The sequence below is a fragment of the Cupriavidus sp. CPT47-8839-RL05A genome, from assembly GCF_058792255.1.
This window is the reverse complement of the sequence record NZ_JBYTEG010000007.1, coordinates 111,788-167,946: the sequence shown is the minus strand read 5'-3', so window position 1 is coordinate 167,946 and position 56,159 is coordinate 111,788. Positions and strand designations below refer to the sequence as shown.

At 66.5% G+C, this 56,159-nt stretch carries 49 protein-coding genes and 2 pseudogenes (1 of these 51 cut by a window edge); 26 read left to right on the top strand and 25 right to left on the bottom strand.

Annotated elements, in window-relative coordinates:
• Window positions 1-496 precede the first annotated feature (496 nt).
• Together AC3WVS_RS10585 and AC3WVS_RS10580 are read left to right on the top strand one after the other, a co-directional pair.
• Window positions 497-2,380: a feruloyl-CoA synthase gene (locus tag AC3WVS_RS10585; protein WP_492318589.1), complete on the top strand. Its 1,884-nt coding sequence runs from the start codon at window positions 497-499 to the stop codon at window positions 2,378-2,380.
• A gap of 152 nt (window positions 2,381-2,532) precedes the next feature.
• Window positions 2,533-3,486 carry an enoyl-CoA hydratase/isomerase family protein gene (locus tag AC3WVS_RS10580; protein ID WP_492318588.1) on the top strand — a complete coding sequence of 318 codons (954 nt, stop codon included), beginning with the start codon at window positions 2,533-2,535 and terminating at the stop codon, window positions 3,484-3,486.
• Between the two features lie 33 nt (window positions 3,487-3,519).
• Here the strand turns inward: AC3WVS_RS10580 and AC3WVS_RS10575 are convergent, their stop codons facing one another.
• Window positions 3,520-4,143: an NADPH-dependent F420 reductase gene (locus AC3WVS_RS10575; RefSeq protein ID WP_492318587.1), complete on the bottom strand. Its 624-nt coding sequence runs from the start codon at window positions 4,141-4,143 to the stop codon at window positions 3,520-3,522.
• Between the two features lie 14 nt (window positions 4,144-4,157).
• Entirely contained in the window at window positions 4,158-4,910 is a 753-nt protein-coding gene (locus AC3WVS_RS10570) for an SDR family oxidoreductase (RefSeq protein WP_492318586.1), read from the bottom strand.
• Window positions 4,911-5,027: 117 nt separating this feature from the next.
• Here AC3WVS_RS10570 and AC3WVS_RS10565 point away from each other — a divergent pair, with 117 nt between their 5' ends.
• On the top strand, window positions 5,028-5,960 hold the full coding sequence (locus AC3WVS_RS10565; RefSeq protein WP_492318585.1) for a LysR family transcriptional regulator: 933 nt from the start codon (window positions 5,028-5,030) through the stop codon (window positions 5,958-5,960).
• 149 nt (window positions 5,961-6,109) lie between these two features.
• Window positions 6,110-6,597: pseudogene (locus tag AC3WVS_RS10560) on the top strand (site-specific integrase).
• Window positions 6,598-6,899: 302 nt separating this feature from the next.
• Here AC3WVS_RS10560 and AC3WVS_RS10555 read toward each other — a convergent pair.
• Window positions 6,900-7,241, bottom strand: a complete 342-nt coding sequence (locus AC3WVS_RS10555) for a winged helix-turn-helix transcriptional regulator (RefSeq protein WP_018312229.1) — start codon at window positions 7,239-7,241, stop codon at window positions 6,900-6,902.
• Window positions 7,242-7,335: 94 nt separating this feature from the next.
• Between AC3WVS_RS10555 and AC3WVS_RS10550 the strand changes: the two genes are divergently transcribed.
• The 4 genes and pseudogenes from AC3WVS_RS10550 to AC3WVS_RS10535 all read left to right on the top strand — a co-directional run bounded on the left by AC3WVS_RS10550 (window position 7,336) and on the right by AC3WVS_RS10535 (window position 11,513).
• On the top strand, window positions 7,336-7,662 hold the full coding sequence (locus AC3WVS_RS10550; protein ID WP_492318584.1) for a nuclear transport factor 2 family protein: 327 nt from the start codon (window positions 7,336-7,338) through the stop codon (window positions 7,660-7,662).
• Window positions 7,662-8,441, top strand: a complete 780-nt coding sequence (locus tag AC3WVS_RS10545; RefSeq protein WP_018312231.1) for an SDR family oxidoreductase — start codon at window positions 7,662-7,664, stop codon at window positions 8,439-8,441. Before AC3WVS_RS10550 ends, AC3WVS_RS10545 begins: the two co-directional genes overlap by 1 nt.
• 637 nt (window positions 8,442-9,078) lie before the next feature.
• A pseudogene (locus tag AC3WVS_RS10540) lies at window positions 9,079-9,368 on the top strand (hypothetical protein); the annotation flags it as partial.
• Window positions 9,369-10,370: 1,002 nt separating this feature from the next.
• On the top strand, window positions 10,371-11,513 hold the full coding sequence (locus AC3WVS_RS10535) for a 3-deoxy-7-phosphoheptulonate synthase (protein WP_492318583.1): 1,143 nt from the start codon (window positions 10,371-10,373) through the stop codon (window positions 11,511-11,513).
• Window positions 11,514-11,862: 349 nt separating this feature from the next.
• Here AC3WVS_RS10535 and AC3WVS_RS10530 read toward each other — a convergent pair whose 3' ends face one another.
• The 8 genes from AC3WVS_RS10530 to hppD form a co-directional block, all read right to left on the bottom strand.
• The gene (locus AC3WVS_RS10530; RefSeq protein ID WP_492318582.1) at window positions 11,863-12,864 is read right to left on the bottom strand and encodes a Bug family tripartite tricarboxylate transporter substrate binding protein; all 1,002 of its coding nucleotides are present in this window, start codon (window positions 12,862-12,864) and stop codon (window positions 11,863-11,865) included.
• 175 nt (window positions 12,865-13,039) lie between these two features.
• A complete protein-coding gene (locus AC3WVS_RS10525; RefSeq protein WP_492318581.1) occupies window positions 13,040-13,900 on the bottom strand; it encodes a MipA/OmpV family protein in 861 nt (286 codons plus the stop codon).
• A gap of 111 nt (window positions 13,901-14,011) precedes the next feature.
• A complete protein-coding gene (locus AC3WVS_RS10520; protein WP_492318580.1) occupies window positions 14,012-16,219 on the bottom strand; it encodes a xanthine dehydrogenase family protein molybdopterin-binding subunit in 2,208 nt (735 codons plus the stop codon).
• Window positions 16,216-17,214, bottom strand: coding sequence for an FAD binding domain-containing protein (locus tag AC3WVS_RS10515; protein ID WP_492318579.1), 999 nt, complete (start codon window positions 17,212-17,214; stop codon window positions 16,216-16,218). The genes AC3WVS_RS10520 and AC3WVS_RS10515 overlap by 4 nt, the downstream gene beginning before the upstream one ends.
• Before the next feature lie 9 nt (window positions 17,215-17,223).
• Window positions 17,224-17,796 (bottom strand): 2Fe-2S iron-sulfur cluster-binding protein, encoded by a 573-nt coding sequence (locus tag AC3WVS_RS10510; protein ID WP_492318578.1) that lies wholly within the window; start codon window positions 17,794-17,796, stop codon window positions 17,224-17,226.
• A 239-nt stretch (window positions 17,797-18,035) separates the two neighbouring features.
• A complete protein-coding gene (locus tag AC3WVS_RS10505; RefSeq protein WP_492318577.1) occupies window positions 18,036-19,232 on the bottom strand; it encodes an amino acid aminotransferase in 1,197 nt (398 codons plus the stop codon).
• A gap of 109 nt (window positions 19,233-19,341) precedes the next feature.
• A complete protein-coding gene (locus tag AC3WVS_RS10500; RefSeq protein WP_010812426.1) occupies window positions 19,342-20,736 on the bottom strand; it encodes an amino acid permease in 1,395 nt (464 codons plus the stop codon).
• A gap of 187 nt (window positions 20,737-20,923) precedes the next feature.
• The gene (gene hppD / locus AC3WVS_RS10495; RefSeq protein ID WP_010812427.1) at window positions 20,924-22,003 is read right to left on the bottom strand and encodes a 4-hydroxyphenylpyruvate dioxygenase; all 1,080 of its coding nucleotides are present in this window, start codon (window positions 22,001-22,003) and stop codon (window positions 20,924-20,926) included.
• Window positions 22,004-22,233: 230 nt separating this feature from the next.
• Between hppD and AC3WVS_RS10490 the strand changes: the two genes are divergently transcribed.
• Window positions 22,234-22,707 carry an Lrp/AsnC family transcriptional regulator gene (locus AC3WVS_RS10490; RefSeq protein WP_010812428.1) on the top strand — a complete coding sequence of 158 codons (474 nt, stop codon included), beginning with the start codon at window positions 22,234-22,236 and terminating at the stop codon, window positions 22,705-22,707.
• A gap of 6 nt (window positions 22,708-22,713) precedes the next feature.
• Here the strand turns inward: AC3WVS_RS10490 and AC3WVS_RS10485 are convergent, their stop codons facing one another.
• On the bottom strand, window positions 22,714-24,540 hold the full coding sequence (locus tag AC3WVS_RS10485; protein ID WP_492318576.1) for a PAS domain-containing sensor histidine kinase: 1,827 nt from the start codon (window positions 24,538-24,540) through the stop codon (window positions 22,714-22,716).
• Between the two features lie 76 nt (window positions 24,541-24,616).
• Between AC3WVS_RS10485 and AC3WVS_RS10480 the strand changes: the two genes are divergently transcribed.
• The 5 genes from AC3WVS_RS10480 to AC3WVS_RS10460 all read left to right on the top strand — a co-directional run bounded on the left by AC3WVS_RS10480 (window position 24,617) and on the right by AC3WVS_RS10460 (window position 27,388).
• On the top strand, window positions 24,617-24,823 hold the full coding sequence (locus AC3WVS_RS10480) for a hypothetical protein (protein ID WP_492318575.1): 207 nt from the start codon (window positions 24,617-24,619) through the stop codon (window positions 24,821-24,823).
• Window positions 24,824-24,926: 103 nt separating this feature from the next.
• Complete coding sequence (locus AC3WVS_RS10475) at window positions 24,927-25,142, top strand: hypothetical protein (protein WP_492318574.1); 216 nt, start codon at window positions 24,927-24,929, stop codon at window positions 25,140-25,142.
• 178 nt (window positions 25,143-25,320) lie between these two features.
• Entirely contained in the window at window positions 25,321-25,947 is a 627-nt protein-coding gene (locus AC3WVS_RS10470; protein WP_492318573.1) for a response regulator, read from the top strand.
• 39 nt (window positions 25,948-25,986) lie between these two features.
• Window positions 25,987-26,667, top strand: coding sequence for an Hpt domain-containing protein (locus tag AC3WVS_RS10465; RefSeq protein WP_492318572.1), 681 nt, complete (start codon window positions 25,987-25,989; stop codon window positions 26,665-26,667).
• 214 nt (window positions 26,668-26,881) lie between these two features.
• Complete coding sequence (locus AC3WVS_RS10460) at window positions 26,882-27,388, top strand: hypothetical protein (protein ID WP_010812432.1); 507 nt, start codon at window positions 26,882-26,884, stop codon at window positions 27,386-27,388.
• Window positions 27,389-27,403: 15 nt separating this feature from the next.
• On the opposite strand, the gene AC3WVS_RS10455 is transcribed toward AC3WVS_RS10460, so the two are convergent.
• The 3 genes from AC3WVS_RS10455 to AC3WVS_RS10445 form a co-directional block, all read right to left on the bottom strand.
• Window positions 27,404-27,997: a TetR/AcrR family transcriptional regulator gene (locus AC3WVS_RS10455; protein WP_492318571.1), complete on the bottom strand. Its 594-nt coding sequence runs from the start codon at window positions 27,995-27,997 to the stop codon at window positions 27,404-27,406.
• A 149-nt stretch (window positions 27,998-28,146) separates the two neighbouring features.
• Window positions 28,147-29,049: a patatin-like phospholipase family protein gene (locus AC3WVS_RS10450; protein WP_492318570.1), complete on the bottom strand. Its 903-nt coding sequence runs from the start codon at window positions 29,047-29,049 to the stop codon at window positions 28,147-28,149.
• A 225-nt stretch (window positions 29,050-29,274) separates the two neighbouring features.
• Window positions 29,275-30,006, bottom strand: a complete 732-nt coding sequence (locus AC3WVS_RS10445; RefSeq protein ID WP_492318569.1) for a YceH family protein — start codon at window positions 30,004-30,006, stop codon at window positions 29,275-29,277.
• A 195-nt stretch (window positions 30,007-30,201) separates the two neighbouring features.
• Between AC3WVS_RS10445 and AC3WVS_RS10440 the strand changes: the two genes are divergently transcribed.
• Entirely contained in the window at window positions 30,202-31,938 is a 1,737-nt protein-coding gene (locus AC3WVS_RS10440; protein ID WP_492318568.1) for an FAD-dependent oxidoreductase, read from the top strand.
• Between the two features lie 11 nt (window positions 31,939-31,949).
• Here AC3WVS_RS10440 and ada read toward each other — a convergent pair whose 3' ends face one another.
• Window positions 31,950-33,020 carry a bifunctional DNA-binding transcriptional regulator/O6-methylguanine-DNA methyltransferase Ada gene (gene ada, locus AC3WVS_RS10435; RefSeq protein WP_492318567.1) on the bottom strand — a complete coding sequence of 357 codons (1,071 nt, stop codon included), beginning with the start codon at window positions 33,018-33,020 and terminating at the stop codon, window positions 31,950-31,952.
• Window positions 33,021-33,028: 8 nt separating this feature from the next.
• Entirely contained in the window at window positions 33,029-33,805 is a 777-nt protein-coding gene (locus AC3WVS_RS10430) for a 2OG-Fe(II) oxygenase (RefSeq protein ID WP_492318688.1), read from the bottom strand.
• Window positions 33,806-34,039: 234 nt separating this feature from the next.
• On the opposite strand from AC3WVS_RS10430, the gene AC3WVS_RS10425 reads away from it, so the two are divergent.
• On the top strand, window positions 34,040-34,519 hold the full coding sequence (locus AC3WVS_RS10425; protein WP_492318566.1) for a nuclear transport factor 2 family protein: 480 nt from the start codon (window positions 34,040-34,042) through the stop codon (window positions 34,517-34,519).
• A gap of 104 nt (window positions 34,520-34,623) precedes the next feature.
• On the opposite strand, the gene AC3WVS_RS10420 is transcribed toward AC3WVS_RS10425, so the two are convergent.
• Window positions 34,624-36,342 carry a dipeptidase gene (locus tag AC3WVS_RS10420; RefSeq protein WP_492318565.1) on the bottom strand — a complete coding sequence of 573 codons (1,719 nt, stop codon included), beginning with the start codon at window positions 36,340-36,342 and terminating at the stop codon, window positions 34,624-34,626.
• 305 nt (window positions 36,343-36,647) lie between these two features.
• Here AC3WVS_RS10420 and AC3WVS_RS10415 point away from each other — a divergent pair, with 305 nt between their 5' ends.
• The 3 genes from AC3WVS_RS10415 to AC3WVS_RS10405 all read left to right on the top strand — a co-directional run bounded on the left by AC3WVS_RS10415 (window position 36,648) and on the right by AC3WVS_RS10405 (window position 39,568).
• Window positions 36,648-37,379 (top strand): glutathione peroxidase, encoded by a 732-nt coding sequence (locus tag AC3WVS_RS10415; RefSeq protein WP_492318564.1) that lies wholly within the window; start codon window positions 36,648-36,650, stop codon window positions 37,377-37,379.
• A 141-nt stretch (window positions 37,380-37,520) separates the two neighbouring features.
• Window positions 37,521-38,912, top strand: a complete 1,392-nt coding sequence (locus tag AC3WVS_RS10410; RefSeq protein WP_492318563.1) for a dihydrolipoyl dehydrogenase — start codon at window positions 37,521-37,523, stop codon at window positions 38,910-38,912.
• A gap of 107 nt (window positions 38,913-39,019) precedes the next feature.
• Complete coding sequence (locus AC3WVS_RS10405; RefSeq protein ID WP_492318562.1) at window positions 39,020-39,568, top strand: TetR/AcrR family transcriptional regulator; 549 nt, start codon at window positions 39,020-39,022, stop codon at window positions 39,566-39,568.
• A gap of 57 nt (window positions 39,569-39,625) precedes the next feature.
• Here AC3WVS_RS10405 and AC3WVS_RS10400 read toward each other — a convergent pair whose 3' ends face one another.
• A complete protein-coding gene (locus AC3WVS_RS10400; protein WP_492318561.1) occupies window positions 39,626-39,952 on the bottom strand; it encodes a BrnA antitoxin family protein in 327 nt (108 codons plus the stop codon).
• Window positions 39,953-40,223: 271 nt separating this feature from the next.
• On the opposite strand from AC3WVS_RS10400, the gene AC3WVS_RS10395 reads away from it, so the two are divergent.
• A complete protein-coding gene (locus AC3WVS_RS10395; protein ID WP_492318560.1) occupies window positions 40,224-42,431 on the top strand; it encodes a TonB-dependent siderophore receptor in 2,208 nt (735 codons plus the stop codon).
• Between the two features lie 51 nt (window positions 42,432-42,482).
• Here AC3WVS_RS10395 and AC3WVS_RS10390 read toward each other — a convergent pair whose 3' ends face one another.
• Entirely contained in the window at window positions 42,483-43,157 is a 675-nt protein-coding gene (locus tag AC3WVS_RS10390) for an SOS response-associated peptidase (protein ID WP_492318559.1), read from the bottom strand.
• A 240-nt stretch (window positions 43,158-43,397) separates the two neighbouring features.
• Between AC3WVS_RS10390 and AC3WVS_RS10385 the strand changes: the two genes are divergently transcribed.
• Entirely contained in the window at window positions 43,398-45,050 is a 1,653-nt protein-coding gene (locus AC3WVS_RS10385; RefSeq protein ID WP_492318558.1) for an AMP-binding protein, read from the top strand.
• A 148-nt stretch (window positions 45,051-45,198) separates the two neighbouring features.
• A complete protein-coding gene (locus AC3WVS_RS10380; RefSeq protein WP_035822196.1) occupies window positions 45,199-45,930 on the top strand; it encodes a BON domain-containing protein in 732 nt (243 codons plus the stop codon).
• Window positions 45,931-45,948: 18 nt separating this feature from the next.
• On the opposite strand, the gene AC3WVS_RS10375 is transcribed toward AC3WVS_RS10380, so the two are convergent.
• Entirely contained in the window at window positions 45,949-47,031 is a 1,083-nt protein-coding gene (locus AC3WVS_RS10375) for a GlxA family transcriptional regulator (RefSeq protein WP_492318557.1), read from the bottom strand.
• A gap of 186 nt (window positions 47,032-47,217) precedes the next feature.
• Here AC3WVS_RS10375 and AC3WVS_RS10370 point away from each other — a divergent pair, with 186 nt between their 5' ends.
• Both AC3WVS_RS10370 and AC3WVS_RS10365 read left to right on the top strand, forming a co-directional pair.
• Window positions 47,218-48,477, top strand: coding sequence for a M20/M25/M40 family metallo-hydrolase (locus tag AC3WVS_RS10370; RefSeq protein WP_492318556.1), 1,260 nt, complete (start codon window positions 47,218-47,220; stop codon window positions 48,475-48,477).
• 120 nt (window positions 48,478-48,597) lie between these two features.
• Complete coding sequence (locus tag AC3WVS_RS10365; RefSeq protein ID WP_010812450.1) at window positions 48,598-48,861, top strand: hypothetical protein; 264 nt, start codon at window positions 48,598-48,600, stop codon at window positions 48,859-48,861.
• A 25-nt stretch (window positions 48,862-48,886) separates the two neighbouring features.
• On the opposite strand, the gene AC3WVS_RS10360 is transcribed toward AC3WVS_RS10365, so the two are convergent.
• Both AC3WVS_RS10360 and AC3WVS_RS10355 read right to left on the bottom strand, forming a co-directional pair.
• Window positions 48,887-50,464 carry a phospholipase D family protein gene (locus AC3WVS_RS10360; RefSeq protein ID WP_492318555.1) on the bottom strand — a complete coding sequence of 526 codons (1,578 nt, stop codon included), beginning with the start codon at window positions 50,462-50,464 and terminating at the stop codon, window positions 48,887-48,889.
• A gap of 174 nt (window positions 50,465-50,638) precedes the next feature.
• Window positions 50,639-51,679 carry an ABC transporter substrate-binding protein gene (locus AC3WVS_RS10355; protein ID WP_439669935.1) on the bottom strand — a complete coding sequence of 347 codons (1,041 nt, stop codon included), beginning with the start codon at window positions 51,677-51,679 and terminating at the stop codon, window positions 50,639-50,641.
• A 543-nt stretch (window positions 51,680-52,222) separates the two neighbouring features.
• Between AC3WVS_RS10355 and AC3WVS_RS10350 the strand changes: the two genes are divergently transcribed.
• Window positions 52,223-53,221, top strand: coding sequence for an isopenicillin N synthase family dioxygenase (locus AC3WVS_RS10350; protein WP_492318554.1), 999 nt, complete (start codon window positions 52,223-52,225; stop codon window positions 53,219-53,221).
• Window positions 53,222-53,325: 104 nt separating this feature from the next.
• On the opposite strand, the gene AC3WVS_RS10345 is transcribed toward AC3WVS_RS10350, so the two are convergent.
• Both AC3WVS_RS10345 and AC3WVS_RS10340 read right to left on the bottom strand, forming a co-directional pair.
• Window positions 53,326-53,904 carry a superoxide dismutase family protein gene (locus AC3WVS_RS10345; protein ID WP_492318553.1) on the bottom strand — a complete coding sequence of 193 codons (579 nt, stop codon included), beginning with the start codon at window positions 53,902-53,904 and terminating at the stop codon, window positions 53,326-53,328.
• A 117-nt stretch (window positions 53,905-54,021) separates the two neighbouring features.
• Window positions 54,022-54,957 carry a LysR family transcriptional regulator gene (locus tag AC3WVS_RS10340; RefSeq protein ID WP_492318552.1) on the bottom strand — a complete coding sequence of 312 codons (936 nt, stop codon included), beginning with the start codon at window positions 54,955-54,957 and terminating at the stop codon, window positions 54,022-54,024.
• 388 nt (window positions 54,958-55,345) lie between these two features.
• Between AC3WVS_RS10340 and AC3WVS_RS10335 the strand changes: the two genes are divergently transcribed.
• Window positions 55,346-56,159 carry the 5' portion of an alpha/beta hydrolase gene (locus AC3WVS_RS10335; protein ID WP_492318551.1) on the top strand. Its footprint extends 152 nt past the window's final position, so only the first 814 of its 966 coding nucleotides appear in the window; it begins with the start codon at window positions 55,346-55,348; its stop codon lies off the right edge, out of view.

The window sequence follows — 56,159 nt, the reverse complement described above, 5'->3', positions numbered from 1 at the left end:
TCCGGAACGTTACCGAACCCGTGTTCCGGCGGAGGTCGCTTGTCGGCAATTTCCGGACCCTCGCCCAACGCTTCATGAGGACATTCAGAGGTCCGCTCTGCCCTGAAAGCCGACGGATGCAACCATCTCAGATCGGACCAGGCGACCGCGACGGCCGACAGACGCTGCAACGTCCTTTCACTGAAACACCGGTGCGGTGCAAAACTCAGTGCTCACGCTCGGCGGTCAGAAAATCGCTCACAGGACCTCCCACGCAGGACTGTGAAGCGGCAAATACGCGCCGCTTACACGCGGCGATACCGTCACACGCATGAGAGCCCGTTCGGAGCCTCGCTGGAAGCTTTCCCACTCCCACCTGACACGGGTGGTAGAGGCCGCCCCCGCTTCTGGCGTAGCGTAGCGTCATTCGATCGCCCAACCGATTTTCCCAATCGGCAAGCGACATCCGCCACGTGCGGCGCGGTTTAAGCTGCCGCAGATTGAGGAGACGCATTTCATGACTGGGCTTTCCGCAGTACGCCCCGACACATCCCCCAAGTACCGGCAGACGGTGTTTCCACAGCGCCGCACGCTTGTCGATTATCGCGACGACGGTACCATCGTATTGCGCTGCGCCAATCCGCCAGCCAACTCCGCCCAACAAGGACTTGGCGAGTACGCTGCACGTTGGGCCGCGCATCGCCCGGACGTCCGTGCGTTTGCAGAACGCGACAGTCAAGGCGACTGGCGGGCCATCACTTGGGCCGAACTCTGGCATCAAATCCTGGCCGTCGGCGCGGCGCTGTTGGACCTCGGACTCGATCGCGATCGACCTCTGCTTGTCCTATCGGGCAACTCGATCGAATTGGCGGTGTTGCTGCTGGCCGCCGAACATGTTGGCGTGCCGGTTGCACCGGTTTCGCCTGCCTACTCTCTGATGAGTCAGGATTTCACGCGCCTGCGTGACGTGGCGGAACTAGTACCACCAGCAGCGATCTTCGTGCAGGACGCAGCCCCATTTGCACGCGCGCTAACCACCATTGCAAAGCCCGGCGTCCCAGTGATCACGGTACACGGCGCAACGGATGGTCAATTTCAGTGGTCCGATTTCATCGCCGCTGAAGTCACCCCCGCGCGCCGGGCTGCCGTGGAGAATGCACACGCGGCAATCCAGGACCGTGACACGTGTCGCGTGCTCCTTACCTCGGGGTCCACCGGCGCGCCAAAGGGCGTGGCTCTGTCGCATGCCAATCTGCGCGCCGTCTCCGCGTACTACCTCGGCAACTTTCGAGCGTTGCTCGACCGCCCGTCCGCGTATCTCGACTGGCTGCCGTGGCACCACGGGTTGGGTGGTGTGCTCAACCTAACGCGCGCCGTCACAGTTGGCGGCAGCCACTACATCGACGATGGACGTCCCCTACCGGGCCAGTTCGATCGTACCGTGCGCAATATGCGTGATGTGGCGCCCACAGTTTTCACTGCTGTACCCACGGCCTGGGCCCTGTTGGTCGCGGAAGCCGAAAACGATCCCATGCTCGCGCGCAACCTGCTTTCAGAGGCGGTGAACTTCTCTTATGGCGGTGCCAGCCTGTCGAAGGATGTCTGGGACCGTATCCACGCGCTATCCGAGAAGACCATTGGCGAGCGCGTGGCCTTCTGCTCCGGACTAGCCTGCACCGAGTCAAGCGGCATCGGTCTCTTTTGCGGTTGGCCTACCGAGACTGCTGGCAACATAGGCGTTCCCGTACCGGGCGTCGAAGCCAAGCTGGTGCCGCTGCCTGGCGGCGACAGTCGCTATGAGATCCGCATCAAAGGGCCGTCATTGTTCACTGGCTATATCAATCGCCCCGACCTGACCGCCGCGGCATTCGACGAGGAAGGTTTCTTTCGAATGGGCGATGCGGTACGCCTGGTCGATCCTGGCGATCCCACTCGAGGCCTGAGCTTTGCTGGGCGCGCGGCAGAGGATTTCAAGCTGGCCAACGGCACATGGGTACGCACTGGTGCGATGCGGCTGGCCCTGGTCGAGCAATGTGCACCGCTACTCAACGATGCAGTGATCTGCGGCCACGACCGCGACTACCTCGCCGCCTTGGCCTGGCCCAATGTGGCCGCCTGCCGCCAACTCGCTCCGGAGTTGGCGGACCTCGATACCGATGCTCTGGCACACCATCCAATTGTCGTTGACGCCATCCGCGCGCGACTACGTGCGCAGTCTACCAGCGCCGCAAGCCTTTCAATTCGTCGCGTAATGCTGATGGCTGAGCCGCCCTCGCTGGACGCGAATGAGATCGCCGACAAAGGCTACGTCAACCAGGCAGCCACCCGTGCGCGCCGTGCGCATCTTGTTGAAGCGCTATTCGACCCGGAGCCAGCCGCGCATATTGCCCGCACGGAGTAATCGTAATGACCCCACAGATTCTGTGATATCGATTTCGGTGCCACTGCTCGAAGAGGCGCGATTTTTTGCGCACCCCACTTCACGCGGCCCGCTCTGCCACCATGCGGAGCATGCGCGCGGTATCTCTTACAGATCTGCAAGAAGGAGAGTTGATGGCGACAGAGACCATCCAATTTCGGGAGTCCGACCTATCGATTGTTGGTGGAGTCGCGGAATTCACGCACCGGCGACCAGAACATCGCAATGCACTGACCACGGAACTGGTGCTGGACTATGCCGACATGCTCGCCCGCGTCGAGTCCGATGAGGATGTCTTCGCACTTGTCATCACCGGCGCAGGAGGTTCATTCTGCGCGGGCGGCAATTTGAAAGCAGTGAAGGAGCGCCTCGGAACAGGCGACAACGTCGCCGCGTCCATGCGCCGAAACCTGACACGCGCTCATCAGACGCTTGCCCGTCTGCGCAGTCTCGACGTGCCAGTGATAGCGGCCGTGGGCGGCGCGGCATTCGGCACGGGTATGTCGCTGGCACTCTCCGCCGATTTCCTGATGGCGTCCACGCGCGCGCGCTTCTGCATGTCGTTCGGGAAACTCGGCTTAATACCGGACATGGGAGCGTTCCACACCTTGCCACGTCTGGTCGGCATGGTGAACGCGCGCGACCTTATGCTAACCGCTCGCGTGGTGGATGCCGAAGAAGGGAAGCAACTCGGCCTTCTACATTCGGTTCACGAACCGGATTCATTGACGAGCGATGCGCTGCACTTCGCGTCCCGCTTCAGGGGGGCGTCACGACGCGCACTGGGCACAACGAAACGTCTAACAGCGATACGTCGGGGGTCCGTGAAGGCGAGCCTTGATTGTTGTTGCCAAGGTGCTTCGAGTCTTAGCGATGGCCGCTTGAAACCCGGTAGCGGCCGTAGAGGTTCCACTAGTCTGAAGGGCCGTTCAGGGTCGGGAGCGGAAGTTCGACGCCGCGGCGGAGGTCGGCGACCGACGGACTTCCGAGTTCGGCCAGAAAGCGACGGCCGGGCTCTCAGACTGAATGGCCGAAGCTCTGCCACAGCGGACGCGTGCACTATATGGAGCTTGCCGGGCCGCCGTTAGAGTTCCTCTTTCGGTTGCTTCCAGTCCCGCCTTTCAAGTCGAGCGCATTGTCACCAAGTTAAGCGCCGCCAATGGTCCTCCAGGAAATTGGTGCTGCCTTCCGCCCACATCGAGCGAACCGAGATCGATGCTGAAAAACCCAAGACGATCGATCAACGTGGCCACCTCGGCTTTGGCGTTCGCATCGTCACCCGATAAAAACAACACGCGGCGGCCACCTTCTGCTTGCGGATCGCCAGACACCAGCGCGGGTTGCAGGTGATTGAACGCCTTGACAACACGCGCGCCGGGCACGAGGTCTGCAAACACTGCGCTCGAAGAGCGGCCATGCAGGTCCGCGGGGCGAAACAGCGGGGCCTCAATTGGGTTGTTTGCGTCGACGACAATCCGCCCGCCAAATTCGGGCAGCCCGCTCAGTGCCAGTGGCAGCTGCGACCAGTTCACAGCCACCAGCACGATGTCCTGCGCTGCGGCTTCCTCGCGCGTGCCCGGGCGAATCGAAGGCCCGATTGCTTTCACGGCATCCCGAAGCGTTTCAGGCCCACGGCTGTTGGCCACCACCGCCTGGATGCCGTGGCGTGCCAGCGCCGTGGCGAACGCCATGCCTATCGCGCCCGCGCCGATGATGCCAATGGTCTTTCCGTAGCTTGCTTGCATGACGAACTCCTTGTTCAAGCGGTGAAGCCGCCATCGGCAACGATCTCGGCACCGGTCACGAAGGCTGCGTCCGGGCCGGCGAGGAATGCCACCACGCCGGCAATCTCATGTGGCTGCCCGTATCGGCCCAAGGCAATGCCGGGCCCTACGATCTCGCTAACCGGGCCGCCGGCGGGGTTCATATCGGTGTCGGTCGGGCCAGGGTGGACGGTGTTGACCGTGATGCCTTTCGGCCCCAGATCACGCACCAGACTGCGATTGAAGCCTGCAATTGCACCCTTGGTCAGCGTGTAGAGCGATGCCGTGGGAAACGCTGCGTAGCGCACCATCGACGAACCGATGTGGATCACGCGCCCGCCCGCCTTCATATGCCGCACCGCTTCCTGTGTGGCCACAAATACGCCGGTCACGTTCACCGCAATCATGCGCTCGTAGGTGTCGAACGGGATGTCCTCGATAGCGCCGCCCAGGCCCAGGCCAGCGTTGTTGACGAGGATATCGAGACCACCGAATGCGTCGACCGTCGCGGCCACGGCTCGGCGCACCGCGGCAGGATCGCCGGCGTCTGCGGCGAGCGCGATGGCCCGGCCGCCGGCCGCTTCGATCTCGCGTACCACCGTGGCGGCCTTATCCGGTGATGCACCGTAGGTCAGCGCCACGGACGCGCCGTCGGCGGCCAGGCGGCGGGCAATGGCGGCGCCGATGGAGCGCGAACCGCCAGTAACTAGGGCGATCTTGCCGACCAGGGAAAGCGTCTGTTGAGTCATTTTTAGCTCCGGTTTGGGTGAATCACAAGGTGTGAACGAAGTATGGGCGTGCGATTCCCCGGTGATTAGTCGCGAATGACTGGAATCAACTTCAAGCGATCGTGTAAGCTGAGTCGGATGGAAACCCTCGCCAACCTCGAATCCTTTGTGCGCAGTGCCGAAACCGGTAGCTTTTCGGCGGCGGGTCGCCGACTGGCCCTGACGCCCGCGGCCGTCAGCCGCAACGTGGCCATGCTCGAGCGCAATCTGGGCGTGCGACTCTTTCAGCGCTCGACACGCAAGCTGACGCTTACCGAGGCTGGCGAACGCTTCCTTGCATCCATCGGCGGCAACCTAGACGCTCTGCAAACCGCCATCGCCGCCATGTCGAACGACCACGGCGAACCGGCTGGCGTGCTGAAAGTCAGCCTGGCCCCGTCGTTCGGCATGGCTTACGTGCTGCCGTTGCTTCCCGATTTCCTGAAGCGTTATCCGGCGATCCGCCCGGAATGGCATTTCGAGAATCGCGCGATCGATTTGATTGCCGAAGGGTTCGACGCGGCTATAGGCGGGGGCTTCGAGCTGGCGCCGGGTCTCGTGTCGCGCGCACTGGCACCGGCGCATGTCGTCGCCGTGGCGTCGCCTGCGTATCTGCGGGAACGCACGCTGCCAGCCGATCCATCCATGCTGAACGTCATGGATGGCATCGTCATGCGCTCCGGACGCACAGGGCGCACGCGCCAATGGACCATGCGCGATGCCGCCGGCAACGAGGTTGCCGCGACCATGCCCGAACGCATTGTGGTGAGCGACCCGGCCGCGATGCGTGAAGCCGCGCTACTGGGGCTCGGTGTAACATTGCTGGCTGTACCTGATGTGTTGCCATGGATTGAACGTGGCGAACTGGTGCGCTTACTGCCACGCTGGTATGCCGATGCAGGCGCCATTTCGCTGTACTACCCTACGCGCACACTGATACCAACCAAGACGCGCGTATTCATCGAATACGTTGTGGAAGCATTTCGCCAAATGCAGATGGCCGAACGCCTGGCAGGCAGCCTCGGCATTTAGCGTTGCCTGCCGAGACATGCCGCTTCGGCGTCCGCTCTGGCCTCAACTTGAGTCACTCGCCAAGCTTTAATGAAGGGTAGGAGTGGGTCGGACAGCGACCGTTACAGCAGGCGCAAACTGAATCTCCCTTCACCTGAAAGGAGATCGTCATGGATACGCGAAACTCCCCCGCCGCGCCTCACGTTCCTTGGAACAAAGGGAAGCTTACGGGTCAGAAGCCGCCCTTGAAGCTCAAGGAAATCTGGGCGATCCGCACCAGACTCCAAATGTCCTCGAAGGCGCGCGAGCTTGCGCTGTTCAACTTGGCCATCGACAGCAAGCTCCGAGCTTGCGATCTGACTCGATTGCTGGTCCAAGACATATGCTACGGCGGGCACGTGGCCGCCCGAGCCACAGTCACTCAGCAAAAGACCCATCGACCGGTGCAGTTTGAGATCACCGAGCAGACCCGTGACAGCGTTGCTGCCTGGATTCGGATACGAGGACTCCGTTCATCTGACCACCTTTTCCCAAGCCGACTTCACGCCTGCGCGCAGTACAGTTGCTGCTTGGACACACTAAGATCGAGAGCACTGTCAGATATCTTGGCATCGAGGTCGACGACGCGCTTGAGATGGCGGAGCAGACTGAAGTTTGATGACATCACGGCCGGCGAGCGGTCGCTTGCGGCCAATTGCGGTCATTGATCGTGTCGTGTTCCAGGACTCTTTTGACTCCATCAACAGACGCTCAAAGCGGTCGAAGGGCCGTTGGCCCGCGCAATAGCTATAGTGCGATAGCTCACGCGGCGCTCTTCCTTAGGCACACGGCTGTAGTTGGGCAGACTCGCATGGTCGCCGTGTTCGAGAGAAGAAGCCATTGTTGCGACCGCGGAGAGTCTGATCCGGCTTGGCTTGCTCGGCCAATCAACGGAGATTACCTAGGGCAATCTACTCGGCATCAGACAGCTTTTAGCAACTCGTTGCGCTGCTCCGCCCATTTGAGAAGAGCGTCCAGAGCGGGACAGAGTGCTTGTCCCCAATCAGTCAACCGGTATTCCACCTTGGGCGGCACCTGGGCATAGAGCTTTCTTGCCACGATCCCGTCCGCCTCCAACTGGCGTAGCTGCTGCGCGAGCATCTTTTGCGAAATACCAGGGATGAGCTTCTCCAGATCAGAGAAACGCTGCACCTTGCCATCGAAAAGGTGGAACAGGATGACCAGCTTCCAGCGCCCTTCCAGCAATTTAAGCACTGCTTCGACACCAACTGCGGCCGTGTCGGGGGTGTATTCCTTTCCCATAGGTAGGTAACTTACTTTTCCGTGCGTTCTTGTTCAATAGTAAGTTTATAGCGAAAATTCCTGTATCGACACTTTGCCATCAGAGGCTCCTTGCATGGACATTTCACTACCCGATGCGGTCTCCACTTTTTTTCAGGTGAGCAATGGTGCCGCGCCTTCATCGCTGCGGCGTGCTTTTTCCGAAAAGGCCGTTGTTCACGATGAAGGCCAGACGTATCAGGGACACGAAGCAATCGAAACCTGGCTGGCGGAAGCGCAGCGCAAGTATGCCTATAGCGTAGAGCCGTTGACGTTCGTGCAAGACGACGCCCGCGTCACTGTCGTGGCTCAATATGCTGGCAACTTCCCCGGAGGTCTCGCCGACCTGAAACATGTATTCCGGCTCACGGACAACAAGATTGAATTTCTAGAGATCCACTGATGACCACGAACCGCGAACTCACGGGCAAGCGTGTGCTGGTCACGGCTGGCACGAAGGGCGTTGGCCGCGCCGTCGTCGAACTGCTCGGCGAACTCGGCGCGCGCATCCTGACGACGGCTCGTGCCAAGCCGGACTTCATTCCCGACGCCATGTTCGTCGAAGCCGACCTCACTACGCCGGAGGGTTGCGCCACCGTAGCACAGGCCATCGAAAACCGGCTGGGTGGCGTGGACGCCATCATCCATGTCCTGGGCGGATCGTCAGCCCCGGCAGGCGGTTTTGCCGCGCTGGATGAAACCGAATGGCAGAAAGAGCTGAACCTCAATCTGTTTCCGGCCGTACGACTGGATCGGGCGTTGTTGCCGAAGATGATTGAGCAACGTGCAGGCGTCATCATCCACGTCACGTCCATCCAGAATCGTTTGCCCTTGCCGGAATCGACCACGGCTTATGCTGCCGCCAAGGCTGCACTGTCCACGTACAGCAAGAGTCTGTCGAAGGAAATCACGCCTAAGGGCGTGCGCGTCGTGCGCGTGTCGCCGGGCTGGGTGGAAACCGAAGCGGCAGTTGCGCTGGCAGAACGGCTTGCCAGCCAGGCCGGTACGGATTACGAAGGCGGCAAGCAGATCATCATGGATGCGCTGGGTGGCATCCCGCTCGGGCGGCCGTGCAAGCCGGCGGAAGTCGCCGACCTGATCGCCTTTTTGATCTCGCCGCGTGCGGCGGCGATCAGCGGGGCAGAGTACGTGATCGACGGTGGAACCATTCCCACCGCGTAAGACTGATCCATCTGGACACCGACACGATTCTGCAGTACTCATCGCCCGGGCACCCTATGCGTCCTGGTGTACCGCCGCTGGGTTGGGGCGTGCGCCCCGCGCCGCGGGAGCCGCTGCCATCCGGCGTTGACCCCTGACGGGCGAGTCGTAAGGCTGTCGGTTTCCATCGCCTTTTAAGGCGGTGATGGCGTCGAGCCCGTTGCAATATAAGAAGCGAATCCGATTGTTGCACGCGATCGCTGCTGGTTCGTAGTCACGACGGTGCGACGTCGATTGTCTTTGTTCAGCATAGATTAGGCTCGCCTGTTCGGTCTGCCATCCTCAAGTGACCTTGCGAAGGCCATTCAAAAACTTCGGGGCGCATACTCACCGCACAAACCAATGCCGCGGGACGGTCTGTGCCATAGCATCGAGGGTTCACAACGCGCTTTCGGGAGAAGGAAGGCTGTCGACAGGCGCCGAAAAATCTCCCTCACGTATCGCTTTCCGTTTTGTAGGCGTTCCAGTTACAGAGTGTCGAGTCAACCGGGATGTTCCAGTGCCTGATATGTGGTCGTCAAGGGACACTGGCAAGCTGGGTGCAACAGGCTGTTTAGGGTCGACAAGAGACCTTCGTTCACCTTAGATAGCGGGACGCGTCACGCTGGGTCAGTTCCTTGTCACCGGAATCGAGGTGGTCGCGGTCTGGGCGCTGTTCGACCGCTTCGGCGACGTGCAGGGCTGGCGCATCGGCGAAGTGGCGCTGTTCTACGGGCTGGTGAACTGCATGTTCGCCATCGCCGATGCCATCGGGCGCGGTTTCGACGTGCTGGGCAGACCTTTTTGCGTACCGGCGAATTCGACTGGTTTCGTTTTTCTCCTGGCGGCCATCGGCGCATGGCGTACCGGGCTGCGCCACTACACGTCGACTGGCAGCTAGCTGGTCACGGTCTGGGCCGTTATTGAGCTTCAGCCTTCGCGGTGGCGCAGATTGACGACCGCGAGAGGGACTCCGCTGACATCTGACGGCCGGCGAACACCATGTCTGTGTGGCCGCCTTCGACCATGCACGTATTTGTCTGGAAGCGAACAGAGCATGCCCGACGAGGGCTAGTACCGTAGGGATCGGCGGGTGGGCTGCATGGCAAGCCCTGTCGCCGATGACGCGACGAGGCAAGGCTCAGGGCAGTTGCCTGCGTCATAAAGCGGGGCGGCGTCTGCCGTGGGCGCTACCGCTTCTGCGCAGCCATGGCGCGCTGGGGATGCCGTGTCAAATTTCTATGATCTTTCGGGGAAGGCAGCGCTGGTGACCGGCGGTGCAAAGGGGCTCGGCCGGGCGCCTGGGCGATCCGGCCGAGGCTGCGCACCTGGTAGCGTGGCTATGTTCGGACGCCAGCCGCTTTAATGCAGGCGCTGTCTTTGACATGTCCGGTGGGCGAGCGCGATTTTAAGGAAGTGCGGATCTTCGGTTGGCATGCCGTGAGATCGATTCGATAATCCGCTCCGACCCGGGCGTCTACGGCTTGATCTTCCGCGAATCGCAGCACGCGACACAGACGGCATTCGAGCCAAGCTTCGGGGCGTGAACGGCTGCCGTCTTGCCCGGCTATGGGCATTCGGCGGGCGGCCTGACATAGTAGTTCCCCCGCAAAAACTGGGACCGCTGATTGGCGGTTCGCCAATCTCCATGGTTGGCATTGCGCTGCGCCGGGCTGATAATCACGACAGTGGTCTTGGGAGGATGCATAACGACGAGGGCTGAGGAGGGGGCAGCCAGGTCCTGGCTGGATGCGGCGTTTGCTGGCGCGTACCAGCGCGCCTGGGCCGCCCTTCAGGATCCGTCGCCATTGCTACCTGCCGCATCGCAACGACATATTGCCCGGATTCCGCTGCTGCGCCTGACTGGCACCCGCCGGCGGTCTTCCTGTCCCAGTTCTCCAGGAGCTAGCCATGAATGATCCACAGAAATCCCCGTTGACCATTGCCGAAGCTTGGCAGGCGCCGCCGGACCGCACCAGCGTGACTGACGACGCCCGCGTCGAAGACATCATTCCGCTGCCTCCGCCTGAACACCTGATCCGTTTCTTCCCCATCCGGGGCACGCCGGTCGAATCCCTGGTCACCCAGACGCGCCAGCGCATCTCGCGCATTCTGCACGGCAAGGATGACCGGCTGCTTGTGATCATGGGACCTTGCTCGATCCACGATCCGCAGGCGGCACTCGAGTACGCACGGCGGCTGATGGAGCAGCGCCAGCGCCACGCCGGGTCGCTGGAGATCGTGATGCGTGTGTACTTCGAGAAGCCGCGTACCACGGTGGGCTGGAAAGGGCTGATCAACGACCCCTACCTGGACGAAAGCTATCGCATCGACGAAGGCCTGCGCATCGCGCGCAGCCTGCTGGTCGATATCAATCGCCTCGGGTTGCCGGCGGCCGGTGAGTTCCTGGACGTGATCTCGCCCCAGTACATAGGCGACCTGATCTGCTGGGGCGCGATTGGTGCCCGCACCACCGAGAGCCAGGTGCACCGCGAGCTGGCTTCGGGCGTTTCAGCGCCGATTGGCTTCAAGAATGGCACTGACGGCAACATCAGGATTGCCATCGATGCTATCCAGGCCGCATCGCGTCCGCATCACTTCCTGGGCGTGCACAAGAACGGGCAGGTGGCGACGGTGCATACCAAGGGCAACCCGGACTGCCACGTCATTCTCCGTGGCGGCAAGGCCCCGAACTACGATGCGGATTCCGTGGCCGCCGCCTGCAGGGAACTGGAAGCGGCCGGGCTCGGCAACTCGCTGATGGTGGATTGCAGCCACGCCAACAGCAGCAAGCAACACCTGCGGCAGGTCGATGTCGCGCGGGACGTGGCGCAACAGATCAGCGGCGGCAGTGAATCCATTTTCGGGGTAATGGTCGAAAGCCATCTGCTCCCCGGCGCACAGAAGTTCACCCCGGGCGTGCACAGTCCGTCCTCGTTGTCATACGGGCAGAGCATCACCGACGCCTGCATCGGGTGGGACGACTCGGTGGCAGTGCTGGACATGCTTGGCGAGGCGGTCAGTGTGCGCCGTGGGCGGGATTCGCAGCCGTAGGCGTTCCGCATCTACGTCCCCAAGGAGCCGGTGAGGCAATGCGACTGGACCTCACCTCTCCCTGACATTGGTGAAATAGACAAAAGCTCTTTGCATACCGGAATGATCTCTTTTGACGTCGCACAATATCGTCTTGATTTTCAGGCTGTCGCCGTTGTGGTACGCGGAGATTATGTACTGCTCCATCGCGGCGAGAACGGTGGCTCCGGGAGCCTTCCGGACCTGTTGCAACGCCTCTAGCTGGCCCATCCTGCGTCGCATGTGCCTTCGACCAGATTAAGGTCCAATCGATGGCAGGCGTGGGCCAAGCTGCGCCGGCAGCCAAGACATAAGCCGCCGGGCAACAACCTCAATCCAGCGTAATCTTCCCCGCCTTCACAATCTCCGCATAGCGCGTGGTATCACGCTCGATCAGCTTGCGGAACTCTTCAGGCGTACCGCCCACCGGCACAAAACCGAGGTCGGTCAGCTTCTTCGCGACCTCCGGGCTGCGCGTGGCCGCGGCGATTTCCCTGGCCATGCGGGCCACGACCGGTTGCGGCGTGCCGGCAGGCGCCATCAGCCCGGTCCAGGAGCTCATCACGAAGCCGGGGAAACCTGCTTCCTCCATGGTCGGGATGTTGGGCTCGCCCGGCCAGCGCTTGGCGGAGGCCACGGCCAGCACATTGATCTTGCCCGATTTCACATGCGGCATCGGCACCAGCAGCGGGTCGAAGGCGACCGAGACTTCGCCGGACACCAGCGCGGGCAGGATTGGCGCACTGCCGTTGTACGGCACATGGGTCAGCTTGAGCTTCGACTCCATCGCCAGGCGCTCGCCCGTCAGGTGTGCGGAGCTGCCGACGCCGCTGGAACCGAAGGTCAGCATGTCGGGGTGCTTCTTGCCGTAGTCGACCAGTTCGGCGACGGTCTTGACCGGCAGCTTCTTGCTGGAGAACAGGAACAGCGGCAGCTCGGCCATTTCCGCCACCGGCACCAGATCCGTGGGCTTGTAGCTGAGCTTGGAATACAGCGACATGTTCGCGCTGTAGGCGGCCAGCACCGACACGAAGGTGTAGCCATCCGGCGCCGAGCGCGCGGCCACGCCGACGCCCAGGGTGCTGTTGGCGCCAGGCTTGTTCTCGATGATGATCGGCTGGCCCAGCCGTTGCGAGACTCTTTCGAACACGACGCGCGAGACGGTGTCGGTGGAACCGCCCGGCGTGTAAGGCACGATCACCTTGATCGGCTTGGCCGGCCACGCTTCGGCGGCGAGGGCAGTGGGGGCGGTGTGGGCGGCGGCCAGGCCGGCAATGGCCATGGCGGCGAAACGCGCGCTGCGCGCCACGCGATGCTTGATGCTGGACTTCAACTACATCTCCTTCTTTGGCTTCTTCGACTATCCCCTGGCGGGATGCTGCGGCCGGATATTCCGGCCGGCGCAATTATGCGGGACGCAGTTTCGAAGAACCGTGGCGGTACCGTCCAAATCGCGGGCGCGGGCCATCCACTGTGCGATAGCCGCACTGGGCGGACGGCTATCGGCGTCAGAATTCGTAGTTGATCGACAGGTCGAAGACCCCGTTGGTCGACTTGCGCGTGATCGGGCTGTCCGCCGCATCGCCAGCCAGCTGCGAGATCGCGATGTCGCTGGTGGCGAACCAGTGCTTGTTGAAATACCACACCGCGCTGACGCCGAAGCCGTAGGACTTGATGCCGCCGCGCGCATGGTAGGCGGGCCGTCCGGCGCGGGCCTGCGAGTCGCTGACGCCGTACCAGGCGTTCATGTAGCGCGAGTCGGCCAGGGTCACGGTGGGGCCGGCAAACCAGAAGAATTTCTCGGAGCTGCCCGGCAGCGGCATATAGGCGCCGATATCGCCGACCCAGCCGTCGCTGCCGCCCAGGCTGCGGCGCGCGTCGATGCGCAGCACCAGCGGGAATTCCTTCGAGACCGCGTATTCAGCGAACAGCTTGCCTTCCGGCGCCGGGTTGATATTGCCCATGCCGTCCAGGTGCGGCGAGTCCTCCTTTGCGCGCCGCCCAAGGTTGTAGGACAGCGCGATCCCCGCGCGCCAGTTCTTGCCCCGCAGCAGGTTCACGCCCAGCCCTTCGCCGATCGAGGCAAAGGCCAGGTCGCGGTAGCGGATATCGATGCTGGGCCCGCCGATGAGGATGTATTCCGACGAGCCGTCGTAGCGCGGCCGCACCATGGCCGCGGCGCCGAGCCGGACTTGCCAGTCGGGGATGGTGTCTTCAAACAGCTTCTGTAGCGGGATGCCGGCGGAGAACTGCCATTCCGCCAGCGGTGCCGGGGTCTGGGCGCTGGCCAGGGCCGGGGCCAGGACGGCGCCGGCGGCCAGCAGCAGGGCAATGCACGAGAACGGACGCTTGGGGTAGAGCTCGGTCACGGCAGCCTCCACGCCCGCCAGGCGGGCAGTCAGGTTGCGGGCACGAAGCCCGTGGGCGACATCTTTCCATTGGATGGCGGCCAGCGCAACCACCCTGGGCCTGGGCGGGCCTCAGTCCAGCAGCTTGTCCAGCGTAATCGGCAGGTCCCGTACGCGCCGGCCGGTGGCATGGTATACGGCATTGGCGATGGCCGCGGCCACGCCGACGATGCCGATCTCGCCGATGCCCTTGGTGCCCAGCGCGTTGATATGCGGATCGTCCTCGTCCACCACCGTCACGTCGATGGTGCCGACGTCGGCATTGACCGGCACGTGGTACTCGGCCAGGTTGGCATTGGCAACGCGCCCGGTGACGGGATCCAGCTCGGTTTTCTCATGCAGCGCCATGCCGATGCCCCAGATAATGCCGCCCTTGAGCTGGCTGTGCGCGGTCTTGCGGTTCAGCAGCCGGCCCACGCCATAGCTGGCGACGATGCGGTGGACCCGGATCTCGCCCAGGTCGGGATCGACGTGGACCTCTGCAAAGACCGCGCCAAACGCGTGCATTGCGTATTGCTTCCGCTCCTTGCCGGGCCTGGCGCTGGCCCGCGCTTCAATCGCGTGGCCACCTGCGCGGGTGATCGGCGCGGACACGGGTTCGCGCTGCGTCGGATCGGAGCGGCGTTGCAGCCAGCCGTCGCTGATCTCCACGTCTTTCGCCGGCACGCCCGACAACGGCGAAGCCGGGTCCGCCACGGCTTGCCGGATCAGTTGCCGGCGCGCGGCCGCGGCGGCTTGCTGCACGGCAGGCGCGACGCTGGCGACCGACTGCGAGCCCCCCGACACCGGGGCCTCGGGGAAGGCCGTGTCGCCCAGTTCAAAGCGCACGCGCCCGGGCGGCAGCCCCAGTGCGTCGGCGGCGACCTGCGTCATGACCGTATAGGTGCCCGTGCCGAGGTCTTGCGAGCCGGAGCGTACCAGCGCGGTGCCGTCCGGCAGCAGGCGTACCATGGCGCTGGCGCCCGAACGGTAGGTGGGATAGGTCGCGGTGGCCATGCCCTGGCCCACCAGCTTGCCGTCGGCGTGCATCGAACGCGGCTCGGGGTTGCGGCGCGCCCAGTCGAAGCGCTCGGCGGCCTCTCGATAACATTCACGCAGCGATTTGCTGGAGAACGGCAGGTGCGTCTCAGGGTCGGTATCGGCGTGGTTGCGCAGGCGCAGCGCGACCGGGTCGATGCCGAGCTGTTCCGCCAGCTCGTCCAGCGCGCATTCCAGCGCAAAGCTGCCAGTGGCTTCGCCCGGCGCCCGCATGAAAGTGGGGATGCCGATGTTCAGCCTGACCAGCCGCTGGCTGGTCTGCTGGTTGGGGCAGGCATAGAGCCTGCGCGTGATCAGCGCCGCGGATTCAAGCCAGTCTTCGATCATCGAGGTGCAGGTGGCCACGTCGTGGCGGATCGCGCTCAGCGCGCCGTCCTGTGCCGCGGCAGCGACCAGGTGCTGCTCGGTCAGGGGCCGCGTGCCCACGGTGCCGAACATCTGCGTCCGGTCCACGACCAGCTTCACCGCGCAGCCCGCCTGCCGCGCCGCCATCGCGGCCAGCATCACGTGCGACCAAACCGAGCCCTTGCCGCCGAAACCGCCGCCCACGTATGGGCAGATCACGCGAACTTTCTCCATGGGAATGCCGAACGTGGCCGATGCGACCTTGCGCACGCCGGTGACGTATTGCGTCGCGTCGTACAGCGTCAACTCGCCGCCGTCCCAGGCGGCGATGGTGGCGTGCGGCTCCATCGGGTTATGGTTTTCCATCGGCGTGGTGTAGACCGCGTCGACCACCGCGGCGGCGCTGCGCAGGCCGGCGTCAATATCGCCGCGGCGGCTGTCGGCCGATCCGTCCTCGTCGGGTTTGCATCCCTGCGCGCGGGCCTGCGCAAAGTCCAGCACGGCATCGGCGCGCCGGTATTGCACCGGCAGGCAGCGGGCGGCGTCGCGCGCTTGCTCCAGGGTGTCGGCCACGACCACGGCGACGGGCTGGTTGTTGTAGTGGATGGCGGTGTCCTGCAGCAGGTTCATGACGTGCCCGGCCGTGGCAATGTCCGCGGCGGCCTTGCCGCCCTTGGGCAGGTGCGGTGCATTGAAGGGGGTCATCACCAGCCGCACGCCCGGCATGCGCTCACAGGCGGCGGTGTCCATCGCCGTGATCTCGCCGCAGGGGATGGTGCTGGTCACCATCACCGCATGGGCCAGGCCTTGCAGCGGATGGTCGGCGGTATAGCGGGCGCGGCCGGTGACCTTCGGGATGCCATCGACGCGGTCGAGGGGGGCGCCGGTCACGCTCATGCCGAGGCTCCTTGCGGCCGGCTGGCGACCTGCAGCGCGCGCAGCACGGCACGTTGCGCCAGTCCCACCTTGAAAGCGTTGTGGGCATAGGGATGCGCGCCATCGAGCAGCAGCCGCGCGGCTTCGGCGGCGCTGTGCGCGCTCAGCGGGCGGCCCGCCAGGGCCTGCTCCGCCGCCGGGACGCGCCAGGGCTTGTGCGCCACGCCGCCCAGCGCCAGCCGGGCGCTGCGCACGGTGTTGCTGTCGATTTCCAGCGCCGCGGCCACCGAGACCAGCGCAAAGGCAAAGCTGGCGCGGTCGCGCACCTTCAGGTAGTGGGCATGGGCGGCATAGGGCGAAGGCGGCAGGTCGATGGCGACGATCAGCTCGCCCGGCGCCAGCATCGTGTCGCACTGCGGCATGTCGCCAGGCAGCCGGTGGAAGTCGCCGATGGGGATGCGGCGCTCGCCGGTGGTGGCGCGTACCACGACCACGGCTTCCAGCGCGGCCAGTGCCACGCACATATCGGACGGATGCACGGCGATGCATTGCTCGCTCGCGCCCAGGATGGCGTGGATGCGGTTGATGCCATCGCGCGCGCCGCAGCCGGAGCCGGGCTTGCGCTTGTTGCAGGCGGGGAAGCCGGGATCGTAGAAGTAGTGGCAACGCGTGCGCTGCAGCAGGTTGCCGCCCACCGTGGCCATATTGCGCAGTTGCCCGCTGGCGCCCGCCAGCAGCGCCTGCGCCAGCAGCGGATAGCGTTCGCGCACCAGCGGGTGGTTGGCCGCATCGGTGTTGCTGGCCATCGCGCCGATGCGCAGGCCGCAGTCGGGCAGCGCTGCCACCTGGGCCAGCGGCAGCCGGCTGACGTCTACCAGTAGCCGTGGCGTTTCCACGCCGGCCTTGACCAGGTCGAGCAGGTTGGTGCCACCGGCGACATAGCGCGCGCCCGGCTGGCTGCCCAGGCGCATGGCGTCGTCGACGGACTCGGGCCGTTCATAGGAAAAAGGATTCATGCCCGGCCCTCAGCGGCTGCCGTGCTGGCTGCAGACCTCGCGGACCGCGGCAACGATATTGGGGTAGGCGCCGCAGCGGCACAGGTTGCCGCTCATGCGCTCGCGGATCTCATCGTCGCTGAGCGGCAGGGCTGCCGGGCGCAGCGGGTGGACCGAACTTGCCTCACCGGCCTGCGCCTCGGCCAGCATGCCCACCGCCGAGCAGATCTGGCCCGGCGTGCAGAAGCCGCACTGCAGCGCGTCGTGCGCGATGAAGGCGGCCTGCATCGGATGCAGCGTGTCGCCGCTGGCAAGGCCTTCGATGGTGGTGATCTGGCGGCCTTCCTGCATCACCGCCAGCGTCAGGCAGGCGTTGATGCGCCGCCCGTCGACCAGCACCGTGCAGGCGCCGCACTGGCCGCGGTCGCAGCCCTTCTTGGTGCCGGTCAGGTGGATCACTTCGCGCAGCGCGTCAAGCAGCGTGCAGCGGGGCTCCAGCTGCAGCGTGCAGAGCTTGCCGTTGATGTGCAGCGTGACAGGGCGGGCGGCGGCGCCGGGGGGCAGGGCGGTGCTGCACTGGGCGGGGGCCTTGTCTTCGGACATTTGCGGGCCTTCTGTGGGAACTCTGGCACGGTTGGGGACGGTGCCTGGGATGCAGGAAGGCTGCAAGTTCAGTGCCGGGGATGGCCGTGGCGATGGGCCTGAGGAAAGCCAGGGGAAGCCATGGCTGGAAAGTCAAAACTCCACGGCGTTTGTAGAAATTACGCTGGCGCGTCCCATGCGCCGCAAAATAAAAAACGGCGCCCGAAGGCGCCGCCTGGTGATGCCGTCTGCCGTCAGGTTCAGCCCTTCAGCACACTCCCGATAGCCTTGGCCACGATCCCCACATTGCGCTCGTTCAGCCCGGCCACGCACATGCGGCCCGAGCGCAGCAGGTACACGCCATGCTGCTCGCGCAGGCGCTCGGCCTGGTCGGCGGTGAGGCCGGTGTAGGTGAACATGCCGCGCTGGGTCAGGTAGCGCGACAGGGCCTCGCCGCTGACATGGTCGCGCAGGTTGTGGTGGATCGCCTCGCGCATGCGCGCGATGCGGCCGCACATCTGGGCCAGTTCTTCTTCCCACAGCTGGCGCAGCTCGGGCGTGGTCAGCACCTTGGACACCACGCGCGCGCCGTGCGTGGGCGGGTTGCTGTAGTTGGCGCGCACCGCGCCGGTCAGCTGGCCCAGCACGTTGGCGGCTTCGCCGGCGGTGTTGCAGAACACGCTCAGGCCGCCGCAGCGCTCGCCGTACAGCGAGAAGTTCTTCGAGAACGAGTTGGCCACCAGGCAGGGCACGTCCTGCGCCACCAGCTCGCGGATGGCGAAGGCGTCGTCGTCCAGGCCGGCGCCGAAGCCCTGGTAGGCCATGTCGACGAACGGCAGCAGCTGGTTGGCCTTGAGCAGCGCGATCAGCTGGCGCCACTGGTCCTGGTTCAGGTCCACGCCGGTCGGGTTGTGGCAGCAGGCGTGCAGCAGCACGATGCTGCCCGCGGGGATGGTACGCAGCGCGTCCATCATTGCGTCGAACTTCAGGCCGCCGGTGGCGTCCTCATAGTATGGGTAGGTATTGACGGTGAAGCCGGCGCGCTCGAACACCACGCGGTGGTTTTCCCAGCTGGGATCGCTGATCCACACCTGCGCCTGCGGGTAGTAGCGCTTGAGGAAATCGGCGCCCACGCGCAGCGCGCCCGAGCCGCCCAGCGTCTGCAGCGTGGCGATGCGGCCGGCGGCGCGCGCCGGCGAGTCTTCGCCGAAGACCAGCGCCTGCACCGCGCTGCGGTAGGCCACCAGGCCCGACATCGGCAGGTAGGGGCGCGGGCCCATGTCGGCCAGCAGCGCGGCTTCGGCCTTGGCCACGGCCTGCATCACCGGCAGGCGGCCCTCGTCGTCAAAGTAGATGCCGATGCTCAGGTTGACCTTGTCGGTACGCGGGTCGCGCTGGAAGTCCTCGTTGAGCGAGAGGATCGGATCGCCGGGAAATGCCTCGATGTGTGCAAACATGGGATGCGATGGAATTGGGTCGGGGGGCAGCTGCCGCGGCGCAGGGGGCGTCGCGCAGACTGGATTCTAACCGGCGGCGCCCGCAGCCTGCAGGCACCGCCTTGCCGCTTCAGCGCAGTTGCTGGGCGGCGATGCCGCTTTGCAGCGCGGCGGCCGCGTTCTTCTGGCGCACCAGGTAGCTCACGCCGAGCACCACCAGCCACACCGGGATCAGGTAGACCGAGAGGCGCAGGCCAGGCGTCAGGTACATCACCACCAGGATGCCGGCCAGGAACACCAGGCACAGGTAGTTGGTGAGCGGATAGCCCCAGCTCTGGAACTTCGTGGCCTGGCCGGCGCGGCGCTTGTCGGCGCGGAACTTCAGGTGGATCAGGCTGATCATCGCCCAGTTGATGATGAGCGCGGACACCACCAGGCCCATCAGCATCTCAAAGGCCTTGCCGGGCATGAAGTAGTTGATCACCACGCAGGCCGCGGTGGCCACGGCCGAGAACGCCAGTGCCGTCAGCGGAATGCCGCGCTGGTTGACCTTGAGCAGCGCCTTGGGAGCGTTGCCTTGCTGGGCCAGGCCGTACAGCATGCGGCTGTTGCAGTACACGCCGCTGTTGTAGACCGACAGCGCCGCGGTCAGCACCACCACGTTCAGCACGTTCGCCACCCAGTTGCTGTTCAGCGCGTGGAAGATCAGCACGAACGGGCTGCCGCCGGTGACCACGTTCTCCCACGGGTACAGCGACAGCAGCACCGCCAGCGCGCCCACGTAGAAGATCAGGATGCGGTAGATCACCTGGTTGGTGGCCTTGGGGATGGTCTTCTCGGGAGAATCCGCCTCGGCCGCGGTGATGCCCACCAGCTCCAGCCCGCCGAACGAGAACATGATCACGGCCATGGCCATCACCAGGCCGCCCATGCCGTTGGGGAAGAATCCGCCGTGCTGCCACAGGTTGGCCACGCTCGCTTGCGGGCCGGCGTTGCCGGACAGCAGCAGGTAGCCGCCGAAGCCGATCATGCCGATGATGGCCGCGACCTTGATGATCGAGAACCAGAACTCCATCTCGCCGAAGGACTTCACGCTCGACAGGTTGATCAGGTTGATGATCACGAAGAAGGCCAGCGCCGAGACCCAGGTCGGGATCTCGGGCCACCAGTACTGCACGTAGATGCCAACGGCCGAAAGCTCGGCCATGCTCACCAGGATGTACAGCACCCAGTAGTTCCAGCCCGACAGGAAGCCGGCGAAGTGGCCGCAGTATTTGTCGGCGAAGTAGCTGAACGAGCCGGCGACGGGCTCGTCCACCACCATCTCGCCCAGCTGGCGCATGATGAAGAACGCCACGATGCCGGCGATCGCGTAGCCCAGCAGGACCGAGGGCCCCGCCATCTTGATGGTCTGGGCGATGCCCAGGAAAAGGCCGGTGCCGATGGCGCCACCCAGCGCGATCAGCTGGATATGCCGGTTCTTCAGGCCGCGCTTGAGCGTGCCGTCATTGCTGCTTGCATGCATTCAGTTGTTTCCTCTACCCATTCTCATGGAATGCGGGCCCGCGTTTCTGGCTTGTATCGAGTCGAACGCTTGGGCCTGGGGGACGTCACCACCCGCGCGGCAGGGTGACTGCCGCGAAGGTGGTGTGCGCGTTTCCGGACCCGGCTGTGCCCGTCAAGGGCTGCCGGTCAGGGAAAGCCGATGCCGGTCAGGCCTCGACCTTGAGCGTGCCGCGTTCGATCTGGTCGCGTTCCAGCGACTCGAACAGGGCCTTGAAGTTGCCTTCGCCAAAGCCTTCGTCGCCGCGGCGCTGGATGAACTCGAAGAACACCGGGCCGAGCGCGGTCTTGGAGAAGATCTGCAGCAGCAGGCGGGGCTTGCCGCCTTCGGTGGTGCCGTCCAGCAGGATGCCGCGCGACTTCAGTTGCTCCACAGGCTGGCCGTGGCCGGGCAGGCGCGTGTCCAGTGCTTCGTAGTAGTAGTCGTTCGGCGCGGTCATCAGCGGCACGCCTGCCAGTTGCAGGCGGTCGATGACCTCGATCAGGTTGTCGGTCAGGAAGGCGATGTGCTGGATGCCCTCGCCGTTGAAGGCCATCAGGAACTCTTCGATCTGGCCGGCGCCCTTGGACGATTCCTCGTTCAGCGGGATGCGGATTTTACCATCCGGCGCGGTCATGGCCTTGGAGGTCAGGCCGGTGTATTCGCCCTGGATGTCGAAGTAGCGGATTTCGCGGAAGTTGAACAGCTTTTCATAGAAGTTGGCCCAGTAAGCCATGCGGCCACGGTAGACGTTGTGGGTCAGGTGGTCGATCAGCTTGAGGCCGTGGCCGACCGGGTGGCGGTCGACGCCTTCGATGAACTCGAAGTCGATGTCATAGATCGACTTGCCTTCCTCGAAGCGGTCGATCAGGTACAGCGGCGCGCCGCCGATGCCCTTGATCGCGGGCAGGCGCAGCTCCATCGGGCCGGTCGGGATCTCGACCGGCTGCGCGCCCAGTTCCAGCGCGCGGGCGTATGCCTTGTGCGAATCCTTGACGCGGAAAGCCATGCCGCAGGCGCTCGGGCCGTGCTCGGCGGCAAAGTAGGCGGCGTGGCTGTGCGGCTCGCGGTTGACGATGAAGTTCACTTCGCCCTGACGGTACAGCACCACGTCCTTGGAGCGGTGCTTTGCCACCAGCGTGAAGCCCATCTGCTCGAACAGCGGCTCAAGCACGTTGGGGGTGGGCGAGGCGAATTCCACGAATTCGAAGCCCATCAGCTGCATCGGGTTGTCAAACAGGTCGGCCATGGCTTTCTCACTAAAGGGGCGGGAAATAATATTGTGGCGGCGGCACTTGGCAACGAGGTCGCACCGGTGTCAGTCGGCTCGGCGGAAACCTGTTGCAGGACAGGCCTGTAGTGCGCTTGCTTGGGATGCAGTGTATATTCCGGACGGCAAAATTGGATTTCGTAAAACAGGCAGGGAAACCCTAGATTATGAAATCTGATTGCGTGAATCTCTGATGTGAGGAAATCAAAGTGCAATCGATCGAGCTGGACCGTACCGATCGCCGCTTGCTGGGGGTGTTGCAGGAGCAGGGGCGGGCCTCCAACCTGGAACTGGCAGAGGCCATCGCGCTATCGCCGGCGCAGACTTTGCGGCGCCACCGCCGCCTGGAAGAGGCCGGGCTGGTCAAACGCTATGAGGCGCGGCTGGACGCGGCGGCGCTGGGCTTTGGCGTGGTGGCCTTTATCCATGTGACGATGGAGCGCGGGCATATCCGCGACCTGTCCAACTTCAAGCGCCTGGTGGCGGAACTGGCGCAGATCCAGGAATGCTTCTCGGTGACCGGGGATATCGACTACGTGCTCAAGGTGGTCGCCAAGGACCTGAAATCGCTGTCTGACTTCCTGCTCGATACGCTGATGCGTATCCCGGGTGTCAGCGGCGTGAAGTCCAGCGTGTGCCTGGACGAGATCAAGTGCACCAGCGCGGTGCCGCTGGAGGCCTGAGCGGGCTTAGTCTTCCGGCTGGTCGAGGCGGTCGCACTGCACGTTCATTGCCCGGCACACCGCACACCATGACGGCCGCGAGCCGGGCTTGACGCCGCAGTGGGCGGCCTCGTCATGCGTGCCGGCCTTGCTGTCGGGCGCGCTGACCCGCACTGGCACGGCTATCTCGCGCACCCGGTGGCCACTGGCGCAGGCTTTTGCCACCGCCGCATCCAGCGCCTGCAGGCCAACCGGCTTGACGATCACGGCATTCATGCCCGCCGCCAGCGCCGCGGCATGGTCCACCGCGACGGCGCTTGCCGTGCAGCCGATCACCGGCACGCTGCCGTGCGCATCCTGGCGTGCGCGTACCGCCCGTGCGAATGCCATGCCGTCCATGACCGGCATGGCGCAGTCGCACAAGATCACGTCGAAGCTGGCCCGGTCCAGCATGGCCAGCCCTTCGCGGCCGTCACAGGCGGTGCTCACGCGGTGGCCCAGGTGTTCCAGCTGGCGCTGCAGCAGCAGCCGGTTGGGCGCGTGGTCGTCGATCACCAGGACGCTGACCCGGCGCCGTGCGCAGCCCGCCACGGGCGGCGGCACCGGCTCGGGCAGTTCCGTGGCGACGGCAAGCGTCAGCGGCAGCGTCACCATGACGCGCGTGCCCTGGCCCGGCTGGCTGGACAGCGAGATCTGGCCTCCCATCGCGCTGGCCAGGCGCTGGCAGATTGCCAGCCCCAGCCCGGTGCCGCCGGCATGGGGGCGGGTGCGGTCATGCAGCTGTTCGAAGGGTTCAAACATCCGCGCCTGGGCGCCGGCGGGAATGCCGATGCCGGTGTCGGAGACGGTCAGCATGACCTGCTGCACGCCGTCGAGAGGCGCCAGCGCGTCAAGCCTGACATGGATCGTGCCGCTGTCGGTGAAGCGCACCGCGTTGGACACCAGGTTGGCCAGGATCTGACGGAAACGCAGCGCATCGACCTGGTGCAGCGGCGCGACGGCGGCGCCGATGCCGCTGGTCAGCGGCAAGCCCTTCTGCGCGGCCACCGGCCCGAAGATCAGCAGCGTGTCCCTGACCAGGCCGGGCAGCGAAGCGGGTGCCGGGTGGATGCTGAACTTGCCGGCCTCCATCTTGGACAGGTCCAGGATGTCGTCGATCAGCGCCAGCAGGCCCAGTGCCGACTTGTGCGCGGTGACCAGCTGCAGGCGTTCCTGTTCGGCCAGCTGGCAGCGCGCCAGGGTCAGCTCCAGCATGCCGGTGATGGCGTTCATCGGGGTGCGGATCTCATGGCTGACCGAGGCCAGGAAGGTGGACTTGGCGCGGTTGGCGGCCTCGGCTTCTGTCTTGGCCTGCGCCAGCTCGGCCAGCATGTCGTGGCGTTCGGTCAGGTCGACGCAGCCGCCGGCCAGGCCCTTGACGGTGCCATCGGCGCCGCGCAGCGGTGTCAGCCAGTTCAGCACGTGGTGGGTGCGCCCGCCCAGGCGCAGGCAGCGGTCCTTGTGCAGTGGGGTGCCGTCTTCGATCACCTTGCGGTAGTCGCGAGCCAGCTCGGCCATGTCGATGGCGATGGGACGCACCTGGATCGACGTGTCCAGCGGCTGCCCGCGCAAGGTGTCGCGCGTGGCGCCGACCAGTTCTTCATAGCTGCGGTTGCAGGTGATGAGCCGCAACGAGGCATCGCGCAGGTAGACAGGCTGGGGAATGCCATCGAGCAGCGCCGACTGGATCGCGATATTGTCCTTCAGCGCAATCTCGGCGGCCCGGCGCCGGCGCACCTCGCGGTACAGCATGAAGATCCATGCCAGCAGGCATGGCGTCAGCAGGCAGAGCAGCCCGGTCGTCCACCCCAGCACCCGCCAGTGCGCCTGTGGCCTTGCTTGCGGTGGCGGTGCTGGCCGCAGGGCAGGTGCCTCGGGCAAGGCGACTGGCATGCCGGCCAGGGAAGGCGCCGCGGCGGGCGCTGGCTCGGGTTCTGCCGTCCGCTGGGTACCGGCGCAGACCAATACGCTGACGAGCAGCAAGGCGGCACTTGCCAGCCGCCAGGCGCGCGTGAAGCGGTGCGGGCAAGCGGTGGCCGATGGCGATTCGCTATGGATGGGCGGACGAATGGACAAGCGGGGCGGCAAATTTCAGTGAAACGTGGCAGCGACCGCTGCGCGGTTGGCGCAGCGGTCGCTGGATAGTTTTCACTCTATGGGCTCAGCCTCGATATCTCATTAGGACGAATCTGAGATTGGGGGTGAAATTTCCGGATCACGCGCTGTTGACGCCTGTCACGTCACATATCGAAGACAATGCCGAGCAGCTTCTCGCGGGCCGGCACGCCGGCATCAGCCAGGCACGCACGCGGCAGCATCGTGAAACCTCATCGCTGCGGGCGGGTCGAAAACCTTCGGATACCCCCCTGCCATTGTCCGGCGACGTCGTTCTTCACGCCGTGGCGGCAGCGTTATGATTGGGCATGCGCAACTGCCATGGTCCGCATTGCGCCAGGCTTGCAAAACCCCTCGGCCGGGTTTTCGGAAGATGCAGGCCCCCGCTCGGAAATTTCCGGTGCCCTCCAGCACAAATGCTGAGCAAAATGATGTGCCCGGGCGCCCGGACATCAAGGTGCCTGCTATGGAGTTCAAGTTTTGACCACAATCCTGATCGTCGATGACCACCCGCCCATGCGGGTGGTGCTAAAGACGCACTTTTCCCAGGTGCTGGGCATCACCCATGTGCTTGAGGCCGACAATGGCCAGGCCGCCATCGAGATCGTGCGGCAGTACACCCCCGACGTGGTGATCCTGGACCTGGACATCCCGAAGATCAACGGGCTGGACGTGATCCCCCGCCTCAGGGCCTGCCATCCCGCCGTGCGCATCCTGGTCATTTCCGGCCAGGACCAGAACACGTTTGCCCCACGCGCGCGCCAGGCCGGTGCGCATGGTTTTGTCAGCAAGACCCAGGAACTTGCCGAGATCGTGCGCTGCACCGAGTCCGTGCTGGCCGGCTATACGGTGATGCCGGAAACCGACCGCGGCAACAACGCCGGCCACGCCGACGAAGCCGCGCGCCTGGCCAGTCTTTCCGACAAGGAACTGGTGGTCATGCAGATGCTTGCCAAGGGCATGTCGAACAAGGAAATCGGCGAAACCCTGTTTATCTCCAACAAGACAGTCAGCACGCACAAGACCCGGGCCATGGAAAAACTCGGCGCAAAATCGATTGTCGATGTCATCGACTTTGCGCGGCGCCACCATATTGCGATCGGCTAGCATGCTGCCCGTGATTCGACTCGCATTGAGAAGCCGCGCATGACCGGCGCGTTGCTGCTTGCCACGCCCGGCGACACGCGCTGGGTCGCCGGGGTTGCCCCGATCCTGCGCGATCTCGGCTTTGATGTGCACACCGACACGCCCGCGCCGGACGCCGCCGCAGACATCGGCCTGGTGCTTGCCGGTGCCGCCACCGAGATCCCCGACAGCCTGTTGCGCGCCTGGCGTGCCACCGGCCCGGTCTGCGCCGTGGTGCTGCCGGCCGACGCGGTGCAGGTGCCCGGCGCGGACGAAGGTGTGATCGCCAGCCTGCGCGAACCGGTGACCGAAGCGGCCATCGTCGCCATGCTGGCCCGCCAGCGCTACCTGGCGCTGTCCCCTCGCGAGGCCGCGGGCATCGGGCCAGCCATCGCGGCGCAGACCTTCGGCAACCGCGCCTTTGCCGCTGAGCTGGTGCACGCCCTGGTCACCTCGGCGCAGGCCGACCTGGCGCAGTTGCGCGCCGCGGACGGTGCGCTGGACACGGTGCGCAGCGTCGCCCACCGGCTCAAGGCATCTGCCCACTACGTCGGCTGCCATGCCTTGCGTGCTTTTGCCCAGCGCCTGGAGCATGCCGCCAGCGACGGCGATGCGGCCCACGCCGCTGCGCTGGCCGCGATCGTGGCGCCGACGGTGGCGCGGCTGCTCGCCCTGCTGGCGGCGCTGCCATCGGAAAAATAAGACCGCGGCGGTCGCCGGCAGCCCCGGTGCGGGAATACACCGGATTGGCCCGGTGCGGTCGGTTGATTATGCTCGAATATATCAGGGCATCGATTTTCAATATTCTGGAATTAATGGCGCCGATTAATGCGGTGCGTTTTTATATGACGGCGCGGACGCGGGATTCTGATTTTCGGCTGGACGGTTAGTTTGACGATATTTTCCGGGAGCGGGCATGGGTCAGATCATGGCGTCAATGCCGGAGTCGGCGTTTTATTTCCACCTGGCGGCGGTGACCATGCTGCTGCTGGGGCTGGCGCTGTATCGCGCGGTGTCGCACGTGATGGCGACCCCGGACGGGCGCAAGGCCCGCGCGCAGCGCCTGGCACTGGTCACCGCGGGGCGGCTGCTGGCGCTCGGCGGTATCTGGACCGCCATCGCCTATGGCCACGGCGCCTGGGAGCGCGCCGGCGCGCATAACTGCCGGCACCTGCCGTCGTTGGATGCCGCCGCGCGGTACGCAGCGGAATACTGCTATCTGGGCCGGGAGCGGGTGTTGCTGCGCATCTACGGCGTGGAGCGCGACCGCGTGCTGGCCCAGCGCACCTTCAACAGCAGCGGGCCGGTGCGGCTCAGCTGGGACGGCCAGGCCGTGGTCTTCGATGCCGCGGCGCCTGGCAAGGCAGGGCGCCTGGCGCTGCCGCCCACGCTGGGCGACCGGTTGCTGGCGCGGCTGCCCTGATCCGGCGCTCTACAACTAGTCTGCGTGCATGCGCGCCAGCAAGGCGTCCAGGCCCGCCGGGGCCGGCAGGCGCGCGATCAGCCAGCGCACCGCTTCGGACAAGCCCTGGCCGTCGTAGTCCGGCGCGAAGCTGTGCAGCGTGGCGCCGTGCAGGAAACAGCGCAGCGCCAGCCATTCCGGCTCTGGCGGCGCGTCCGGCGGCTGGCCGAACAGCATCCGCGGCACGGCTTCCAGCGGCGCGCGCACGGCGGTGGCCAGGCGCGCGTCGCCACGCGTTGCCATCCACACCTCCAGTATGGCGAGCGAGGTATGCCGCTGTGGGCGGGTCGCCAGGATATGCAGCATCAGGTGCAGGCACAGCGAAGGGCTGAGCGGCCCCAGCGCGGCCAGGCGCGCCGCCTCGCGCTCCAGCAGCCAGGTGAGCATGGCTGGCAGCAGGTCATAGCGGCCTTCGGGGAAATGGTGCCGCAGCGAGCCGCGGCTGCTGCCGGCCAGTTCGCACACGCGCGCTTCTGAAAAGGCTGCATAGCCTTGCTCGACGAGCAAGGTCACGGCGGCGTCGATCAGGGACTGGCGGGTGCTGGCGCTGCGTTCGGCTTGGGTGGACATCTGTCGGATTGTAGCAATGGCCAGAGGGCAGCCTGGCGCGCGGGCAGCGTGGGCTTGCCTTGATCCGCGTCGACGAGGGCGGTACCAGGGCGGCCAGTATGCGGCGCGGCACAATCCGTTCGTGTACTCCCAGCCGGCGCTGAGCGGCTTCAGTGGGGCGCCGCCGCCGGGATGTCGGCGCTGCAGCTGGGCGTCGCTTCGTCATGCGAATGCGGCGCCAGCGCGCCTGGTATGCGCTGGCTGTCCAGCCCCTTGCCTTGCAGCCACTGCGCGGTGGTGGCCGCGGCGCGGTCGATCAGCTCGCCGCATTTGGAGTAGTCGTAGGGCGAGATGTCGAGCGGGCACAGCGGCGGCACCACGCTGATCTGCGCGCGGTCGGCGAAGTGCTGCAGGTCGTGCACGAGCTGGCGCGCCACCAGCAGCGAGAGCGCGTTGAACGCATGCTCCAGCGCGCCGCGCGGCGGGCGGCGCTCGGCACAGGTGAAGCCCGCGGGCAGCACGATCACGCGCGTGGCACCGAGTGCGATCGCGGTGGATACCGGGGTGTTGTTGGCCACGCCGCCGTCGATCAGCGTGCGGCCCTCGAACTGCACCGGCGGGAACACGCCGGGGATGGCGGCGCTGGCCAGCACCGCGTCGACAATGCTGCCGCTGGACAGCAAGACCTCGTCGCCGCTGTGCATGTCGGTGGCCACCACGTGCAGCTGCAGTTCCGCTGCCTCCAGCCGCCGCGTGCCGAAGTGCTGCGCCAGCAGTCCGCGCAGCCCGGCCGCCTCCACCAGGTGGCCTCGGTTGCCGCCGAACATGCTCCACACGCTGCGCCAGCTCCACGGCAGGATGTCCGAGCGCCGGATGCCGCGCCACAGCGCGTCAAGCCGGCCGGCGCCGGCCACGCCCGGATTGCAGGCAAAGTAGGCGCCGTTGATGGCCCCGGCCGAGGCGCCGATCACGATATCGGGCATCACGCCCCATGCCGCCAGTTCGCGCAGCATGCCGACCTGGATCGCACCCAGGCTGCCGCCGCCCGCAAATACGAAGGCTGTCTTGTCCATGGCTGCGCCGGTCTCCCTGTCCAGTCTGCGGTCCTGAGGAAAGCATAGGCGACATCCGGGCCATCGGGCAGGTCGGACGGTAAGTCGTTTGTCGCGCTAGGGACTGAGCCTGTGGATCGTCTTCGCGAATTAATAGCGCAATTAACCGCCAGGAATATCCACCAACCACCAATGCTGGCTGGCAGCGGGGTGGCTGGTACCGTCAGCTATGACGCAAGCGGGGCGTCAGTCGAGAAACTCGTCGACGGGGATGCCGAGTTGGCCGGCCATGTGTTCGACCAGGCTTTGCAGCTTCGCTACCTTCTCGGTCAGGGCCTGCTGCTCGGCACGCAGCTGTTCGAGCTCGCCCGGCGAGGCGGTGGCGCCGCCGGTGGTGCGCTCGGCGTCGTCGGCGTCCGCCGCGGCGCTTACTTCGCCGCTCAACAGGTGCATCCAGCGGTTTTCGCGCGCACCCGGCGCGCGCGGCAGCCGGACGACGAAGGGCGGCGCATGGCTGGACAGTTCGTCAAGGAAGGCCTCGACCGACGAGATATCGGCAAAGCCGTGCAGGCGCGCGGTGTTCAGGCGCAGCTCCGCCGCGGTCTGCGGGCCGCGCAGCAGCAGCATCGCCAGCAGTGCGACGGACTGGCTGGGCACGGCCAGCACGCGCTGCATATTGTGCTCGAAGCGCGGCACGCGGCTGCTGCTGCCTTCAAAGACCAGGCTCAGGCCCTTGAGGCCATCGATGGCTTCAAGGATCTCGGCCTCGCTGACGTTCATCACCGGGGCGCGGGCGGTCTTCTGGTTGCAGCCCGAGGCCAGCGCATTGAGCGACAGCGGGTAGGTATCGGGCACGGTGTGCTGTTTTTCGACCAGCACGCCGAGCACGCGGCCTTCAACGGGCGTCAGGGGGCGCAATGCCGGGCGGGCGGGGCGGTCGCCAGCCTGGCTGGCGTCGGAATCATGGTTGGATTGCATCAAGACTGGTTTTTTGCTGAAGGTGACGGCGAATGCCGACACGCCGAGGCGCTCATTCAATCCCAAGCCGGCGCAATCCGCAACTGCGCCGTGCGATTCTCGCATTCTGCGCGCCGCCGTCTACTATCGATAGGCCGCGCGGCGGCAACCGGGAAGATGCGCCGGGGCAGGCGCGGGTCCAGACGGGGAGGGAGCATGGCGATTTCGCAATCGGAGGCAATGGCCCCGGATGAGGACACCGGCCCGGAGGCCGGCGGCGCCCTGGAGGCGCCGTATTCCACGCTGGAGTCACGCTGGCACCAGATGTTCCCGCAGCTCGGCGCCGACGACATGGCGCGCGTGCGCCGCTTTGGCACGCCGCAGAGCTGGCGCGCGGGCGAGAAGCTCTTTGCCATCGGCGATACGGGCCGGGGCATGTACCTGATCGGCAGCGGCCGCGTGCGCCTGATGCGGCGCGACGGCCTGGGCCGCGAGCACCAGATCACCGAGCAGGGCGCCGGCCACTTCCTGGCCGAGGTCGGCACGCTCAGCGGCCGCCCGGCGCTGGTCGACGGCGTGGCCGTGACCGATACCCAGGGCTATGTGATCACGCCAGAGCGGTTGCGCGCCCTGCTGGTGGCCGAGGCCGAACTGGGCGAGCGCATCATGCGCGCGCTGATCCTGCGCCGCGTGGGGCTGATCGAATTCGGCAGCGGGCCGGTGCTGGTCGGCCATGGCACCGAACCGCAGCTGGTGGCACTGCAGGCCTTCCTGCGGCGCAACGGCTACCCGCATACGGTCATCGACATCGACGCGGAACGCGACTGCTCATTGCTGCTCGACTACGCCAACGCGCCCGCCAGCGACTTCCCGCTGGTGATCTGCGCCGACGGCCGCGTGCTGCGCGCGCCGGACGAAGGGCAGCTGGCTTCGTGCCTGGGGCTGTTGCCGGAGTTCGATCCGGCCCATGTCTATGACGTGGTGGTGGTCGGTGCCGGGCCGGCAGGGCTGGCCACGGCCGTGTATGCCGCTTCCGAAGGCTTGTCGGTGGCGGTGATCGATTGCCGCTCGCCGGGCGGGCAGGCGGGCGCGAGTGCGCGCATCGAGAACTATCTTGGCTTTCCCACCGGCATCTCCGGGCAGGCGCTGGCCGGGCGCGCGTTCGTGCAGGCGCTGAAGTTCGGCGCGCATATCGCCATCCCGCTGGAGGTCAAGGCATTGCATTGCGGCGCGGACCCGATCCGGCTGGAGCTGGCCGATGGCCGCATGATCCCGACCCACACCGTGGTGATTGCCACCGGCGCGCAGTACCGGCGCCCGGACATCGCCGCGCTGGAGCACTTTGAAGGGCGTGGCGTGTACTACTGGGCTTCGCCGGTGGAGGCCAAGCTGTGCAAGAACGAGCCGGCAATGCTGGTGGGCGGCGGCAATTCGGCCGGGCAGGCAGCGGTCTACCTGGCCTCGCACGCGGCGCACGTGCATATGCTGGTGCGCGGGCCGGGGCTGGCCGCCACCATGTCGCGCTACCTGATCGACCGCATCGGTTCGCTGCCCAATATCACGCTGCACACGCACGCGCAGATCAGCGCGCTGGCGGGGGAAGGATGGCTCAGCTCGGTGCGCTACGAATGCCGCGCGGAAAGCCCGGCCCCGGTCACGATGGACGTGCGGCACCTGTTCCTGTTCATCGGCGCCGATCCCAATGCGTCGTGGCTGCGCACCTGCAACGTCGAGGTCGATGACAAGGGCTTCGTGCGCACCGGCGGCGGCGAGCTGGGCTGCGCGTCGGCGGTGCCGTATCCGCTGCAGACCAGCGTGCCGGGCGTGTTCGCCATCGGCGACGTGCGGGCGGGCTCGACCAAGCGGGTCGCCGCGGCGGTGGGTGAGGGCGCGGCCGTGGTGGCGCAGATCCACGACTACCTGGCTCGGGTGCAGGCAGCCGTGGCGCGCTGAGCGCGGGACACTCAGGCCTGCGCCTCGCGCTCCAGCAGTTCGCGCTTGCGCGCCACGCCCCAGCGGTAGCCCGACAGGTTGCCGTCGCTGCGCACCACGCGATGGCAGGGAATGGCCACCGCCAGGTGGTTGGCGGCGCACGCCTGCGCCACCGCGCGCACCGCACGCGGCGCGCCGATGCGCGCGGCAATCTCGGCATAGCTGGCGGTGCTGCCCGCGGGGATCTCCTGCAGGGCCTGCCATACACGCTGCTGGAACGCGGTGCCGCGCACGTCCAGCGGCAGCGCCAGGCCGATCGAAGGTGCCTCGATAAAGCCCACCACTTGCGCCACCAGTTGCTCGAATTGCGCATCGCCGCCGATCAGGTTGGCGCGCGGGAACTGGTCCTGCAGGTCCTGCAGCAGCGTCTGCGGATCCTCGCCCAGCAGGATCGCGCAGACGCCGCGCTCGCTCTGGGCCACCAGGATCGCGCCCAGCGAGCACTGGCCGATGGCAAAGCGGATATCGGTGTCGGCCCCGCCCGCGCGGTAGCGCGACGGGGTCATGCCCAGCACTGCGTCCGAGGTCTCGTAGAAGCGGCTGTTGGAGCCGAAGCCGGCGTCGTAGATCGCCTCCGTCACTGAGTCGCTGGTGCCGAGTTGCCCGCGCAGCTTCCTGGCGCGGTGCGCGGCGGCGTAGGCGCGCGGTGTCAGGCCGGTGGCAGCCTTGAACAGGCGGTGGAAATGATAGGGGCTGACGCCCGCCGCACTGGCCAGTTCGGGCAGCGTGGGCAGGGTGTCGGCGGCCTCGATGCGGCGGCAGGCGTCGGCCACGATGGCCGCGTGCCGGGCCGCCAGCGCAGGCGCGGCGGCACGGCGGCTGGGCCGGTAGCCGGCGGCTTCGGCCGCGGCGGCGTTATCGAAGAACTCGACATTGGCCGGATGCGGCAGGCGCGACGGGCTGCTCGGCAGGCAGTACACGCCGGTGGTCTTGACCGCATAGACAAAGGCACCATCGGCGCCCGGATCGCGCGCCAGCACGCGGGCCCAGCGCGGGTCGCGTTCGATGGTGCTGGCTTCCGGTTGCTGTGTGGGACGGGTCATGGGATACCTCACGTGGCGTCGTGGAAGATGATGCCCAGCGTGTAGCGCTGGCCCGCGTGCAGCCGGCTGACGCCATGCCGCAGGTTCACGCGGTAGCTGCCGCGGCTGCCCTGCACCGGGCGCTGGCTGACGGCAAAGACCACGGCATCGCCCTGGTGCAGCGTCACCACCTCGGCTCGCGACTGCATGCGCGGCCGCTGCTCGGTCATCACGAACTCGCCGCCGGTAAAGTCGCGGCCCGGCTCGGACAGCAGGATGGCGACCTGCAGCGGGAATACGTGCTCGCCATACAGGTCCTGGTGCAGGCAGTTATAGTCGCCGGGGCCGTAGCGCAGCAGCAGGGGCGTCGGGCGCAACTGGCCGGCGTCGTGGCAGCGGGCAAGATAGTCGGCGTGCGCGGCGGGATAACGCACATCGATGCCCATGGCGGCGTTCCAGCGGTTGGCCACCGGCACCAGGTGCGGATACAGCGCCGTGCGCAATGCGGCCACGGTGTCGGGCAGCGGGTAGCGGAAGTACTTGTACTCGCCCTGGCCAAAGCCGTGCCGGCGCATCTCGATGCGAGAGCGGTACAACGCGTCCTGCGCATAGCCGGCGGCAAGCGCGTCGCATTCGGCTGCCGACAGCAGCCCGCGGATCGCGGCGCAGCCATAGTCGTCGAGCTCGCGTGCAATGGCCGCCCAGTCGGTGCCATCGACGCGGGTGGCGATATCGGCTTCGTGCCCATGCCCCCGCGCCGTGCCGCGCGCTGGCGGTATTGGCCGGCGCGGCCCTGCCACGGCCATTTCGGGGCGTTGTATCTGGCTGATGCTCACCGCGGGTCTCCTGTCTCTTGCTTGCATGGTGCCAACTTTAGGCCGCCCGCGTGCGCCTCGCACTCCGGGTCTTGCTTTTGAATTCTGCCCGGTATCTGCCTTGACAAGACAGATCTGTCTACCAATAATGAGACAGGTCTGTATCATATCGAGCAGGCTGTTCTTCCTACCTGATTCACCCTGTTTCCGCCAAGGAGCCTCCGCATGTCCGCACAAGCCGAAATCCGTCCGCCGTTGCCCCCATTCACCCTTGAATCCGCCATCGCCAAGGTCCGTGCCGCCGAGGATGGCTGGAACAGCCGCGACCCCGAGCGCGTGGCGCTGGCCTATACCGTCGACAGCGCCTGGCGCAACCGAGCGGAATTCGTCAATGGCCGCGCCGACATCGTCGCCTTCCTGCAGCGCAAGTGGCAGAAGGAGTTGGATTACCGGCTGATCAAGGAGCTATGGGCGCACGACGGCAACCGCATCGCCGTGCGCTTTGCCTATGAATGGCACGACGATTCCGGCAACTGGTACCGGTCATACGGCAATGAGAACTGGGAGTTCGATGAGGCGGGGCTGATGCGCAGGCGCTTTGCCTGCATCAACGATGCGCCGATCAAGGCGGCGGACCGCAAGTTCCACTGGACCCTGGGCCGGCGGCCGGATGAGCATGCGGGGTTGAGTGAACTGGGGTTGTGACGGTTGTTCGGGTATCAGTTTGAACGCTGACGCTCGAACTGCTTGAGGCTGCTCCCCTCTCCCGCGCGCGGGAGAGGGGAGCACACAAGCGATGAGGGAACGCCTTACTGCATCTTGTCCAGGTTCCCGATCCGCACCAGCATCTCGGTGAACATCTGCATATCCAGGTTCAGGTCGGCCACTTCCTTGTACTCGCGCGCGTTGTGCGCGGTGTATTTCTTGCCCGGCATGGCCGGCCCGAAGTTGATGGCATTGGGCATCAGCTTGGCGGTGGTGCTGCCGGCGGTGGAAACCGGCTTGGCTTCCAGCCCGGTGGTATCGCCAAAGACATTCAGCAGCGTGGACAGCCACGCGCCCTTGGGATCGCGCGCCATCCAGTTGCCCTGGTCGTACTTGATCTCGACCGGGCCATGGGTGGCGGCCCAGCCGAAGATGCGCTTGGTGATCTTGCCGCCCAGCTCGTCCGGCGTGCGGCCGCGTGGCATGCGCACGTTGGTGACCACATCGACATATTCGCCGCGCTCGCGCACCAGCGTGGGCGACATGGTCAGCGGGCCCATGAACGGGTCGCGGTAGGCCACCTCCATCCTGGTGCCAAGGTAATCCAGCCCGTACAGGTCGTTCAGGTAGCGGACCGCGTTCAGGTAGTGGTTCTCGGCAAATTGCACGCCGCTGGCCTGCAGGAACAGCGCCAGCCGCGGCAGCGGGTTGACCCCTTCCTCAGGGCGCGATCCGTGCGCCGAGGCGCCGGTGACTTTCACTTCCACGTCGTTGCCGGCGCGCTTCACGTCGATGGAGAACTTGCCGCGCGGGGTGTGGCGGCGCAGGAATTCAGCGCGTGCCTGTTCCAGCGTGGCAGCCACGGCGGCAGCATCGCCACCGGCAATGCGCGCGGTGGCGGTCTCGGGGATGGCATTGGCCGAGGCCGCGCCGCGCATGGCAACGATGGCTGGTCCCTTCTGGTCGGACTTGCCTTGCGCGCTCTTGTCGTCCGCCGATTTGATGCCGAAGGAAACGGTCAGCGTGCCCGCGCCTTTTTCCGCCACCACCGCGGGGTATTTGCTGTCGAGCACGACGTTGTACTCGGGCAGGGTGGTGTGCTGGCGGTAGTATTTCATGCCGTCGCCGCCGGTTTCCTCGGTGGTCTCGATCATCAGGCGGATGGTGCGCTCGAGCGGCACGCCGCTTTCCTTGACGGTCTTCATGGCATACATGACCGCGGCGATCGAGCCCTTGTCGTCGATGGTGCCGCGCCCGTACAGCGTGTCGCCCACGCGCGTCATGCGGAACGGATCCAGCTTGGTGCCGTCCTCCAGCACCCATTCCTCGGCCACCGCGGGCACCACGTCGGCGTGGGTCAGGATGCCGAAGGTATCCTTGCCGCCGCCGGGCAGCGTGACCTCGAAGACCCGGTTGTCGACATTGCGGTAGGCCAGCCCGAAGTCGCGCGCCATGGCCTCGATCATCTTGCCGAACTCGATGATGGCGGGGCTCTCGTGCTGCGGGATTTTCTCGTCGCGCACGGTACGCAGCGCCACCATCCTGCCGATGGCGTCGATCACCGCGGCCTCGTTGCGGACGCGGTTGTAGACGCCCAGCAGGCGGCCGATATTGACCAGGTTGTCGCCGGCCAGCGGCGACCGGGCCTGCCACGCCGCCACGGCCGGCGCGACGGAAGGCTCGGCCCTGGCCGCGGCGGCCATGAATGCCTGCAGGTCGGCCTGGGCCGCTGTTCGGGTGCCGGAGACCAGCGCATCCAGCGCCGGCTTCTTCAGGGTTTGCGCCTGCGCGGGGTGCGCCAGCATCAGCGACAGCGCGAGCATCGGGGCCCATCGGCAGAGAGACGGCAGGCGGCAATATCGGGTCATTGCGGACAAAACGGGAGTCTGAGTGGATGCCGCATGATAGGGCACGCGCCGGTACTTGCTGGAAAAAATATGCTTTTGCGTGCGCGCGGATGAGGTGCAATGGCCGGCGCAATAGGGAATGGCTATGCAATATCAATAGCGTGAGACAATCGCCGTGGTTAAAACGATGAATTGTACAAATCACATCCCGGTCGACAGAATGGGGCCTTCGCTGCAACCCGCAGCCGAAACCAACCCGATCCAGACCAAGGAGTGAACTGATGCTGCAATCCCGTGAAGGCCAACGCGTTCCCAATGTCGCTTTCCGCATGCGTGAAGACAACGAGTGGAAGACCGTCACCACCGGCGAGCTGTTCAACGGCAGGACCGTGGTCGTGTTCTCGCTGCCGGGCGCCTTCACGCCGACCTGCTCGTCGACCCACCTGCCGCGCTACAACGAGCTGGCGCCGGTGTTCGCGAAGCACGGCGTGGACGACATCCTGTGCGTGTCCGTCAACGACACCTTCGTGATGAACGAATGGGCCAAGGACCAGGAGTCCGAGAACATCACCATGATCCCCGACGGCAACGGTGAATTCACCGAAGGCATGGGCATGCTGGTGGACAAGGCCGACCTGGGCTTCGGCAAGCGCAGCTGGCGCTATGCGATGCTGGTCAAGGACGGCGTGGTGCAGAAGATGTTCATCGAGCCGCAAGAGCCGGGCGACCCGTTCAAGGTGTCCGACGCCGACACCATGCTGGCCCACATCGCGCCGGACGCGCGCAAGCCGGACCAGGTGGTGGTGTTCTCCAAGGTCGGCTGCTCGTTCTGCGCCAAGGCCAAGCAACTGCTGGACGACAACGGTTTCGACTATATCGACGTGCCGCTGGAGAACAAGGTGCGCGGCAAGGTGCTGGGCGCCGTGTCGGGCGAGATGACCGCACCGCAGGTCTTTATCAACGGCAAGCTCATCGGCGGCGCCGAGGCGCTGCAGCAGTACCTGGGCAAGTAAGCGGATTCCCCCTTCATCCCCCACCCGGGGACCGGCAGTCGCCGGACCCGATGGGGTCGCCTTGCCCGGCGGCATGGCGGCCCCATCCATCCCGCTGATTGACACCAGTTTGACGCCATCAAGACAAAGGAATTGACCGCCATGACCACCATCCAGACCGACGTCGCCGTGATCGGCGCAGGCACCGCCGGCCTTGCCGCCTACCGTGCCGCGATTGCCGCGGGCAAGCGCGCCGTGATCATCGAAGGCGGGCCGTACGGCACCACCTGCGCCCGGGTGGGCTGCATGCCCTCCAAGCTGCTGATCGCTGCCGCCGAAGCCGCGCACGAACTGCGCCACACCGCGCCGTTCGGCGTGCACGTGGATGGCCAGGTCCGCATCGACGGCCGCGAGGTGATGGCCCGCGTGCGCAGCGAGCGCGACCGCTTTGTCGGCTTCGTGGTGCGTGGCGTGGAGAACATCCCCGAAGCCGACCGCATTCGCGGCTATGCCCGCTTTATCGACAACACCACGCTGGAAGTGGATGGGCACACCACCGTGCGTGCCAGCCGCGTGGTCATCGCCACCGGCTCCACGCCGATGCTGCCGACGCCGTTCCAGGTGTTCGGCGACCGCCTGATCGTCAATGACGATGTGTTTGCGTGGGAAGACCTGCCCGCCAGCGTGGTGGTGTTCGGCCCCGGCGTGATCGGGCTGGAACTGGGCCAGGCCTTGTCGCGCCTGGGCGTGCGGGTGCGCGTGTTCGGCGTCAGCGGCTCGCTCGGGCCGCTGACTGATCCCGTGATCCGCGCCTACGCGGCGAAGACTTTCAACGGCGAGTTCTATCTCGATCCGGACGCCAGGGTGACCGACATGGCCCGCGACGGCGACCAGGTGGTGGTGACCTACCTGGACCGCGAAGGCCGCAGCGTGACCGAGCGCTTCGACTATGCGCTGGTTGCCACCGGCCGCGTGCCCAATGTGCGCGGCCTGGGCCTGGAGCATGCCGGCCTGGCGCTGGATGCGCGCGGCGTGCCGCTGTTCGATACGCGCACGCTTCAGTGCGGCAATGCGCCGGTGTTCATTGCCGGCGACGCCAACAACATCCTGCCGCTGCTGCATGAGGCCGCGGACGAGGGCAAGGCCGCGGGCGAGAACGCCGCGAGCTATCCGCAAGTGAAGCCGCTGGCCCGGCGCGCGCCGATCGCGGTGGTGTTCACGGACCCGCAGATCGCGATGGTCGGCCAGCGTTACGCCGACCTGGCCGAAGGGACGTTCGTGACCGGCGAGGTCAGCTTCGAGGACCAGGGCCGCAGCCGCGTGATGCTGAAGAACCGGGGCCTGATGCATGTCTATGCCGACAAGGCCACGGGCCGCTTCCTGGGCGCGGAATGGACCGGCCCGCGTGCCGAGAACATCGCCCACCTGCTGGCGTGGTCGTACCAGCAGGGCCTGACCATCGGGCAGATGCTGGGCATGCCGTTCTACCACCCGGTGGTGGAAGAGGGCCTGCGTACGGCGCTGCGTGATGCGGAGGCGAAGCTCGAGGCCTGAGCGGGCCAGGTTTGCTAGACAGGTCTGTCTGTCATAGTATCAACCTATAGAGGCCGGGCGGCGCAGGGCGCTGTCCGGCCGCTCCCATTACCGATTACGCCGCCACCATGGCCACGCCTTCCGCCCGCGACCGCATCCTCGACACCGCTGCCCGCCTGTTCTACCAGGAGGGCTACCGCGCCACCGGCATCGACAAGATCATTGCCGAATCCGGCGTCGCCAAGATGTCGCTCTACCGCCATTTCGCCTCCAAGAACGAGTTGATTTCGGCGTTCCTGGCGCGCCGCCATGACGAGTGGATGACGTGGTTCCGGCAGGACGTGGAAGCCCGGCTGGCCGCGCGCCCGCACCTGGACGTGATTGCCGACGCGCTGGCGGACTGGTTCGGCCGCGACTTCCGTGGCTGCGCCTTTATCAACGTGGTGGCCGAGGCGGGCGGCGACGCGCGCGCGGCGGAACAGGCCGCGGCGCACAAGGCCGAGCTGGCCGCATTCGTCGCCGACATCGCCATGCGCCTGGGCCTGGACCAGCCGCAAGCGGTGGCCGAGGAAGCGATGCTGTGCATCGAAGGCATGATCGTGCGCTACCAGATGCAGCCGGATGCGGCGGTGATCGAGGCGGGGCGGCGGTTGCTGGGCCGGCTGCAGGCCGGCTGATTGGCGTGGGGGCTGGCCACTGAGGCTGAGAACTGCCCAACGTCTTCTTCGTCTGGCTTAGCGCCGAGGCAGCATCCGGTGCGATTTGGCGTAATCGCGCAGTGCGTCGTTCATCAGCGTTTGCCAGCCGCTACCGGTTGCCTTGTAGGCGTCCAGTACATCGGGATCGATCCGCAAGGTCTGGTTGACCTTGCGCTCGCCAGCCGGCTTGGCCGGCCTGCCACGGCGTTTCACCAGCGCATCGGCATTTTCTTTTCCCACGACCTGCTCAAGTACCTCGCGCGCCGGGCGCAGCCGCTTGATTTGTTCCGTCGGCAATGACACCGCATCGGGGTCTCCGGTAATGCCGCGCGCAATTGCGGCGTCCTCCGCGGGCGTCGGCATGGTGAGGTCAGGTTTCCTGTTCATAGTCTCGCGCCAAAATCGTAGCCGGCTGTATTTATGCTACAGCAATAAAAATGAATTTGGCACCGTCGAAATGCCAAAAGCCACATCACTCTGGAGCGGCTAGCCGGAGGCTCCCATAGAAAATGTCTCGCTTCTGACACATTCAGGCTACAATTCTGTTGTAATTACGAATTATTCGCATTCGCAATCAGAATTTTCCACTTGCCACGCCGCGCCTGCGGGGTAGCTACCTTCCGATCCCTGAGTGATGTATTTCCACCCGACCAAGCAGGCAAAGCCGCGCTTTGCCTGCCCCGCGCTTGTCACCCCGCGCGGCCTTTCGCTGACCACCCTTGTATTGAGCCTGCAGGCCGGCGGCGTGTTTGCCCAATCCGGCGAAGTGCCTGCGCCGGCAACGGCCGGTGCTGCGGCTGAACTGCCGGCCGTGACGGTTCGCGCCAGCAGCGATGACGAAACCGCCTCCGGCCCGGTCCATGGCTTTGTGGCAAAACGCAGCGCCACTGCCACCAAGACCGACACCCCGGTGATGGAGACGCCCCAGTCGATCACCGTCATCACGCGCGACCGGATGGAGGCGCAGGGCGCGCAGAGCGTGCAGCAGGCCATCGGCTACAGCGCCGGCGTCTACGCCGGGCCGTTCGGCAACGACGCCCGCGGCGACTGGGGCCGGTTCCGGGGCACCGAGTTCACGCAGTACCGCGACGGCCTGCTGAACCAGGTCGGCTTCTACAACAACGTGCGGCCCGACGTCTACGCGCTGGAGCGCATCGACGTGCTGCGCGGGCCGTCGTCGATGCTGTTCGGGCAGGGCGCGGTCGGCGGCATCCTGAACCTGGTCAGCAAACGCCCGCAGCCTGAAGCGGCGCGCGAGATCGGGGTGCAGTTCGGCAACTACAACCGCAAGCAGGTGCAGGCCGACCTGACCGGCCCGCTCGATGCGGACGGCAAGTGGCTGTACCGGCTGGTGGCGCTGGCGCGCGACAGCGACACGCAGGTGGACTACGTCAAGGACAACCGCTACCTGGTCGCGCCTTCGCTGACGTGGCGCCCGAGCCAGGACACCTCGCTCACGCTGCTGGCCAACTTCCAGCGCGATGAAAGCGGAACCTCGGTCGGCTTCTTCCCCTGGCGGGGCACGCTGCATGCCAACCCGGCCGGCCAGATCCCCGATCACCTGTTTATCAGCGAGCCTGGCTTCGACCGCTACAACGCCGAGCAGGCGTCGGTGGGCTATGAGTTCCAGCACAAGTTCAACGACACCGTGACGGTGCGGCAGAACCTGCGCTATTCGCACAGCACGGTGGACTACCGCAGCATCTACGCGGCCGGCTTCAACGGCGCCGGCCACGGCTGGGTGCCGGGCAGCGATACGCTGATGCGCCGCACGGTCTACCTGAACCAGCCCACGCTGAACTCGTTCGCGGTCGATACCCAGGCGCAGACCAACTTCCGCACCGGCCCGGTCCAGCACACGCTGCTGACCGGCGTCGACTACCAGCACTCAGAGATCACGGGGCGCGCCGGGGTGGGGGGCACGGCCGCGCCGCTCAATGTGTTCAACCCGGTCTACGGCAATTTCACCCTGCCGGGCACGCGCGACCTGAATCCCGCCACGCAGGCGCAGACCGGCCTGTACGTGCAGGACCAGCTGTCGTGGAACAAGTGGCTGCTGATGCTGGGGCTGCGCTATGACTGGTCGCGCGCCGCGCAGGACAACACGCCCTCGGCCAGCCGCGACGACAGCGAGCTGACCAGGCGTGCCGGCCTGATGTACCGCTCGGACATCGGCCTCAACCCATACGTCAGCTATTCCGAGTCGTTCCAGGGGCTGGCCGGCTTCAACAAGGCCAACCAGGCTTTCAAGCCGCTGCGCGGTTCGCAGTGGGAGGCAGGGATCAAGTACCAGCCGCCGGGCAAGAACGCCACGCTGACCATTGCCGCATTCGATATGCGCGAGAAGAACCGCAAGACCGCCGGCGTGGTCAACGGTATTCCCGATTCGGTCCAGGTGGGCGAGGCACGTACGCGCGGTATCGAGGTGGAGGCACTGGCCTCGTTGTCCAGCCGGCTGGACCTGATCGCAACCTATACCTACCTGGATGCGCGCGTGATCGACGGCACGCCGGCCGAGGTGGGCAAGAAGCTGGCGAGCACGCCGTCGAACATGGCGTCGCTGTGGGCCAACTATCGCTTCAAGCTGTTTGGCGTGCCGGGCTTTGTCGCCGGCGGCGGGATGCGTTATGTCGGCCCCAGCTATGACGGTGCCGACCAGAACCGGGTGGGCGGCGTCACGCTCTACGACGCGATGATCGCCTATGACCACGGCCCGCTGCGCGTCTCGCTGAATGCCAACAACCTGTTCGACAAGCAATTCCTGACCACCTGCCTGGCGCGCGGTGACTGCTACTTCGGCGCGCGCCGCACGGTGGTGGGCAGCGTTACCTACCGCTTCTGAGCCGGCTTGCATGGAAGCGCGCCTGCGGCCGGGGCGGCGATAGCGGCGCGCTTACTCCGAGTCGGGGATTGGCGCTCCCTGCACTTTGGGCGCCGGTTCGGCCCGCATGGCGTCTGCGGGCAAGAGCTTCAGGAAGGTGCGCGCGACCTCGGGAGCGCGGCAGGCGAGCCAGTCGTCCCACTGTTCACGCGGCACGATCACCACTGACCGCTTTTCCTCGCCCGGCTTGTGGAAGCGCTGCATCACCGGGTGCTGGGCCGAGTTGATGGTCAGCATGGTGAAGGACAGCGACTGGTCCGGCCAGCTGCGCCACAGGCCCGCAATGCCGAAGGCCGGCTCGCCGGGGAGCCAGACGCGCCAGCGCACCGGCTTGCCGGGCGGGCCGCCGGGCGCTGCATCTTCGGGATACGCAAACTCATAGAACGCCGTGGCCGGCACCAGGCACAGCTGGCCCTGGCGCCAGTAGCGCGCAAAGGCGGGGCGTTCGCCCACGGTCTCGCTGCGGGCATTGGTGGTGTCAAAGCGCCGTGCGCCGGGGGGGATGCGCGGGCGCGGCACCATGCCGAACGAGGCCAGTGCGCCACTGCGCGTGCCATCGTCCGCGGCGCGCACGATCGGCGCCGCGTAGTCCGGATAGGTTTCAGCCTTGTACAGCCCCGGCGGCGGTTCCACGCCGAAGATTTCGCGCAGGATCCGGCTCTGGACCGGGGCGTAGTTGGTGCACATGCGCTGTCTCCTGGCGGTGATGCCCGTATCGTCGGCGCCGGGCGGTGCCGCGTCAAGGGTGCCAGGAGGTGCGTCAGGGCTCACGGCAGGGATGGCAAAAACCGTCAGCCGCGCTGGCGGAATCGGTTATTGCCTGCTCCCGTGGCGCTCGCGCACACTCTTGCGGCAGCCGTTGCGCGCCGGCACCCCGCGCGCAGCGGCCACCTACCAAAAGGCACCAGCCGGAATACAGGAGACACCATGCGCGACTACGCCCAAGCCTTCGACGGATTTTCCTATGACGACGCCGTGGCACGGCAACTGCACGGCAGCCTGGAGGCAATGAACGCCTGCGTCGAATGCTGCGACCGCCACGCGCTGCCGGGCCGTATCGCGCTGTTCTGGGAAGGGCGCGACGGCAATTCGCGCAGCTGGACCTTTACCGAGCTGCAGGCACTGTCCGCGCAGTTTGCCGGCTTCCTGAAGGCGCAGGGCGTGCAGCCGGGCGACCGCGTGGCGGGCCTGCTGCCGCGCAATGCGGAACTGCTGGTGACGATTCTCGGCACCTGGCGCGCCGGCGCGGTGTACCAGCCGCTGTTCACGGCCTTCGGCCCCAAGGCCATCGAGCACCGGCTCAATGCGTCCGGCGCGAAGGTTGTGGTCACCGATGGCGCCAACCGCCCCAAGCTGGATGACGTGGATGGCTGTCCCGCCATCGTCACCGTGGCCGGCGACAAGGGCCGCGGCCTGGTGCGCGGCGACTTCAGCTTCTGGGCCGAACTGGAACACCAGCCGGCGTCGTTCGAGCCGGTGCCGCGCCGGGGCGACGACCCCTTCCTGATGATGTTCACCTCCGGCACCACCGGCCCGGCCAAGCCGCTGCTGGTGCCGCTCAAGGCCATTGCCGCGTTTGCCGGCTATATGCGCGACGCGGTCGACCTGCGCGCGGAAGATGCTTTCTGGAACCTGGCCGATCCGGGCTGGGCCTACGGCCTGTATTACGCGGTCACGGGCCCGCTGGCACTGGGCCATCCCACCACCTTCTACGATGGCCCGTTCACCGTGGAGAGCACATGCCGTGTGATCCGCAAGTACGGCATCACCAACCTGGCCGGCTCGCCCACGGCATACCGGCTGCTGATCGCCGCGGGCGAGGCCGTGTCAGGCCCGCTGCGCGGGCGGCTGCGCGCGGTCAGCAGCGCGGGCGAGCCGCTCAACCCGGAAGTGATCCGCTGGTTCGCCAGCGAGCTGGTCGTGACCATCCACGACCACTACGGCCAGACCGAGTTGGGCATGGTGCTGTGCAACCACCATGCGCTCGCGCATCCGGTGCGCATGGGCGCGGCCGGCTTTGCCAGCCCCGGGCATCGCGTGGTGGTGGTGGACGATGAGCAGCGCGAACTGCCGCCGGGCCAGCCGGGCACGCTGGCGCTGGACCTGAAGCGCTCGCCGATGTGCTGGTTCGGCGGCTATCACGGCACGCCCACCAGCGGGTTTGCCGGCAGCTACTACCTGACCGGCGATTCCGCCGAGCTGAATGACGACGGCAGCATCAGCTTCATCGGCCGGGCCGACGACGTCATCACCACCTCTGGCTACCGCGTGGGCCCGTTCGACGTGGAAAGCGCGCTGATCGAACACCCGGCCGTGGTCGAGGCCGCGGTGATCGGCAAGCCCGATCCGGAGCGCACCGAGCTGATCAAGGCCTTTGTCGTGCTGGACCCGCAATATCGCGCCGCGCCGGAACTGGCCGAGGCGCTGCGCCAGCACGTGCGCAAGCGCCTGGCCGCCCATGCCTACCCGCGCGAGATCGAGTTCGTCGCCGAACTGCCCAAGACCCCCAGCGGCAAGGTCCAGCGCTTTATCCTGCGCAACCAGGAAGTGGCCCGCGCGCGCGAGGCGGCCGCTGCCTGAGGCCTGAGCCGTTCCCGGACCGCTTCCTATAATGAGGAAGCGGTTGCCGGGCCCCGGCGGTGAAGGAGCCTGCGGTGCCGCGCCAGGCGCGCCTGCAGGCAGGGGCGCGCGTCTTCCATCTCCAGACCAATCGGGCGAGGCGAACAAAATGCAGAGTAGCGAAGCGGTGCTGACGCAGGCGCGCGCAGCCTTGGCGCATGTGCCTTATCAGGGTCATGTCCTCCATCCCACCATCCAGTTGCGGCTTTCCGACGGCGCGCTGATCCTGGAAGGCGAGGTGGCCGATATCGTCGACAAGACCAGGGCCGCGGCGACGGTACGGCGCGTGGACGGTGTAACCAGCGTGATTGATCACCTGCGCGTGGCCAATGGCGGCATGCAGGTAGGCGACGGCGAACTGCGCGACGCGGTGTGCGAGCGCCTGCTCAATGCCATCGATTTCCGCAATTGCAAGATCTGCGCGCGCGTCAAGGGCAAGCCCGAGGCCATGCGCGAAGCCGTGGGCGAACGCAGCGGCTGGATTGAAGTGGAAGTGCACGACGGCGTGGTCACGCTGTGGGGGCAGGTGATCAGCCTGTCGCACATGCGCCTGGCAGGGGTGCTGGCCTGGTGGTCGCGCGGTTGCCGCTGCGTGGTCAATGAACTGGTGGTAGCGCCCGCCGAAGCCGACCGCGACGATGAAATCACCGAGGCACTGATGCTGGTGCTGGAGACCGATCCCTTCATCGATGCCGGCCAGGTCAGCGCGCGCACCGAGAACCGCGTGGTGACGCTGGAAGGCTGCGTCGCCAGCGAGGACACGCGGCGCCAGGCCGAGCGCGACGCATGGTACGTGCAGGGCGTTGAGAACGTGGTCAACCACATCGCCTTGCGCACCTGAGCGCTGCCCTGGGCGCGGTCACTCCCCGGTGCCGCGCCGTACCGCGGCATCTTCCATGCGCCAGTAGCGCCGCCGCGCCCGCAGCGCAAAGCGGGCGCGATAGTCTGACATCGACATGCCGGTGGTGCGCTGGAACAGCCGCCGGAACGCGGCGGCGTCGCTGTAGCCGCAGGCTTCCGCAATGCCCTGCGTGCCGTGCAGCGTGACTTCCAGCAGCATGCGCGCGCGCTCCACGCGCAGGGTGTGCAGGTAGTCCAGCGGGCTCAGCCCCGTAACCTGGCGGAAATGCCGCAGCAGCGTGCGTTCGCTGACCGCGGCCGCCTGGGCCACCGCGGCCAGCTTGTAGGGCTCGGACACATGGTCCTGCAGCCATTGGATGGCGCGATACACCGGGCTGTCGGCGGTGCGGCTGAGCCAGCGTTGCGACACCAGTGCCGGCACGCTGCGCTGGCGCTCGGGCTGGAACAGCATCAGCCGCGACGCCGCCTGTGCCAGGTCCGGGTCGTGCAGGTGGCCCAGCACGCGCAGCATGAATTCCACCTGCAGCGCCGGCGCCACGCACGAGAACACACGCTGGTGCACGCTCATGGCCTGGTCGCTGCCCAGGTCGCAATGCGGATACTGGCGCATCATCCAGCTCTGGAACATCCAGGGCGCGCCGGTCCTGGCGCCGTCGAGCAGCCCCAGCTGCAGCGGCAAGACCATCCCCGACGAACACGCGGCGATCCAGCCGCCGGCCTGCGCATGGCGCTCAACCAGGCGCAGCGCCGCGGCATCGCGCTGCACGATCTCGCCCAGCTGCAGCGCGTTGCTGGCCAGCAGGGCGGGGATCACCAGCAGCGTGCGGCTGTCCGCGGCGCGGGTGCGCCGGGTGGAGGCCACCAGCCCCGGCAGGTCTGCCGCCAGCGTGCGCCCGTTGCTGCCGCACAGCTGCCAGCTCAGCGTGGGCGCGGCGTCGGGCCGCTGCAGGCTGGCGACGCCGGCCACGGTGCGGAGCACGTCGAGCGCGGTGAACAGGCTGCCCGGCATGGCTTGCGGCAACCATAGCAGGCGGACATGCAGCGGGATGTTCTGTGAAGGCGGCGTGATTGCGGCTGGCATGCCAGGGGGCGTGGTCGGGTGCATGAGCGAAGCGTGGGGGCAGGATGCCGTGGCGGGATCGGCATCCGGATTGGCGATATTGATCCTCCCCTAAGGTTCTGGCAAGGGCTAGCATCGTGCAGTTGTGCCGCGGCGCTGCCTGTGCGCCGAGGCATGGCACCAACAAGACCAATCCGAGGAGATTCCATGCCGTTTTCCGTCCGCCACGTTGCCGTTGCCGCCGCCCTGACGCTTGCCGGGGCCGGCACCCTGGCCAGTGCCGCCCAGCCCGATGCCGCGCTGCTGTCCGCCGCGCAGGCGGCCCAGCCCGCGCTGGTGCAGTCGCTCAAGGAGATGGTGTCGATCGAATCCGGCAGCGCCAACGCGAAGGGGCTGGCGCAGATGGCCGGCTATACCGAGAAGCGCCTGCAGGCGCTGGGCGCGAAGGTGGAACGCATGCCCGTCACCAAGGGCCCGGGCGCCATGGTCAAGGCCACCTTCACCGGTACCGGCAAGCGCCGCATCATGCTGATCGCCCACATGGACACGGTGTACCCGGACAACACCCTGGCCACGCAGCCCATCCGCGAGGAAGGCAACCGGCTCTACGGGCCGGGCATTGCCGACGACAAGGGCGGCATCGCCGTGATCCTCCATTCGCTGGAGATCCTGAAGAACCAGGGCTGGCGCGACTACGCGCAGATCACGGTGCTGTTCAACCCGGACGAGGAGGTCGGCTCGGTCGGCTCCGGCGAAGCCATTGCCGCGCTGGCCGCGCAGCACGACGTGGTGCTGTCGTGCGAGCCCACCGCGGCCAAGGACGTGGTCAAGGCCGAGTCGCTGCTGCTGGGCGCCTCCGGCACCGCCACCGCCACCATGCAGGTCAAGGGCCGCGCATCCCACGCCGGCGCCGCGCCGGAGCGCGGCCGCAATGCGCTGATCGAACTTGCCCACCAGTTGCAGCAGACGCGCGACACCGCCAGCCAGGTGCCGGGCTCGCAGCTGAACTGGACCCAGGCCCAGGCCGGCACGGTGCGCAACCAGATCCCGGAAAGCGCCGTCGCCTACGGCGATGTGCGCACCACCGCGGCCGGCGCCGCGGAGAAGCTGAAGGTGGCGCTGCAGGACAAGGTCAAGTCCAGCCAGCTGGTGCCGGAGACGCAGACCACGGTGACGATGGAAGAGGGCCGCCCGCCGTTCGTGGCCGACGCGCGCGGCCGCGCGCTGGCCAAGCGCGCGCAGGAGATCTACGCCGAGCTGGACGGCCGCACGCTGGCCCTGGCCGAAGGCACTGGCGGCGCCACTGACGCCAGCTATGCCGCGCGCTCGGGCAAGCCCGCGGTGGTGGAAAGCTTCGGGCTGGCCGGCTTCGGCTATCACGCCCGCGACGAGTACATCGAACTGGACTCGATCGTGCCGCGCCTGTACCTGATGACCCGCATCCTGCAGGATATCGGGCGCAACTGAGCCGGCGCGCCAGGCCTGCGTTGCCGGCGCCTGGTTGCCCCTCCCGGCAAGCTGCTACAGTGTCATGGCTGCCCGCATGCGGCGGCCATGACAAAAGAGACCTTGCAGGGGGAGACAGAGATGAACCGCAAAGGCTTGCTGGACGCGGCCACGGCACTGGAAGACCTGGCCGCCGGCCGCACCCCCGCACCCGCGCAGGTGGCCGCGGGCGCCGCCGCGCTGGAAAAAATCCACGCCGATTACCCGGCCTGGCGCGACGTGGGCGATGCCTTGTTTGGCCTGAAGGCGCTGGCCGGCGGCAGCGGCATGGCGCTGGACACCAAGGGGCGCCAGCGCGCCGGCCGGCTGGCCGATGTGGTGCGCAGCCTGCTCGACCAGATCTGAGGGGCCGTGCTCCCGGGAACCCGTTCTACAGCATCGACTCGATCGGCAGGATCGACAGGAACCAGATGCCAAGCCGGCGCCACCAGCTGGTGTTCGGCTCGGTGTCGTGGCGGATGACTTCGTCGTCGCGCCGTTCCAGCCAGTACAGCTTGCCGGTTTCATCGAGCTTGACCTGGTAGGCCGCGCGCGGCACCACGCTGGCGAAGGTGGATTCGATCCGGCCAGCCAGATCCGGGCTGTCGATGACGAAGCCCAGTTCGGTGTTGATCGTGGCCGAGCGCGGGTCGAAATTGAACGAGCCCACGAAGACCCGGGTGCCGTCGACGGCAAAGGTCTTGGCATGCAGGCTGGAGCCCGAGCTGCCAAAGGGGCCGGCGCGCTCTTCCTTCTTGCCGGGCGCGGCCGAGCGGCGCAGCTCATACAGGTCCACGCCGGCTTCCAGCAGCGCCTTGCGCCGCTTGGCATAGCCCGAATGCACGGCGGCCACGTCGGTGGCTTCCAGCGCATTGGTCAGCACGCGCACCGCCACGCCGCGCCTGGCCATGTCGGCGAAATAGGACGTGCCGCCCGTCGATGGCACAAAGTAGGGCGAGACCAGGTCAAGCTCGCGCTGCGGGTCGCCCAGGATTTCACGCAGCTGGTGCGCCACCAGGGTGTTGCGCGATGCCTCGCCGAGCGCCTTGGCCGGGTTGTCGCTGACCATGCGCGTTTTCGCCCACTGGAACCGCAGCGTGCCGTCCAGCATCCGCTGCACGTCAGGCAGGTCGCGCACCGCGGCCAGGTAGGCTGCGGCAGCGGGGGTCTGCTCGACTGCACGGGCCTTGCTGGCCAGCGCCTGCAGCCGTTCGACACTGACCGGCGGCACCAGCCGGTCCACCGGATAGGCCGACGCACTCGACCAGTAGCGGTCGAAATCGTGCGCCACGTCGCCGGCCGCGGGCCCGATGGCGATCACGTCGAGGTCGGCAAACAGCACGCCATCGGTGGCGCCGAAGTATTCGTCGCCGACATTGCGCCCGCCGATGATGGTGGCGACGCCGTCGGCGGTGAAGGACTTGTTGTGCATGCGCCGGTTCAGGCGCCGGAAATCAGTCAGGAAATTGAGCGCCTTGGGGTGGCGGATCACGAACGGGTTGAAGAGCCGCACCTCGACCTGCGGATGCGCGTCCATGGCCGCCAGCCATTCGTCCATGCCGGCGATGCCGTTGTCGTCAAGCAGCAGGCGCACGCGCACGCCGCGGTCGGCGGCTTCATGCAACGTTTCCAGCAGCAGGGTGCCGGTCAGGTCGTCGCGCCAGATGTAGTACTGGACGTCGAGCGTGCGCTGCGCGGTGCGCGCCAGATGCACGCGCGCGGCAAAGGCGGCGTAGGCATTCTCGAGCGGATGGATGCCGCTCAGGCCCGGATGGCCCGCCACTTCGCCGGCCACCGCCTGGCCCAGCGGCGTGGCCTGGGATTCGGCGGGCGTCAGCGCAAAGGATTCGGTGCGGTGATCCAGCGGCGGCAAGGCGCAGCCGCCGAGCAGGGCGGCGCAGCACAGCAGCAGCGAATTGGCGCGCAGGCGGCGGTGGGGGGCGAACGCGGCGTCTGTCGGCGATGGCATGGCGGGTCCTGTCGGACCCCTCGCGGGGGCCGATCGTTACGGCAATGCCGCCATGTTGCCATGCCGCGCGGGCCGCGGGCTTAATTACGCACCGGGAGCGGGAAGTGTTGGCGCGCCACGGGGCTCCGGCGCATCGCCCAGGCCAGGGACGATATACAGACGGGCGTGCTCTCCTTACGCCTTGAGGCGGCGGTCTGATGGCGCGGGCAGGAACTGGTCAGTCCAGATGTCCGCCACCGTCAGCGGCGCCTTGATGCCGAAGGCGCCGACGGTTTCATCCAGCGTTGCCTGCAGCCGTGCCGGCGTGGCCGCGCCCCAGCCGTCGCGCCGGGTGTCGGGCGTCTTCATGGTGCCGTCGACAATCAGGCGCAGGCGCTCAGTCTCCAGCGCCTGGTCGGCCAGCGGCTCGCGCGCCTTGACCGCGGCACCGCCCGCGGCGGGATCGGCAATGGCGTCGAGCCAGCCGCGGGTCGAGGCCTTGACGAAGGCCTTCATCACCTCCGGATCGGATGTCATGCTCTTGCGGTTGGCTACCAGCCCGTTGCCGTAGGACTTCATGCCGTAGTCCGAGAAGCGGAACACGGTGATCTTCTCTGGCCCCATGCCGCGCGCCTTCAGGTTCACCAGGCCGGTGAAGAAGAAGTAGGCGGCGGCATCGAAGTCGCCCTTGACGAAGCGCGTGTCACCGATATCGGGCGTGACGCTCTCCCACTTCACGCCGCCGGGGTCGAAGCCCTGCGCCCTGGCGAAGACCGGGAACAGCTTGCGCGAGGCATTGAACGGCTGGCCCAGGATGGACTTGCCGGCCAGGTCCGCTGGCCTGACGATGCCGCTGCCCTTGCGCACCAGGATCGCGTTCGGATTGAGGTCGTACTGGATGGCTACCGCCTTGAGCGCGGCGGACGGATTGGTGGTGTTGAATTCGATCATCGCCGCCAGGTCGGCCGAGGCGCAGTCATAGGCGCCGCCCGCGACCAGGCTGATGGCCGAAGCCGAGCCGTTGCCGGTATCGATGGTGACGTCCAGCCCGGCGTCCTTGTAGTAGCCGCGCTGGTGCGCCAGCAGGAACCCCGCGCCCGAGGCTTCCACCTTCCAGCCGAGATTGAACTTGAACTTCTGCAGCGAGCCCGCCGCGCGGACATGGGGCACCGCGAACGGGGCGGCGGCAAGCAGGGCGGTGGCGCCAGTGGCGCGCAGGAAGGAACGGCGACGCATGTCTTTCTCCGGAACGAATGTCACTGGACGATGCGTGCGCGGGCGGGTGGCGCGAGTGCGGAAGGCGAGCGTGGCCTCCCGGGACGCCGGCACCATGCCGCGCCGGCATGCGGCCAGGGCATGCGCGGGGACCGTGCACATCATCGGGAGCAATTTCCGGGCGGCGTGCCGCTGAACGCTTCTACTCCGCTGCGGTTTCAGCAGGATCCGTGCCGGGCGCTGCGCGGCGCCATGCACCAAGCCGTTGCCCCGAATGCGCCATCACGGCGCAAGCCCCGGCGCAATCGCTGCGATCCCGGTGCAAAACCCCTGGCCCGGAACCTGCATGACCTCGGGCAAGAGTAGAAGCGTTCACCATCCGCGCGGGGCGTCGCAGACGCGCGCCGGATGGCCGGGAATTGCCCTTGAAGTCCGTGCCCCGCGCCATCGCGCAGGCTGGCACAGGCGACCTCAGGAGCGCGTTGTCCCGGCGTGCGTTGCCATGGGTGGTCTGCCTGTGCCGGCGAGGGGCCAATCCCTGATCCGCTTTGCACAAGGAACACCATGAGCCAACCAGACACCGCCTACGCCCTGGCCGAACTCCATCGCGAATCGCGCATGGGCGCGTTCGGTTCGGAAACCCGCCAGCGCGAGATCCGCCGCATCGACCTGTCCGACTACGCGCGGCGCAAGCCGCAAATCGCTGACGAACTGTGGCAGGCATCGGTAGACGTCGGCTTCTTCCAGATCGCCAACCACGGCATCGACCTGGCCAGCGTGCGCGAAGCCTTTGCCATGACCGAGCGCTTCTTCGCGCTGCCTGACGCCGTCAAGGCGCAATACCCGCTGCAGAAGGCCAACAACGCCGGCTGGGAAAGCCGCGCGCAGGTGCGCCCCTCGACCGGCACCCCGGACCAGAAGGAGTCCTACCAGATCACGCGCCCGCACATGGCCGGGCTGTGGCCCGGCGATGACGAACTGGAAGGCTTCCGCGCCACCATGCTTGCCTTCGAGGCGCAATGCTGGGAGGTGGGCATGAAGGTGCTGTCATGCTTCGCCGGCAAGCTCGGCTTTGCCAGCGACTTCTTCACGCAGGCGCACGATCCGCGGGCGCCGGACTACCAGAGCACGCTGCGGCTGCTGCACTACTACGCGATCCCGCCCGAACTGCGCGACAAGCTGGAGCTCTGGCGCGCCGGTGCGCATACGGATTTCGACTGCCTGACGCTGCTGTTCCAGCGCCCCGGCCAGGGCGGGCTGCAGGTCTGCCCCGGCAAGGAGATGGAGGCGCAGGCATGGACCCCGATCGACCCGGACGAGGAAGTCATCACCTGCAATATCGGCGACATGCTGATGCGCTGGAGCGACGACCGGCTGCCGTCGAACTTCCATCGCGTGCGCAATCCCGCGCCGGATGACTACATGGGCCCGCGCTACAGCATGGCGTTCTTCTGCCAGGCCAACCGCGGTGCGATGATCGAAGGGCCGGGCGGCAAGTATCCGCCGATCAGCGCGGGGGATTACCTGCGGCAGCGGGTGAATGCGAATTTCAAGGGGTATTGAGGCGCGGAAGAATTTCCATGCCGACGGTTTGCTCCCCTCTCCCGCTTGCGGGAGAGGGAGAACCCCGACGGGTTCGCAGGAGTTCTTGGTTCGCTATTCCTACCTTACGAAGCCGCCACCACCCCGCAAGCGATCCGCCCGCCCGCATTACCGGTCGGCTGCGTCTTGTAGTCGTCCGGGTCCTTGTGTACCACCACCGCGCGGCCGATCACCCCGTTGGCGCCCGTGCCAACGGTCAGGTCCGGCAGCAGCATGCTGACGCGAACGTTGCCGCTGGCGTCCGCGGTGACGTTGTTCATGTCGCCGGCATGGTGGTCGGGCATGGTCATCTGGCCGTGGGGCTTGCCGGTCGGGTTGAAGTGGCCGCCCGCGCTCATCGCATCAGGCGCGGAGCAGTCGCCCTTCTCATGGACGTGGAAGCCGTGCACGGAGTTGGGCGGCAGGCCGGTGATCGCCGCGGTCATCATCACGCCGCCGGGCTGCTGCTGGAAGGTCACGGTGCCGGCGGTATTGGCGCCGCTCTTGGGCTGGAGCGTGGCCGTCGCCTTGGCGCTGCTGCCGGTGCTGGTGCTGGCGGCGGACGCGCTGGCCGCAGACGAGGAGGTCTTGCCGGAGCCGGCGCAGCCGGCCAGTGCAATGGTCGCGGCAATGCAGGCCGCCAGGGGGGTAAGCACTTGTTTCATCGGACTCCTCTTCTTGTCATGATTTCGGAAGAAACAGTATAGGCTGGCCGGCGCCAGGCCGATTTCCGGTTTTGTCCTACATACCGCACTAACTGCGGATACTAGCCAATCACGCCATCAGGCCGCGACCGCCAGCCGCTGCTGTGCCGCACCAAAGTGCGGGTGGCGCGAGAACAGGTCCGCCGCCCAGTTGACGAACACCCGCACCTTGGCCGACAGGTGCCGGTTCTGCGGATACATCGCCGAGATCGGCAGTTCTTCGGTCTGCCAGTCGGTCATGACCTCCACCAGCCGGCCGCTGGCCACATAGGGCTCGGCCATGGCGCGCGAGACCCGTGCCACGCCGTGGCCTTCCAGCGCGCAGCCCATGTAGACATCGGCATCGTTGGTGGAGATGGCCGACGGCAGCAGCACCTCGCTGCGCTCCATGCCGCGTGCCATGGGCCATGGCATTTCACGGCCGGTGCGGTTGGAAAGGAAATTGACCGCCTTGTGCTGGGCCAGTTCGGCCAGGTCGTGGGGGATGCCGAAGCGGTTCAGGTAGATCGGCGAGGCGTAGAACGCCAGTTGCACATGGCCGATGCGGCGAGCCACCATGGATTCCTCGACCGGCGTGCCCACGCGCAGCACCACGTCCACGCCTTCCTGCAGCAGGTCGATCGGCTTGCCGTTGATGGTCAGGTCCAGCTTCAGGTCCGGGTAGGCCTGGAAGAATTCGTGCAGGTGGGGCACCAGCACCAGCTGCGCCAGCCCCGCGGTGGTGTCCACCGACAGCGTGCCGCGCGGCGAGTTGTTCTGCCGCGTCAGTGACTGCTCCGCTTCCTCGACATCGGCCAGGATGCGCACGCACCGTTCGTAATAGGCCGCGCCGTCGTTGGTCACGCTGATGCGGCGCGTGGTCCGGTGCAGCAGCTTGACGCCCAGGTGGGTTTCCAGGTTCTGGATCAGGCGGGTCAGCGTGGCCTTGGGCAAGTCCATCGATTCCGCGGCGCGCGCAAAGCTGCCGACGTCAACGACCCGGGTGAATGCCTGCATTGATACGAGACGGTCCATGATGAGGTTCCGACGATAGATCCGAACGGCGTGCCGCGCGCGCTCGTGACGCACGTGGCCATGCTGGTTGTTGTTGTGGGGAGTCTGCCGGCTGGCTGGTACAGGGACTGCGCGCTGGCTGGGCGCGGGTTCCGGCATGGATTTCTGATCGGGCGCGCACCGGCCTGGCAGACCGCCGCGCGTGCCGAGAGCCGCAGTGAATCACAAAATCCAAGACCTTGTCATGCGTGGGGATATGCGGTTTCAGTGGCATGGCGGGGCGGTTTGCGATTATTCCAATCCCGGAACAGTGCATTGGCGATCTCTCGCTTTATCCCATCCTCGTCAATCACCATAATCCGTTGCATCGCAACACTCAAGCGCATTGTTTCCGTCGTGCGCCAACGCCATGTCCGAGAAGCCAGGCCAACGCCCTGATGCAGCCAGCGCCGCCTCTGCCCCCACGGCAGCCGGGCAGGGGCAGGTGCGCGTGGCCGAGCATACGGTGACCAGTGACGGGCGCGAGATCCTGGTTCGGGTGTGCTACCCGGCGGGCTATCCGGCGCCGGGCGCCGAGGGCGCCGCGCTGCTGCCCTGGCTGGTGTACCTGCATGCCGGCGGCTTCGTCGAAGGCGGCCTGGAACACGCATGCCATCTGGTGCAGGACCTGGCCACCACGGTGCCGGCGGTGGTGGTAACGCCGGCGTATTCGCTGGCGCCGGACCATCCGTTCCCGGCGGCGCCGGAGGACGCGCACAGCACGGTGCAGTGGGTGCTGCGCAATGCCCGGCGGCTGAAGCTGGACAAGGCCCGCTTTGCGCTGGTGGGCGAGGAGGCCGGGGGCAACCTGGCGATCGCGCTGGCGCAGATGCTGCGCGATCGCGGCACCGCGCAGCCGCGCGGGCAATGGCTGATCCGCCCGGTGACGGACCCGTGCCTGCAGCATGCTTCGTGCGCGGGGTTCGACGGCGGGCAGGTGCCGATGGACACCCTGCGGCGCCTGGCCGACAACTATCGCGACTACCTGCCGACGCCGGCGGATACGGTGCATCCGTATGCCGCCCCGGCGCTGGCCTCGCGCCTGGCCGGGCTGCCGCCCACGCTGGTCCAGGTGGCTGAATACGACGCGCTGCGTGCCGAAGGCGAAGCCTTCGCCGGGCGCTTGAGCAAGGCCGGCGTGCCGGCCCAGGCCATGATCATGCCCGGCGCCTGCGGCGACGGCG

Excerpts from the sequence above, each read along its gene's own strand:
- AC3WVS_RS10585 (WP_492318589.1), top strand. The coding sequence starts at position 497 with ATGACTGGGCTTTCCGCAGTACGCCCCGACACATCCCCCAAGTACCGG.
- AC3WVS_RS10580 (WP_492318588.1), top strand. The coding sequence starts at position 2,533 with ATGGCGACAGAGACCATCCAATTTCGGGAGTCCGACCTATCGATTGTT.
- AC3WVS_RS10575 (WP_492318587.1), bottom strand. The coding sequence starts at position 4,143 with ATGCAAGCAAGCTACGGAAAGACCATTGGCATCATCGGCGCGGGCGCG.
- AC3WVS_RS10570 (WP_492318586.1), bottom strand. The coding sequence starts at position 4,910 with ATGACTCAACAGACGCTTTCCCTGGTCGGCAAGATCGCCCTAGTTACT.
- AC3WVS_RS10565 (WP_492318585.1), top strand. The coding sequence starts at position 5,028 with ATGGAAACCCTCGCCAACCTCGAATCCTTTGTGCGCAGTGCCGAAACC.
- AC3WVS_RS10555 (WP_018312229.1), bottom strand. The coding sequence starts at position 7,241 with ATGGGAAAGGAATACACCCCCGACACGGCCGCAGTTGGTGTCGAAGCA.
- AC3WVS_RS10550 (WP_492318584.1), top strand. The coding sequence starts at position 7,336 with ATGGACATTTCACTACCCGATGCGGTCTCCACTTTTTTTCAGGTGAGC.
- AC3WVS_RS10545 (WP_018312231.1), top strand. The coding sequence starts at position 7,662 with ATGACCACGAACCGCGAACTCACGGGCAAGCGTGTGCTGGTCACGGCT.
- AC3WVS_RS10535 (WP_492318583.1), top strand. The coding sequence starts at position 10,371 with ATGAATGATCCACAGAAATCCCCGTTGACCATTGCCGAAGCTTGGCAG.
- AC3WVS_RS10520 (WP_492318580.1), bottom strand. The coding sequence starts at position 16,219 with ATGAGCGTGACCGGCGCCCCCCTCGACCGCGTCGATGGCATCCCGAAG.
- AC3WVS_RS10515 (WP_492318579.1), bottom strand. The coding sequence starts at position 17,214 with ATGAATCCTTTTTCCTATGAACGGCCCGAGTCCGTCGACGACGCCATG.
- AC3WVS_RS10510 (WP_492318578.1), bottom strand. The coding sequence starts at position 17,796 with ATGTCCGAAGACAAGGCCCCCGCCCAGTGCAGCACCGCCCTGCCCCCC.
- AC3WVS_RS10505 (WP_492318577.1), bottom strand. The coding sequence starts at position 19,232 with ATGTTTGCACACATCGAGGCATTTCCCGGCGATCCGATCCTCTCGCTC.
- AC3WVS_RS10500 (WP_010812426.1), bottom strand. The coding sequence starts at position 20,736 with ATGCATGCAAGCAGCAATGACGGCACGCTCAAGCGCGGCCTGAAGAAC.
- hppD (WP_010812427.1), bottom strand. The coding sequence starts at position 22,003 with ATGGCCGACCTGTTTGACAACCCGATGCAGCTGATGGGCTTCGAATTC.
- AC3WVS_RS10480 (WP_492318575.1), top strand. The coding sequence starts at position 24,617 with ATGCCGGCCAGGGAAGGCGCCGCGGCGGGCGCTGGCTCGGGTTCTGCC.
- AC3WVS_RS10465 (WP_492318572.1), top strand. The coding sequence starts at position 25,987 with ATGACCGGCGCGTTGCTGCTTGCCACGCCCGGCGACACGCGCTGGGTC.
- AC3WVS_RS10460 (WP_010812432.1), top strand. The coding sequence starts at position 26,882 with ATGGGTCAGATCATGGCGTCAATGCCGGAGTCGGCGTTTTATTTCCAC.
- AC3WVS_RS10455 (WP_492318571.1), bottom strand. The coding sequence starts at position 27,997 with ATGTCCACCCAAGCCGAACGCAGCGCCAGCACCCGCCAGTCCCTGATC.
- AC3WVS_RS10450 (WP_492318570.1), bottom strand. The coding sequence starts at position 29,049 with ATGGACAAGACAGCCTTCGTATTTGCGGGCGGCGGCAGCCTGGGTGCG.
- AC3WVS_RS10445 (WP_492318569.1), bottom strand. The coding sequence starts at position 30,006 with ATGCAATCCAACCATGATTCCGACGCCAGCCAGGCTGGCGACCGCCCC.
- AC3WVS_RS10440 (WP_492318568.1), top strand. The coding sequence starts at position 30,202 with ATGGCGATTTCGCAATCGGAGGCAATGGCCCCGGATGAGGACACCGGC.
- ada (WP_492318567.1), bottom strand. The coding sequence starts at position 33,020 with ATGACCCGTCCCACACAGCAACCGGAAGCCAGCACCATCGAACGCGAC.
- AC3WVS_RS10430 (WP_492318688.1), bottom strand. The coding sequence starts at position 33,805 with ATGGCCGTGGCAGGGCCGCGCCGGCCAATACCGCCAGCGCGCGGCACG.
- AC3WVS_RS10425 (WP_492318566.1), top strand. The coding sequence starts at position 34,040 with ATGTCCGCACAAGCCGAAATCCGTCCGCCGTTGCCCCCATTCACCCTT.
- AC3WVS_RS10420 (WP_492318565.1), bottom strand. The coding sequence starts at position 36,342 with ATGCTCGCGCTGTCGCTGATGCTGGCGCACCCCGCGCAGGCGCAAACC.
- AC3WVS_RS10415 (WP_492318564.1), top strand. The coding sequence starts at position 36,648 with ATGCTGCAATCCCGTGAAGGCCAACGCGTTCCCAATGTCGCTTTCCGC.
- AC3WVS_RS10410 (WP_492318563.1), top strand. The coding sequence starts at position 37,521 with ATGACCACCATCCAGACCGACGTCGCCGTGATCGGCGCAGGCACCGCC.
- AC3WVS_RS10405 (WP_492318562.1), top strand. The coding sequence starts at position 39,020 with ATGGCCACGCCTTCCGCCCGCGACCGCATCCTCGACACCGCTGCCCGC.
- AC3WVS_RS10400 (WP_492318561.1), bottom strand. The coding sequence starts at position 39,952 with ATGCCGACGCCCGCGGAGGACGCCGCAATTGCGCGCGGCATTACCGGA.
- AC3WVS_RS10395 (WP_492318560.1), top strand. The coding sequence starts at position 40,224 with ATGTATTTCCACCCGACCAAGCAGGCAAAGCCGCGCTTTGCCTGCCCC.
- AC3WVS_RS10390 (WP_492318559.1), bottom strand. The coding sequence starts at position 43,157 with ATGTGCACCAACTACGCCCCGGTCCAGAGCCGGATCCTGCGCGAAATC.
- AC3WVS_RS10385 (WP_492318558.1), top strand. The coding sequence starts at position 43,398 with ATGCGCGACTACGCCCAAGCCTTCGACGGATTTTCCTATGACGACGCC.
- AC3WVS_RS10380 (WP_035822196.1), top strand. The coding sequence starts at position 45,199 with ATGCAGAGTAGCGAAGCGGTGCTGACGCAGGCGCGCGCAGCCTTGGCG.
- AC3WVS_RS10375 (WP_492318557.1), bottom strand. The coding sequence starts at position 47,031 with ATGCCAGCCGCAATCACGCCGCCTTCACAGAACATCCCGCTGCATGTC.
- AC3WVS_RS10370 (WP_492318556.1), top strand. The coding sequence starts at position 47,218 with ATGCCGTTTTCCGTCCGCCACGTTGCCGTTGCCGCCGCCCTGACGCTT.
- AC3WVS_RS10365 (WP_010812450.1), top strand. The coding sequence starts at position 48,598 with ATGAACCGCAAAGGCTTGCTGGACGCGGCCACGGCACTGGAAGACCTG.
- AC3WVS_RS10360 (WP_492318555.1), bottom strand. The coding sequence starts at position 50,464 with ATGCCATCGCCGACAGACGCCGCGTTCGCCCCCCACCGCCGCCTGCGC.
- AC3WVS_RS10355 (WP_439669935.1), bottom strand. The coding sequence starts at position 51,679 with ATGCGTCGCCGTTCCTTCCTGCGCGCCACTGGCGCCACCGCCCTGCTT.
- AC3WVS_RS10350 (WP_492318554.1), top strand. The coding sequence starts at position 52,223 with ATGAGCCAACCAGACACCGCCTACGCCCTGGCCGAACTCCATCGCGAA.
- AC3WVS_RS10345 (WP_492318553.1), bottom strand. The coding sequence starts at position 53,904 with ATGAAACAAGTGCTTACCCCCCTGGCGGCCTGCATTGCCGCGACCATT.
- AC3WVS_RS10340 (WP_492318552.1), bottom strand. The coding sequence starts at position 54,957 with ATGGACCGTCTCGTATCAATGCAGGCATTCACCCGGGTCGTTGACGTC.